65 protein-coding genes, 2 tRNA genes and 1 riboswitch (1 of these 68 only partly in view) are annotated in these 52,491 nt (G+C 71.3%); of the genes, 29 read left to right on the top strand and 38 right to left on the bottom strand.

Annotation, left to right across the window (positions count from 1 at the left end; translation table 11 throughout):
- The 3 genes from IEZ25_RS00335 to IEZ25_RS00325 all read left to right on the top strand — a co-directional run.
- Positions 1-1,419, top strand: partial view of a phytoene desaturase family protein gene (locus IEZ25_RS00335; RefSeq protein WP_191197427.1) — the 3' portion only. The gene continues 150 nt to the left of window position 1, outside the view; the window shows 1,419 of its 1,569 coding nt (coding positions 151-1,569); its start codon lies off the left edge, out of view; it ends in the stop codon at positions 1,417-1,419.
- Positions 1,420-1,492: 73 nt separating this feature from the next.
- Positions 1,493-1,565: transfer RNA gene (locus IEZ25_RS00330), tRNA-Lys, on the top strand.
- A 222-nt stretch (positions 1,566-1,787) separates the two neighbouring features.
- Complete coding sequence (locus tag IEZ25_RS00325; protein ID WP_191197426.1) at positions 1,788-4,274, top strand: purple acid phosphatase family protein; 2,487 nt, start codon at positions 1,788-1,790, stop codon at positions 4,272-4,274.
- A gap of 72 nt (positions 4,275-4,346) precedes the next feature.
- Here the strand turns inward: IEZ25_RS00325 and IEZ25_RS00320 are convergent, their stop codons facing one another.
- From IEZ25_RS00320 to IEZ25_RS00300, 5 genes are all read right to left on the bottom strand, one after another.
- A complete protein-coding gene (locus tag IEZ25_RS00320; RefSeq protein WP_191197425.1) occupies positions 4,347-4,490 on the bottom strand; it encodes a GPGG-motif small membrane protein in 144 nt (47 codons plus the stop codon).
- Positions 4,491-4,576: 86 nt separating this feature from the next.
- Entirely contained in the window at positions 4,577-5,137 is a 561-nt protein-coding gene (locus tag IEZ25_RS00315; protein ID WP_318151958.1) for a 1-acyl-sn-glycerol-3-phosphate acyltransferase, read from the bottom strand.
- Positions 5,124-6,494, bottom strand: coding sequence for a flavin-containing monooxygenase (locus IEZ25_RS00310; RefSeq protein WP_191197423.1), 1,371 nt, complete (start codon positions 6,492-6,494; stop codon positions 5,124-5,126). The genes IEZ25_RS00315 and IEZ25_RS00310 overlap by 14 nt, the downstream gene beginning before the upstream one ends.
- A 36-nt stretch (positions 6,495-6,530) precedes the next feature.
- Positions 6,531-6,830, bottom strand: coding sequence for a GroES family chaperonin (locus IEZ25_RS00305; RefSeq protein WP_172261510.1), 300 nt, complete (start codon positions 6,828-6,830; stop codon positions 6,531-6,533).
- Between the two features lie 32 nt (positions 6,831-6,862).
- On the bottom strand, positions 6,863-7,111 hold the full coding sequence (locus tag IEZ25_RS00300) for a DUF3618 domain-containing protein (protein WP_191197422.1): 249 nt from the start codon (positions 7,109-7,111) through the stop codon (positions 6,863-6,865).
- A gap of 76 nt (positions 7,112-7,187) precedes the next feature.
- Here IEZ25_RS00300 and IEZ25_RS00295 point away from each other — a divergent pair, with 76 nt between their 5' ends.
- The 4 genes from IEZ25_RS00295 (at position 7,188) to IEZ25_RS00280 (ending at position 9,871) form a co-directional block, all read left to right on the top strand.
- Entirely contained in the window at positions 7,188-8,252 is a 1,065-nt protein-coding gene (locus IEZ25_RS00295) for a HoxN/HupN/NixA family nickel/cobalt transporter (RefSeq protein WP_318151957.1), read from the top strand.
- Positions 8,249-8,719, top strand: a complete 471-nt coding sequence (gene bcp / locus IEZ25_RS00290) for a thioredoxin-dependent thiol peroxidase (protein ID WP_191197421.1) — start codon at positions 8,249-8,251, stop codon at positions 8,717-8,719. Before IEZ25_RS00295 ends, bcp begins: the two co-directional genes overlap by 4 nt.
- A gap of 96 nt (positions 8,720-8,815) precedes the next feature.
- Positions 8,816-8,888: transfer RNA gene (locus IEZ25_RS00285), tRNA-Leu, on the top strand.
- Positions 8,889-8,992: 104 nt separating this feature from the next.
- Complete coding sequence (locus IEZ25_RS00280; protein WP_191197420.1) at positions 8,993-9,871, top strand: bile acid:sodium symporter family protein; 879 nt, start codon at positions 8,993-8,995, stop codon at positions 9,869-9,871.
- A gap of 13 nt (positions 9,872-9,884) precedes the next feature.
- Here IEZ25_RS00280 and rdgB read toward each other — a convergent pair whose 3' ends face one another.
- On the bottom strand, positions 9,885-10,532 hold the full coding sequence (gene rdgB / locus IEZ25_RS00275; RefSeq protein ID WP_318151956.1) for an RdgB/HAM1 family non-canonical purine NTP pyrophosphatase: 648 nt from the start codon (positions 10,530-10,532) through the stop codon (positions 9,885-9,887).
- A 1-nt stretch (position 10,533) separates the two neighbouring features.
- Complete coding sequence (gene rph / locus IEZ25_RS00270; protein ID WP_191197419.1) at positions 10,534-11,277, bottom strand: ribonuclease PH; 744 nt, start codon at positions 11,275-11,277, stop codon at positions 10,534-10,536.
- Positions 11,278-11,309: 32 nt separating this feature from the next.
- Between rph and IEZ25_RS00265 the strand changes: the two genes are divergently transcribed.
- Together IEZ25_RS00265 and IEZ25_RS00260 are read left to right on the top strand one after the other, a co-directional pair.
- Complete coding sequence (locus IEZ25_RS00265; protein WP_191197418.1) at positions 11,310-12,473, top strand: sensor histidine kinase; 1,164 nt, start codon at positions 11,310-11,312, stop codon at positions 12,471-12,473.
- Complete coding sequence (locus IEZ25_RS00260; protein ID WP_318151955.1) at positions 12,470-13,120, top strand: response regulator transcription factor; 651 nt, start codon at positions 12,470-12,472, stop codon at positions 13,118-13,120. Before IEZ25_RS00265 ends, IEZ25_RS00260 begins: the two co-directional genes overlap by 4 nt.
- 16 nt (positions 13,121-13,136) lie before the next feature.
- On the opposite strand, the gene IEZ25_RS00255 is transcribed toward IEZ25_RS00260, so the two are convergent.
- Together IEZ25_RS00255 and murI are read right to left on the bottom strand one after the other, a co-directional pair.
- A complete protein-coding gene (locus tag IEZ25_RS00255) occupies positions 13,137-13,907 on the bottom strand; it encodes an MBL fold metallo-hydrolase (RefSeq protein WP_191197416.1) in 771 nt (256 codons plus the stop codon).
- Entirely contained in the window at positions 13,904-14,725 is an 822-nt protein-coding gene (murI, locus tag IEZ25_RS00250; protein WP_191197415.1) for a glutamate racemase, read from the bottom strand. Before murI ends, IEZ25_RS00255 begins: the two co-directional genes overlap by 4 nt.
- A 109-nt stretch (positions 14,726-14,834) precedes the next feature.
- On the opposite strand from murI, the gene IEZ25_RS00245 reads away from it, so the two are divergent.
- Positions 14,835-15,893 carry an alkaline phosphatase family protein gene (locus IEZ25_RS00245; protein WP_191197414.1) on the top strand — a complete coding sequence of 353 codons (1,059 nt, stop codon included), beginning with the start codon at positions 14,835-14,837 and terminating at the stop codon, positions 15,891-15,893.
- Between the two features lie 18 nt (positions 15,894-15,911).
- On the opposite strand, the gene IEZ25_RS00240 is transcribed toward IEZ25_RS00245, so the two are convergent.
- Complete coding sequence (locus IEZ25_RS00240; RefSeq protein WP_191197413.1) at positions 15,912-16,859, bottom strand: PLP-dependent cysteine synthase family protein; 948 nt, start codon at positions 16,857-16,859, stop codon at positions 15,912-15,914.
- An 89-nt stretch (positions 16,860-16,948) separates the two neighbouring features.
- Here IEZ25_RS00240 and IEZ25_RS00235 point away from each other — a divergent pair, with 89 nt between their 5' ends.
- From IEZ25_RS00235 to IEZ25_RS00220, 4 genes are read left to right on the top strand one after another with little or no spacing between them, the layout of a single operon-like run.
- Positions 16,949-17,872 carry an ABC transporter ATP-binding protein gene (locus tag IEZ25_RS00235; protein WP_191197412.1) on the top strand — a complete coding sequence of 308 codons (924 nt, stop codon included), beginning with the start codon at positions 16,949-16,951 and terminating at the stop codon, positions 17,870-17,872.
- Positions 17,869-18,648, top strand: coding sequence for an ABC transporter permease (locus IEZ25_RS00230; RefSeq protein WP_191197411.1), 780 nt, complete (start codon positions 17,869-17,871; stop codon positions 18,646-18,648). Before IEZ25_RS00235 ends, IEZ25_RS00230 begins: the two co-directional genes overlap by 4 nt.
- A gap of 23 nt (positions 18,649-18,671) precedes the next feature.
- A complete protein-coding gene (locus IEZ25_RS22035) occupies positions 18,672-19,826 on the top strand; it encodes an ATP-binding protein (RefSeq protein ID WP_191197410.1) in 1,155 nt (384 codons plus the stop codon).
- Positions 19,827-19,840: 14 nt separating this feature from the next.
- On the top strand, positions 19,841-20,446 hold the full coding sequence (locus IEZ25_RS00220; protein WP_318151954.1) for a response regulator transcription factor: 606 nt from the start codon (positions 19,841-19,843) through the stop codon (positions 20,444-20,446).
- Between the two features lie 2 nt (positions 20,447-20,448).
- Here the strand turns inward: IEZ25_RS00220 and IEZ25_RS00215 are convergent, their stop codons facing one another.
- Positions 20,449-20,736: a MoaD/ThiS family protein gene (locus IEZ25_RS00215; protein WP_191197408.1), complete on the bottom strand. Its 288-nt coding sequence runs from the start codon at positions 20,734-20,736 to the stop codon at positions 20,449-20,451.
- Entirely contained in the window at positions 20,736-21,203 is a 468-nt protein-coding gene (locus IEZ25_RS00210; RefSeq protein WP_191197407.1) for a Mov34/MPN/PAD-1 family protein, read from the bottom strand. The genes IEZ25_RS00215 and IEZ25_RS00210 overlap by 1 nt, the downstream gene beginning before the upstream one ends.
- A gap of 87 nt (positions 21,204-21,290) precedes the next feature.
- On the opposite strand from IEZ25_RS00210, the gene IEZ25_RS00205 reads away from it, so the two are divergent.
- Positions 21,291-22,544 (top strand): MFS transporter, encoded by a 1,254-nt coding sequence (locus IEZ25_RS00205; RefSeq protein ID WP_191197406.1) that lies wholly within the window; start codon positions 21,291-21,293, stop codon positions 22,542-22,544.
- Between the two features lie 106 nt (positions 22,545-22,650).
- On the opposite strand, the gene IEZ25_RS00200 is transcribed toward IEZ25_RS00205, so the two are convergent.
- From IEZ25_RS00200 to clpS, 3 genes are read right to left on the bottom strand one after another with little or no spacing between them, the layout of a single operon-like run.
- On the bottom strand, positions 22,651-23,856 hold the full coding sequence (locus IEZ25_RS00200) for a DUF429 domain-containing protein (RefSeq protein WP_191197405.1): 1,206 nt from the start codon (positions 23,854-23,856) through the stop codon (positions 22,651-22,653).
- Positions 23,857-23,866: 10 nt separating this feature from the next.
- Entirely contained in the window at positions 23,867-24,457 is a 591-nt protein-coding gene (locus IEZ25_RS00195) for a DUF2017 domain-containing protein (RefSeq protein WP_191197404.1), read from the bottom strand.
- Between the two features lies 1 nt (position 24,458).
- Positions 24,459-24,764, bottom strand: coding sequence for an ATP-dependent Clp protease adapter ClpS (gene clpS / locus IEZ25_RS00190; RefSeq protein ID WP_191197403.1), 306 nt, complete (start codon positions 24,762-24,764; stop codon positions 24,459-24,461).
- 18 nt (positions 24,765-24,782) lie between these two features.
- Between clpS and IEZ25_RS00185 the strand changes: the two genes are divergently transcribed.
- A complete protein-coding gene (locus IEZ25_RS00185) occupies positions 24,783-26,099 on the top strand; it encodes a nicotinate phosphoribosyltransferase (RefSeq protein ID WP_318151953.1) in 1,317 nt (438 codons plus the stop codon).
- A 9-nt stretch (positions 26,100-26,108) separates the two neighbouring features.
- Positions 26,109-26,684, top strand: a complete 576-nt coding sequence (locus tag IEZ25_RS00180) for an isochorismatase family protein (RefSeq protein WP_191197401.1) — start codon at positions 26,109-26,111, stop codon at positions 26,682-26,684.
- Between the two features lie 15 nt (positions 26,685-26,699).
- Here the strand turns inward: IEZ25_RS00180 and IEZ25_RS00175 are convergent, their stop codons facing one another.
- Positions 26,700-27,239 (bottom strand): DUF1697 domain-containing protein, encoded by a 540-nt coding sequence (locus tag IEZ25_RS00175; protein WP_191197400.1) that lies wholly within the window; start codon positions 27,237-27,239, stop codon positions 26,700-26,702.
- Between the two features lie 65 nt (positions 27,240-27,304).
- On the opposite strand from IEZ25_RS00175, the gene IEZ25_RS00170 reads away from it, so the two are divergent.
- The 3 genes from IEZ25_RS00170 to IEZ25_RS00160 are packed head-to-tail and all read left to right on the top strand — an operon-like array spanning position 27,305 to position 29,702.
- Positions 27,305-28,093, top strand: coding sequence for a transporter substrate-binding domain-containing protein (locus tag IEZ25_RS00170; RefSeq protein ID WP_191197399.1), 789 nt, complete (start codon positions 27,305-27,307; stop codon positions 28,091-28,093).
- A 44-nt stretch (positions 28,094-28,137) separates the two neighbouring features.
- A complete protein-coding gene (locus IEZ25_RS00165; protein WP_191197398.1) occupies positions 28,138-28,929 on the top strand; it encodes an amino acid ABC transporter permease in 792 nt (263 codons plus the stop codon).
- Positions 28,929-29,702, top strand: coding sequence for an amino acid ABC transporter ATP-binding protein (locus IEZ25_RS00160; protein WP_191197397.1), 774 nt, complete (start codon positions 28,929-28,931; stop codon positions 29,700-29,702). Before IEZ25_RS00165 ends, IEZ25_RS00160 begins: the two co-directional genes overlap by 1 nt.
- Positions 29,703-29,726: 24 nt before the next feature.
- On the opposite strand, the gene IEZ25_RS00155 is transcribed toward IEZ25_RS00160, so the two are convergent.
- Together IEZ25_RS00155 and IEZ25_RS00150 are read right to left on the bottom strand one after the other, a co-directional pair.
- Positions 29,727-30,512 (bottom strand): hypothetical protein, encoded by a 786-nt coding sequence (locus IEZ25_RS00155; protein ID WP_191197396.1) that lies wholly within the window; start codon positions 30,510-30,512, stop codon positions 29,727-29,729.
- Between the two features lie 111 nt (positions 30,513-30,623).
- Entirely contained in the window at positions 30,624-31,547 is a 924-nt protein-coding gene (locus tag IEZ25_RS00150; RefSeq protein WP_191197395.1) for a LysR family transcriptional regulator ArgP, read from the bottom strand.
- A gap of 72 nt (positions 31,548-31,619) precedes the next feature.
- Here IEZ25_RS00150 and IEZ25_RS00145 point away from each other — a divergent pair, with 72 nt between their 5' ends.
- From IEZ25_RS00145 to IEZ25_RS00135, 3 genes are read left to right on the top strand one after another with little or no spacing between them, the layout of a single operon-like run.
- Entirely contained in the window at positions 31,620-32,219 is a 600-nt protein-coding gene (locus IEZ25_RS00145; protein ID WP_191197394.1) for a LysE/ArgO family amino acid transporter, read from the top strand.
- A 42-nt stretch (positions 32,220-32,261) separates the two neighbouring features.
- Complete coding sequence (locus tag IEZ25_RS00140; protein WP_191197393.1) at positions 32,262-32,696, top strand: MarR family winged helix-turn-helix transcriptional regulator; 435 nt, start codon at positions 32,262-32,264, stop codon at positions 32,694-32,696.
- The gene (locus tag IEZ25_RS00135; RefSeq protein ID WP_318151952.1) at positions 32,693-33,946 is read left to right on the top strand and encodes an MFS transporter; all 1,254 of its coding nucleotides are present in this window, start codon (positions 32,693-32,695) and stop codon (positions 33,944-33,946) included. Before IEZ25_RS00140 ends, IEZ25_RS00135 begins: the two co-directional genes overlap by 4 nt.
- Positions 33,947-34,110: 164 nt before the next feature.
- On the opposite strand, the gene IEZ25_RS00130 is transcribed toward IEZ25_RS00135, so the two are convergent.
- Together IEZ25_RS00130 and hppD are read right to left on the bottom strand one after the other, a co-directional pair.
- Entirely contained in the window at positions 34,111-34,908 is a 798-nt protein-coding gene (locus IEZ25_RS00130) for a helix-hairpin-helix domain-containing protein (RefSeq protein ID WP_191197392.1), read from the bottom strand.
- Between the two features lie 88 nt (positions 34,909-34,996).
- Entirely contained in the window at positions 34,997-36,229 is a 1,233-nt protein-coding gene (gene hppD, locus IEZ25_RS00125) for a 4-hydroxyphenylpyruvate dioxygenase (RefSeq protein WP_191197391.1), read from the bottom strand.
- 82 nt (positions 36,230-36,311) lie between these two features.
- On the opposite strand from hppD, the gene IEZ25_RS00120 reads away from it, so the two are divergent.
- Positions 36,312-36,788, top strand: coding sequence for an Lrp/AsnC family transcriptional regulator (locus IEZ25_RS00120; RefSeq protein WP_318151951.1), 477 nt, complete (start codon positions 36,312-36,314; stop codon positions 36,786-36,788).
- Here the strand turns inward: IEZ25_RS00120 and IEZ25_RS00115 are convergent.
- The 7 genes from IEZ25_RS00115 to IEZ25_RS00085 all read right to left on the bottom strand — a co-directional run bounded on the left by IEZ25_RS00115 (position 36,781) and on the right by IEZ25_RS00085 (position 42,955).
- On the bottom strand, positions 36,781-37,416 hold the full coding sequence (locus tag IEZ25_RS00115; RefSeq protein WP_191197389.1) for an IclR family transcriptional regulator: 636 nt from the start codon (positions 37,414-37,416) through the stop codon (positions 36,781-36,783). The genes IEZ25_RS00120 and IEZ25_RS00115 overlap by 8 nt on opposite strands.
- 26 nt (positions 37,417-37,442) lie before the next feature.
- Complete coding sequence (locus IEZ25_RS00110) at positions 37,443-39,125, bottom strand: DEAD/DEAH box helicase (protein ID WP_397182740.1); 1,683 nt, start codon at positions 39,123-39,125, stop codon at positions 37,443-37,445.
- Between the two features lie 92 nt (positions 39,126-39,217).
- On the bottom strand, positions 39,218-39,511 hold the full coding sequence (locus IEZ25_RS00105; RefSeq protein ID WP_191197387.1) for a DUF3039 domain-containing protein: 294 nt from the start codon (positions 39,509-39,511) through the stop codon (positions 39,218-39,220).
- 23 nt (positions 39,512-39,534) lie between these two features.
- Positions 39,535-40,089 (bottom strand): YqgE/AlgH family protein, encoded by a 555-nt coding sequence (locus IEZ25_RS00100; RefSeq protein ID WP_224748247.1) that lies wholly within the window; start codon positions 40,087-40,089, stop codon positions 39,535-39,537.
- Positions 40,090-40,129: 40 nt separating this feature from the next.
- Positions 40,130-41,107 carry a DUF3048 domain-containing protein gene (locus IEZ25_RS00095; RefSeq protein ID WP_191197385.1) on the bottom strand — a complete coding sequence of 326 codons (978 nt, stop codon included), beginning with the start codon at positions 41,105-41,107 and terminating at the stop codon, positions 40,130-40,132.
- 140 nt (positions 41,108-41,247) lie between these two features.
- Positions 41,248-41,850, bottom strand: a complete 603-nt coding sequence (locus tag IEZ25_RS00090) for a C40 family peptidase (RefSeq protein ID WP_191197384.1) — start codon at positions 41,848-41,850, stop codon at positions 41,248-41,250.
- Positions 41,851-41,853: 3 nt separating this feature from the next.
- Positions 41,854-42,007: riboswitch (cyclic di-AMP (ydaO/yuaA leader) on the bottom strand.
- 180 nt (positions 42,008-42,187) lie between these two features.
- The gene (locus IEZ25_RS00085) at positions 42,188-42,955 is read right to left on the bottom strand and encodes an SDR family NAD(P)-dependent oxidoreductase (protein WP_191197383.1); all 768 of its coding nucleotides are present in this window, start codon (positions 42,953-42,955) and stop codon (positions 42,188-42,190) included.
- 108 nt (positions 42,956-43,063) lie between these two features.
- Between IEZ25_RS00085 and IEZ25_RS00080 the strand changes: the two genes are divergently transcribed.
- The gene (locus IEZ25_RS00080; RefSeq protein ID WP_191197382.1) at positions 43,064-44,128 is read left to right on the top strand and encodes a phosphatase PAP2 family protein; all 1,065 of its coding nucleotides are present in this window, start codon (positions 43,064-43,066) and stop codon (positions 44,126-44,128) included.
- A gap of 12 nt (positions 44,129-44,140) precedes the next feature.
- Here the strand turns inward: IEZ25_RS00080 and IEZ25_RS00075 are convergent, their stop codons facing one another.
- The gene (locus IEZ25_RS00075; RefSeq protein ID WP_191197381.1) at positions 44,141-44,554 is read right to left on the bottom strand and encodes an HIT family protein; all 414 of its coding nucleotides are present in this window, start codon (positions 44,552-44,554) and stop codon (positions 44,141-44,143) included.
- The gene (locus IEZ25_RS00070; protein ID WP_191197380.1) at positions 44,551-45,057 is read right to left on the bottom strand and encodes a hypothetical protein; all 507 of its coding nucleotides are present in this window, start codon (positions 45,055-45,057) and stop codon (positions 44,551-44,553) included. The genes IEZ25_RS00075 and IEZ25_RS00070 overlap by 4 nt, the downstream gene beginning before the upstream one ends.
- 49 nt (positions 45,058-45,106) lie before the next feature.
- Here IEZ25_RS00070 and IEZ25_RS00065 point away from each other — a divergent pair, with 49 nt between their 5' ends.
- Together IEZ25_RS00065 and IEZ25_RS00060 are read left to right on the top strand one after the other, a co-directional pair.
- Positions 45,107-45,625: a putative immunity protein gene (locus tag IEZ25_RS00065; protein ID WP_191197379.1), complete on the top strand. Its 519-nt coding sequence runs from the start codon at positions 45,107-45,109 to the stop codon at positions 45,623-45,625.
- Between the two features lie 19 nt (positions 45,626-45,644).
- Positions 45,645-46,517 carry a cobalamin-binding protein gene (locus IEZ25_RS00060; RefSeq protein ID WP_191197378.1) on the top strand — a complete coding sequence of 291 codons (873 nt, stop codon included), beginning with the start codon at positions 45,645-45,647 and terminating at the stop codon, positions 46,515-46,517.
- Positions 46,518-46,519: 2 nt separating this feature from the next.
- On the opposite strand, the gene IEZ25_RS00055 is transcribed toward IEZ25_RS00060, so the two are convergent.
- From IEZ25_RS00055 to IEZ25_RS00015, 9 genes are all read right to left on the bottom strand, one after another.
- The gene (locus IEZ25_RS00055; RefSeq protein ID WP_191197377.1) at positions 46,520-47,203 is read right to left on the bottom strand and encodes a nitroreductase; all 684 of its coding nucleotides are present in this window, start codon (positions 47,201-47,203) and stop codon (positions 46,520-46,522) included.
- A 70-nt stretch (positions 47,204-47,273) separates the two neighbouring features.
- Entirely contained in the window at positions 47,274-47,447 is a 174-nt protein-coding gene (locus tag IEZ25_RS00050) for a CsbD family protein (RefSeq protein ID WP_191197376.1), read from the bottom strand.
- Between the two features lie 84 nt (positions 47,448-47,531).
- Positions 47,532-48,113: an Asp23/Gls24 family envelope stress response protein gene (locus IEZ25_RS00045; RefSeq protein ID WP_191197375.1), complete on the bottom strand. Its 582-nt coding sequence runs from the start codon at positions 48,111-48,113 to the stop codon at positions 47,532-47,534.
- 9 nt (positions 48,114-48,122) lie between these two features.
- Positions 48,123-48,791 (bottom strand): DUF6286 domain-containing protein, encoded by a 669-nt coding sequence (locus IEZ25_RS00040; RefSeq protein WP_191197374.1) that lies wholly within the window; start codon positions 48,789-48,791, stop codon positions 48,123-48,125.
- A gap of 57 nt (positions 48,792-48,848) precedes the next feature.
- Entirely contained in the window at positions 48,849-49,223 is a 375-nt protein-coding gene (locus IEZ25_RS00035) for an Asp23/Gls24 family envelope stress response protein (RefSeq protein WP_191197373.1), read from the bottom strand.
- Complete coding sequence (locus IEZ25_RS00030; RefSeq protein ID WP_191197372.1) at positions 49,216-49,395, bottom strand: hypothetical protein; 180 nt, start codon at positions 49,393-49,395, stop codon at positions 49,216-49,218. Before IEZ25_RS00030 ends, IEZ25_RS00035 begins: the two co-directional genes overlap by 8 nt.
- A 104-nt stretch (positions 49,396-49,499) precedes the next feature.
- Complete coding sequence (locus IEZ25_RS00025) at positions 49,500-49,874, bottom strand: hypothetical protein (protein ID WP_191197371.1); 375 nt, start codon at positions 49,872-49,874, stop codon at positions 49,500-49,502.
- Positions 49,875-49,876: 2 nt separating this feature from the next.
- Positions 49,877-50,188: a hypothetical protein gene (locus IEZ25_RS00020; RefSeq protein WP_191197370.1), complete on the bottom strand. Its 312-nt coding sequence runs from the start codon at positions 50,186-50,188 to the stop codon at positions 49,877-49,879.
- Entirely contained in the window at positions 50,185-50,652 is a 468-nt protein-coding gene (locus IEZ25_RS00015; protein ID WP_191197369.1) for an Asp23/Gls24 family envelope stress response protein, read from the bottom strand. The genes IEZ25_RS00020 and IEZ25_RS00015 overlap by 4 nt, the downstream gene beginning before the upstream one ends.
- Before the next feature lie 251 nt (positions 50,653-50,903).
- On the opposite strand from IEZ25_RS00015, the gene IEZ25_RS00010 reads away from it, so the two are divergent.
- Both IEZ25_RS00010 and IEZ25_RS00005 read left to right on the top strand, forming a co-directional pair.
- Positions 50,904-51,536 (top strand): RNA polymerase sigma factor, encoded by a 633-nt coding sequence (locus tag IEZ25_RS00010; protein WP_191197368.1) that lies wholly within the window; start codon positions 50,904-50,906, stop codon positions 51,534-51,536.
- Entirely contained in the window at positions 51,533-52,090 is a 558-nt protein-coding gene (locus tag IEZ25_RS00005; protein WP_191197367.1) for a hypothetical protein, read from the top strand. The genes IEZ25_RS00010 and IEZ25_RS00005 overlap by 4 nt, the downstream gene beginning before the upstream one ends.
- The last annotated feature ends 401 nt before the right edge of the window (positions 52,091-52,491 follow it).

The following is a 52,491-nucleotide window of genomic DNA, read 5'->3' as shown; positions in this document are numbered from 1 at the left end:
CCGTTCGCCGGCCAGCCGGCCCGGCTCTCGCGCTACTCCTACCTCGTGAGCCTGATGCCCGAGCAGCTGATGGCCGACCTGGGCCTCGACATCCGGCTCGCCTCACGCACCACCGCGTCCTACACCCCCTGGACGCGCGGCGAGCGCACCGGCGGACTGCTGGTGGAGCGCCCGGAGGGCGGGGCCACGCGCCGGTCGTTCGGCGACCTGACCGGGAGCGACGAGGAGTACGCCGCCTGGCAGGCGTTCTACGACGAGGTGGGCGGCCTGGCCGAGGCGGTCGCCCCCACTCTGATGCAGCCGCTCCCCCTCGAGCGCGACCTGCGCGCGCTGGTCGACGAGCGGGTCTGGCGTGACGTGGTCGAGCAGCCGCTCGGCCACGCGATCACCTCCCGCTTCACCGACGACACCGTCCGCGGCGTGGTGGCGACGGACGCGCTCATCGGCACCTTCGCCTCGATGGACGATCCCTCGCTGATCCAGAACCGCTGCTTCCTCTACCACCTGATCGGCAACGGCACCGGCGAGTGGCGGGTGCCGATCGGCGGCATGGGTGCCGTCACCGACGCCCTGGCGGGGGCCGCCGTCGAGGCCGGTGCGGAGATCGTCACCGGCGCCGGCGTGAGCCGGATCGACGCCGGCCCGGACGGCGCCGAGGTGACGTGGCACGACGGCGAGCGCGACCACACCCTCACCGCCCGCCGGGTGCTCGCCGGCGTGGCGCCGTGGGTGTTGCGCATCCTGCTCGGCGAGGGCGAGGACCCGGAGAGCAAGCCCGCCGGCTCCCAACTGAAGATCAACTTCCTCCTCGACCGGCTGCCGGCCCTGAAGTCGGGCGCGGACCCGGCTGTCGCCTTCGCCGGCACCCTGCACCTCGCGGAGGACTACACCCAGCTCGAGAGGGCGTACGCCGATGCGGCCGCCGGCCGGGTGCCCGACCCGCTGCCGGGCGAGGTCTACTGCCACAGCCTCACCGACCCCTCGATCCTCGGCGACCGGGCCGGGTCGGCGCACACGTTGACCTACTTCGGGCTCCACACGCCGGCCGGAATCTTCGACGCCGACCCCTCGGCCCGTGAGCTCGCCACGCAGCGCGCGCTGGCCTCGCTGAACGCCGTGCTGGCGGAGCCGATCGAGGACTGCCTGGCCACGGACGCCGACGGACGGCCGTGCCTCGAGGCGAAGATCCCGCAGGACATCGAGAGGGACCTGGCCATGCCCGGGGGCCACATCTTCCACGGTGACCTCGAGTGGCCGTGGGCGCCCCACCGGGCACGCCTCGAGACCCCCGCGCAGCAGTGGGGCGTGCAGACCGAGCACGACTCGGTCCTGCTCTGCGGGTCCGGCGCACGACGCGGCGGAGCGGTGTCGGGGCTGGGTGGCCACAACGCCGCCCAGGCCGTGCTCGCCGACCTGTGAGACTCGGTCCACGTCCGCGACCTCGATTTCGTCTGCCGGTCACCACGGGGTAGTGTTCTTCTTGCTTCACCACGCGCCATTAGCTCAATTGGCAGAGCAGCTGACTCTTAATCAGCGGGTTCGGGGTTCAAGTCCCTGATGGCGTACAGAAGCTGAGAGCCGGTCCTTCGGGGCCGGCTCTTCGCATGCCGGCCGAGCCCGACCTCATCCTTTGGTCGGATTCTTCGCCTTCTCAGGCGTCAGTCGCACCCACGTCGCCCGGCGTTCACGGCCAGGTCGCGTCCGCGCCACGCTCTTCCACTCCGATGCGCCTGGACGGTGTGCGCCGTCCCCCACGCCTCGGCGCGGGCCGCCCGTGAAAGGGAATGATGAAGCAACCCCTGGCCCCCTCCGGCCGACCACGACGTCGCCTCACCGCGATCCTGGCCTCCACCGGCCTCGTCTCGACGCTCCTCGCCAGCACGGCGCTGACGAGCTCGACGCCGGCCACCGCCGCGCCGTCGACCGATCCCCTGATCAGCACGGCCGGCACGACCTGGCGCTACCTCGACGACAACACCGAGCCGCACCGCGGCGCCGCCGAGGTGCTGTCCTGGACCGGGTCGGCGTACGACGCCACCGACTGGAAGTCGGCCACCGGCTCCTTCGGGGCGATCCGCGGCCAGCTCGGATCCGTCAGCGGCTACACCCCGAGCACGCTGCTCAACCAGTACGTCGACGGCTCGTCCGCCCCCAACGTGCCGACGTTCTTCTTCCGCACCACGTTCGACGTCGACGCCGCGACCATCACCGGGATCAGGGGCCTCGCCGCCGAGGTCGTCTTCGACGACGCGCTGCGGGTCTACGTCAACGGGGAGCGGGTGTTCAACGACGTCGACGAGCGGGCCACCGACACGACGAAGAACCTGCAGTACGCCGGCAACGGCGGTGGCGCGCCCGTGACGCGCACCTTCACCGTCTCCCCCGACGCCCTGCGGCCGGGCACCAACACCGTCGCGGTCGCGCTCTACCAGGACCGCGAGACCAGCAGCGACATCTACTTCGACTTCAAGGAGCTCGTGCCGGTCCTGACCGAGCCGGTGGCCGCACCGCCGTCGCGGGTCATCCTGACCCCCACCGAGGACCCGACGCGCTCGCAGTCCTTCTCCTGGCAGGCCGGCAACGAGGGCGAGACCGTCGCCCGCGTCCAGCTCCAGCCGACGGCGGGAGGGTTGACCCGCACCCTGCGCGGCTACCCGCAGGGCATGGTGAACAGCAACCCGCTCGAGCACTTCTCCGCCACCGTCGCGGGACTCGAGCCCGGCACCGAATACCGCTACCGCGTGGGCAACCCCACCGCGTACAGCCCGTGGTACACGTTCACGACGGCGGACCCGTCGGTGACCGACTTCTCCTACCTCTACTACGGCGACGCGCAGATCGGCCTCGACTCCACGTGGCCGAAGGTGGTCGAGCAGTCCCTGGCCACCGCGCCCGACGCGATCGGCTCGGTCCACGCGGGCGACCTGATCGACACCGCCAGCAACGAGACGCAGTGGGTGAACTGGTTCGAGGGCATGGAGACCGCGGCCGCGACCAAGAACATCATGGCCGCGCCGGGCAACCACGAGTACTCCGGTGATCGCTACCTCAAGGCGTGGAAGGCCAACTTCGAGTACCCGCTCAACCAGCCCACCACCGAGACGATCGGCGACCTGGTCGACCTCGCGAAGGGCGAGGGCGACGTGGCCGCCCAGTACCGCGCCTACTTCGACCACTGGTCGGAGTTCGCCGCCGAGACCGTCTACTTCACCGACTACCAGGGCGTCCGGTTCATCACGGTCAACGCGACCCGCGACACCGGCTTCCTCACCCCCGAGAAGCTGCCGACCTGCCAGGGCACGACCTGCCCGTCCACCAAGGTCGCCGAGCTGTGGACCGAGTTCCAGGCCGCCTGGCTCGACCACGTGCTGACCACGACGAAGTCCAAGTGGAACGTGGTCACCTTCCACCAGCCGGTCTACTCGACCAGCTCCGGTCGCAACGAGCCCGTGCTGCGCAAGCACTGGGTGCCGGTCTTCCAGAAGCACAACATCGACCTCGTCCAGATGGGCCACGACCACACCTATGCCCGCGGCTACAACAACGAGGACCGGACCGCGGAGCCCGGCATCACCGACGGCCCGGTCTACATCGTGTCCAACTCGGGAGCGAAGCACTACGACCTCGAGACCGACGCGCGCAACGTGTGGACCCTCAACGGGGCGACCCAGGTGCTGCGCGGCGCCGGCGTGACGACGTACCAGGTCATCGAGGTCTCGCAGGACCAGCTCGTCTACACGTCCTACCTGGCCGAGAAGACCGCCGACGCGACGACGGACCTGCCCGTCGGCGCCGTCTACGACCGCTTCACCGTCACCAAGACCGACGACGGACGGAAGTGGGTCACCGAGGCCGGCGTCGAGGCGCCCGTCCCGCCGGCTCCGCCGACGGTCGAGCCCACCGAGCAGCCGGTCGTCGTCCCGCCGGGAACGGTGCCGCCCGTGACGGTGCCGCCGGTCGTCGTGGCCCCGCCGGTGCTCCCGGCCATGGTGCAGACCGACGTCCGCCCCCGGGTCTCCCGGACGCGGGTCGGCAAGGCGCCCGTCCTCCGGGTGCGTGCCACCGCGAGCGGCACGGTGCGCATCACCGCGACCAGGGGCAAGGTGAGGATCGTCCGCACCGTCGCGGTCACCGACGACTCGGTGCGCAAGGTGCGGCTGCCGCGCACGCTGACGAAGAGGACCGGCAGGCTGGTCGTCCGGCTCACGCTGACGCCGGCCGCGAGCACCGACCTCCCGTCGCGCTCGACGCTCCACACGGTCGTGCGCCGCTGATCCTGGGCATGCCCACAAGCGAAGAGCCGGTCCGTGTGGACCGGCTCTTCGTGTCAGGACATGCGGGTGCAGCTACTTGAAGATGCTGTATCCGCCCGGGCCGACCGCGAGGCCGACGATGATGAGGACGATGCCCCAGAGGAGCTGTCCCCGGACCAGCGAGACGATGCCGGACACCACCAGGATGACGGCGAGGATCCACAGCAGGAAAAGCATTTCGTGCTCCCTTCGGTTTCACCTTCAACCTAGCCCGCGAACACCCCGTCCCAAAGCAGGCGACACCCGTGGCGAGGCACCACTTCTCACCCCTCCTCGCGCAGCCGCGGCGGGGTGAAGCCGTCGGGCTTGAACCCGGTCTTGTCGGCGTAGAAGTCGCGGAGCACGTCCATGTCGGCGCCGACGTCACCGGTCGGGTGGAAGGTCGGTCCCCAGCCCACGGTGCGCGAGGGCGCGTCGAGGAACGCGAGGGTGATCGGGAGCCCGGTCTGGCGCGAGATCCGGTAGAAGCCGGACTTCCAGTACTCCCCGCGCGAGCGGGTTCCCTCGGCCGCGATCCCGAGGAGCCAGGGGTCGCCGCCCTCGGCCTCCTCGAGCAGCTGCTTGATGGTGGCGGCGGGGTTCTTGCGGTCCAGCTCGACCGCACCGGTCCTCCTGAGCAGCCAGCCGAGGGGGCCGACGAACAGCTCGCGCTTGACCAGCAGCTTGATGGTGATGTCGTAGCGCCAGGCCAGCAGGAGCGTCAGCACCCAGTCCCAGTTGGAGGTGTGCGGGGCGCCGACGAGGACGCCGCGGGTGGGCACCTCGCCGACGGTCTTCCAGCGGACGGCTCCCAGCACGAGGCGGGCGAGGTTACGACGAAGCACGGGCACGACCTTCCTTGCGTTCCCGCTCGAGGTCCCACAGGTAGTGGTCGAAGTCGACCTCCATCGTGTGGCGCGGGGAGGAGTAGAAGTGCCGGGTGTTGCGGCGGTGGTCGGCGGCCATCTGGTCGCGGACGACCTCGTCGGACGGCGGCACGTAGCCACCCGTCAGGGTCTCCGCGATCCACGACGACTGGGCCTCGGCGATGGGCATGACCGCACCGATCGCCTGCACCAGACCGAGGAAGTACAGGCCCGGCAGGTCGGGGTGCACGGTGCGCTTCCACAGGGGCAGGTCGTTGTCCTCGGCGGACACCAGCGCGGGATCGAGGAACGGGAAGGTGACGCGGTAGCCGGTCGCCCACACGATGAGGTCGGCCGGCGCGCTGCTGCCGTCGACGAAGACGACCCGGTCGCCGTCGAGCCGCTCGATCGCGGGACGCGCGCGCACCGCCCCGGCGGCGAGCCGCTCGCGGATCCGCTCCGACTGCACGGGGTGCGACTGCCCGGGCTTGTGGCTGGGGGCGGGCAGGCCGTACTTCGTCATGCTCCCGGCAGCCGTCGCGCCGATCCGCAGCCGGGCGGCGGTGACCCACCACGGCAGCCATCCCGGCAGCGCCACCTGGTCGCTCGGCCTGCCGAGGACGAACTTGCGGAGCACCCACTCCGTACGTCGCACCGACCAGGTCGTCGTGCGTGCGCGGGTCGACGCCTCGACGGCGATGTCCATCGCGGAGTTGCCCGCACCGACGACCACGACGTCGCGGCCGGCGAGCTGCTCACCGGTGCGGTAGTCGTGAGCGTGGATCTGCTCGCCGTCGAAGGTGCCGGGATAGGCCGGTTCGGGCCACCGGGCGTCCCAGTGGTGACCGTTGGCCACGAGCACCGCGTCGTAGGTCCGGGTCGTGGTGCCGCCGGGCCCGCTGGTGCGCACGTCCCAGCGGCCGTCCGCGGCGCGCGAGACGTCCTCCACCGTGGTGCCGAAGGCGATCGTGTGGCGGAACCCGAAGTGGTCGACGTACTGCTCGAAGTAGGCGCGGACCTGGTCGTGGCGGGCGTAGGGCGGGTAGTCGGGCGGCATCGGGAAGTCGGAGTACGCCATCCGCGGGCACGACGTGTTGATCTCGAGGGTGTCGTAGCAGGCCGAGGTCCCGTTGGAGTTGTCGAGGACCCACGTGCCACCGATGTCGTGGCCCTGCTCGAAGCAGTCGAACGGGACGCCGGCGAGGTAGAGGTGCTTGGCCGCGGCGATGCCCGAGGACCCGGCGCCGATCACGCACGCCCGCGGGAGCGACTCGTCGACCGGCACCCGAGCGGTCACCGCAGGGGCGCGGTGGGACTGCTTCACGAGGTAGGCCATCGGCGCTCCTGGGTGGGTGGGACGAGCCGGGGCTCCCTAGAGGTACAGCCCGGTGGAGCCGCCCTCGAGGCGCTCGGCTGCGACAGCGTGCACGTCGCGCTCGCGCATCACGACGTAGACCTCGCCGTGGACCTCGACCTCGGCCTTGTCCTCGGGGTCGAAGAGCACCCGGTCGCCGACCTCGACGGCCCGGGCGTGCGGGCCGACGGCGATCACGCGCGACCAGGCCAGCCGGCGCGCGCCCATCGCCGCGGTGGCGGGGATGACGATGCCGCCCGTCGACCGGCGTTCGCCGGCCTCCTGGTCGACCTCGACGAGCACCCGGTCGTGCAGCATCTTGATCGGGGCGCTCTTGCCGGCCACGGCGTTCAGCTGGCGACCTTGCGGACGACGGCCAGCAAGACGATCGTCCCGACGACCGCACCGGCGACCTTGAGGATGTTGTCGGTGCGCGGGGCCCCGGTCTCGAGGTCGACGAAGTGGGACTTCACCGTGGTCACCTGTCGACCGACGATCGTCTTGGGGTGGGCGCGGTAGGCGAGCTGGTCGATGGTCGAGGCGAGGCGCTCGCGCGTCTGCTCGATCTCGCGCTCGAGCGCGCTCATGTCCTGGGTCACCCGGGAAGGCTACCAACGCGTTCCCGCACGGTCGGGCCGGGCGCTTGTTGCAACTGAGATGCAATAGCCTGGGTCGGTGGACACCACGCGTCGCACCTGGTCCCCGACCGACCTCCGGCACATCGCCGGCATGGCCGCGGCCGTCGTCGGGCTCAACCTCGTCGGCTGGGGCGTGCTGGTCGCCGTGGTCGCCCCCCAGCGCTTCGAGGTCGGCAACGCCGGCGTCTTCGGCGTCGGGCTCGGGGTGACCGCCTTCCTCCTCGGCGCGCGGCACGCCTTCGACGCCGACCACATCGCCGTCATCGACAACACCACGCGCAAGCTCGTCGGCGAGGGTCGGCCCGCGACCGCGACGGGCTTCTGGTTCGGGATGGGCCACTCCAGCGTGGTCTTCGGGCTCAGCCTCCTGCTCGCCATCGGCGTACGTGCCCTGGCCGACCCCGTCCAGGACGACAGCTCGGTCCTCCAGAGCGGTCTCGGCACGATCGGCACCCTGGCCGCGGGCTCGTTCCTCATCGTCATCGGCCTGATGAACCTCAGCGCGCTGAACGGGATCGTCCACGCCTACCGCCACCTCAGGGCGGGCACCTTCGACGAGGCGCACCTCGAGCACCACCTCCACAACCGGGGCTTCCTGGCGCGCGTGTTCAAGCGCGCCACGAAGCGGGTGTCGCGGGCACGTCACCTCTACCCCGTCGGTCTGCTGATGGGCCTCGGGTTCGACACCGCCACCCAGATCGCGCTGCTCGTGCTCGCCGGCGGCACCGCGGCCTTCGCGCTCCCCTGGTACGCCATCCTCACGCTGCCGGTGCTCTTCGCGGCCGGCATGGTGCTGTTCGACGCGCTCGACGGGGTCCTGATGAGTCGCGCCTACTCGTGGGCCTTCCTCAAGCCAATCCGCAAGATCTACTACAACTTCACCGTCACCGTCCTCTCCGTCACCGTCGCGCTCTCCATCGGCGCGCTGCTGCTGCTCCAGCTCGCCTCCGAGTCCGTGCCCGGGCTGTCGTGGGCGTCCCACCTGGACCTGGAGTACGTCGGCTTCGGCCTCGTGGCATTGTTCGTGGTCGTCTGGGGCGTCAGCGTGGCGTGGTACCACCTCGCCCACGTCGAGGAGAAGTTCGAGAAGGAGCTCGCATGACGGATCGACTCACCGCCGGGGACACCGCCCCCGACTTCAGCCTCGCCAGCGACACCGAGGAGCAGGTCTCGCTCGCGGACCTGCGCGGCAAGAAGGTGATCGTCTACTTCTACCCGGCAGCGATGACCCCCGGCTGCACCAAGCAGGCCTGCGACTTCTCCGAGTCGCTCGACTCGCTGCGCGGCGCGGGCTACGAGGTGCTCGGCGTCTCGAAGGACAAGCCGGCCAAGCTCGCGAAGTTCCGCGAGCGCGACGCCCTGACCCTCACCCTGCTGTCCGACGAGGACCTCGCTGTGCACCAGGCCTACGGCGCCTACGACACCAAGAAGCTGTACGGCAAGGAGGTCGAGGGCGTGATCCGCTCGACCTTCGTGATCGACGAGGAGGGCAAGGTCGAGCTCGCGCAGTACAACGTCAAGGCGACCGGCCACGTCGCCAAGCTGCGCCGGGACCTCGGCCTCGACTGAGTCGTCGTACGACGATCGCCACACGTGTCCGAGTAGTCGCCCTTGGTCGGCCGCATCGGGGGCGACGTCTCGGACACGTGTGAGGATTGATCCCCCGCGCTCGTAGCCCAACGGCAGAGGCACCAGATTTAGGTTCTGGCCAGTGAGAGTTCGAATCTCTCCGAGCGCACTGACTCGAGGTTCACTCGTGGCATCCGCGAGCAGACTTCGACCTAAGTCGCTACTTGGCCTCGAGCACTCCCGTGTGAGCCACGTCACCACTAGGGTCCGCGCATGGATTCCGCGCTGACCACCGTCGGACTGCCGCTCGCGCTGGCCATCATCATGTTCGGGCTCGGCCTGGACCTGACGGTCGGCGACTTCAGGCGCGTGGGTCGCGCGCCGAGGGCCGTGGCGGTCGCGCTCGGCTGCCAGCTCGTGCTGCTGCCGGCGATCTGCTTCGGCCTGGTCGTGCTCTTCGACCTCCCGGCACTGCTCGGCATCGGCATGCTCCTGCTCGCCGCGTCCCCCGGCGGCACGACCGCCAACCTGTTCAGCCACCTGTTCAAGGGCGACGTCGCGCTCAACATCACCCTCACCGCGATCAACACCGTCGTCGCCGTGGTCACGCTGCCGCTGATCACGGGGCTGGCGATCGCCTACTACGGGCGCCAGGACGACGTCTCGATGCCGCTGGTCGAGATCGTCAAGGTGTTCGCCCTGATCCTGCTGCCGGTCGGCATCGGCATGCTGGTCAACGCCCGGGCGCCGACCTTCGCCCGGCGGATGGACAAGCCGGTGCGCATCGGCTCGGCCGTGATCTTGGCGGTCCTGGTGCTCGGCATCCTGCTCGACCAGCGGGAGGACGTCGGTGACTACCTCGCCGACGTCGGCGTGATCGCGGCACTCTTCTGCGCGCTCAGCCTCGTCATCGGCTACGTCGTGCCGAAGGCGTTCGGCGTCACCGGCCCGCAGGCGATCGCCTCGTCGATGGAGGTCGGCGTGCACAACGCCACGCTCGCGATCTTCGTCGCGGTCGAGGTGCTCGACCAGGTCGAGATCTCGGTGCCGGCGGCGGTCTACTCGCTCGTGATGTTCCTCTTCGCCGCCCTCTGGGGCGCGTGGGTCAGTCGGCGCGTCGGCGCACACGAGGACGTACCCGCCAGGAGCTAGGCCGTCGGGCGGGTCAACCGGCCAGGTCCGAGGCCACCTGGGGCGCCAGGACGCGCAGGGCGCGACCCCGGTGCGAGATCCGGTCCTTCTCGGCCGGGGCGAGCTCGGCGGAGGTGAGACCCTCCCCGGAGCCCGGACCGGCGTGCTCGTCGGCGACGAACAGCACGTCGTAGCCGAAGCCACCGCTCCCCCGCGCCTCGCGGATGATGCGCCCGTCCATCCGTCCCTCGACGACCCGCTCGCGGCCGTCCGGCATCACCCAGGCGATCGCGCAGGTGAAGAACGCGCCGCGCCGCTCGTCGGGGACGTCGTGGAGCTGGTCGAGCAGGAGCTGGTTGTTGCGCTCGTCGCTCTTCGGCTGCCCGGACCACCTCGCCGACAGCACGCCGGGCATGCCGTTGAGCGCGGCCACGCAGAGGCCGCTGTCGTCGGCGACCGACGGCAGGCCGGTCGCCGCGACGCCGGCGCGCGCCTTGAGCAGCGCGTTGCCCTCGAACGTCGGCTGGTCCTCGACCGGCTCGACGTAGCCCTCGACGTCGTTGATGCCGAGCACCTCGAGATCGGGCACCTGCTCGCCGAGGATGCGCTGCATCTCGAGGATCTTCTTGGGGTTGGCCGAGGCCAGGAAGATCCTCGGTCTCGAGGCTCGCTGCGCTCGCACCTCAACCACCGAGAAGGGCTTCCTGCTGCATCCGGGTGAGGTCGGCGCAACCCTTCTCGGCCAGCGCGAGCAGCGCGTCGAGCTCGGCCCGGTCGAAGGCCGCGCCCTCGGCGGTGCCCTGCACCTCGACGAACTTCCCGTCGCCGGTCATCACGACGTTCATGTCGGTCTCGGCGCGCACGTCCTCGACATAGGGCAGGTCGAGGCGCGGCACGCCGTCGATGATGCCGACGCTGACGGCCGCGACCGACCCGGACAGGGGCTCGCCGGTCAGGGCACCGTTGCCCCGCAGGTGCGCGACCGCGTCGGCGAGGGCGACGTACGCTCCCGTGATCGCGGCGGTGCGGGTGCCCCCGTCGGCCTGCAGGACATCGCAGTCGAGGACGATCGTGTTCTCGCCGAGGGCCTCGTAGTCGATGACGGCGCGCAGCGAACGGCCGATCAGGCGGGAGATCTCGTGGGTGCGACCGCCGATGCGGCCCTTGACCGACTCGCGGTCCGAGCGCGTGTTGGTCGACGCGGGGAGCATCGCGTACTCCGCCGTCACCCAGCCCAGGCCCGACCCCTTGCGCCAGCGCGGCACACCCTCCGAGGCCGACGCGGCGCACAGCACCTTGGTGCCGCCGAACTCCACGAGCACCGATCCGGCGGCGTGGTCGAGCCAGTTGCGGGTGATGGTGATCGGGCGGAGCTCGTCGTCGGCCCGGCCGTCGGCGCGCGGGGTGCTGGAGGTGGCGTCAGTCATGGGCACGACCCTAGATCGTTACCCTGACCCGCGTGGACGCCCGCCCCTCGCACGCCGAGACCCAGCCGGAGCTGACCTGGGTCAGGCACGGCTGGCGACTGGCGGTGTGCGTCGTCTACTCCGGCATCGTGTGGTCGTCGGTCGCACGGACGGAGTGGCGCGACTACCGCCTGCTGTTCTTCGTCGAGCTCGTGCTCGGCCTCGTCGCCCTCGTCCTCGTGTGCTTCCGACGCCGCGCGCCCGTGCCGGTCGCGATGCTGGTCGCGGGTCTCAGCGCCTTCTCCGGGGCCGCCGCCGGCCCCAGCACGCTGGCCGCCCTGTCCGTCGCGACGCGGCGCGACTACCGCGAGGTGCTGCTGGTCGGCACCGCCAACGTCCTGGCCGGCCAGGTCTGGCTGACGATCGCGCGGATCGAGGACCAGGACTACCTGATCACCACCTTGGTCAACCTGGCGGTCAACGTCGCCGTGATGGGCTGGGGCCTCTACATCGGCTCGCGTCGCGAGATCATCTGGGCGCTCCGGTCCCGGGCCGAGCGCGCCGAGCTCGAGCAGGAGCTGCGGCTCACGCAGGCCCGCTCCACCGAGCGCTCCCGCATCGCCCGGGAGATGCACGACGTCCTGGCCCACCGCATCAGCCAGGTCTCCATGCAGGCCGGCGCGCTGGCCTTCCGCGACGACCTCGACTCCGACCGGCTGCGCGAGGGGCTCGGCCAGATCCAGGGCCAGGCCAACAGCGCCCTGCACGAGCTGCGCGACGTCCTCGGTGTCCTCCGCGGTGACGACCCGGGGCCGCCCACCGCGCGCCCCCAGCCGACGTACGACGACGTCGCCGCGCTCATCGAGGAGTCCCGCGGCCAGGGCCTGGAGGTCGACTGGACCGACGACGTGGACACCACGACCCCGGTGCCGGCGGCGACCGGCCGCACCGTCTACCGGATCGTGCAGGAGGGCATCACCAACGCCCGCAAGCACGCACCGGGTGCGCGGGTCGCGATCCGGTCCAGCGGAACCCCGAAGACCGGCATCACCGTCGTGCTGTCCAACCCGTTGAGCGGCAACGGCGACGGGGCACCGGGAGCCGGTCTCGGCCTCATCGGCCTGCGCGAACGCACCGAGCTGCGCGGCGGCCGACTCGACCGAAGGACCGAGGATGCGACGTTCGTGCTGGAGGCTTGGCTACCGTGGGCCGCGTGATCCGGGTCCTGCTGATCGATGACGACCCGCTGGTCAGGTCTGCCCTCTCCCTCATGCTGGGCGGTCAGAGCGACATCGAGGTGGTCGGCGAGGCTCCCGACGGCGAGGCCGGCCTCGCGCTCGTGACCGACCTCGGGCCCGATGTCGTCCTGATGGACATCCGCATGCCCGTCATGGACGGCCTCGAGGCCACGCAGATCCTCCACCAGCGTCCGTCCCCGCCCCACGTGGTCGTCCTCACCACGTTCGACGCCGACGACCACGTGCTGCGCGCGATCGCCGCGGGTGCCGACGGCTTCCTGCTGAAGGACACCCCGCCCGGTGAGATCGTCAACGCGATCCGCACCGTCGCCGCGGGCGACGCGATGCTCTCGCCCTCGGCCACCCGCAGCCTCGTCTCCCGGCTGCGCAGCACGACGTCGACCGACCGGGTGTCCACCGCCGCCGAGCGCCTCACGGTCCTCACCGAGCGCGAGCTCGAGGTCGCGGTGTGCGTCGGGCGCGGGCTGAGCAACTCCGAGATCGCCTCGGAGCTCTACCTCTCGATCCCGACGGTGAAGTCCCACGTCTCGCGCCTGCTGACCAAGCTCGACAGCAGCAACCGCGTGCAGGTCGCGATGGTCGTCCACGACGCCGGCCTGGTGTGAGCCGGCTCGAGCCCGGCTAGATCTCGTACGTCGCCCCGGCGCGGGCCAGGTCCAGCTGGCCCGCCCACTCGGTGCGCGCCTCGGCGCGGGCGTCGGCCTCGTCGTGCCACGGCGGGATGTGGGTGAGCACCAGCCGGCCCACGGACGCCTTGGTCGCGGCACGACCGCAGTCCGAGCCCGTCAGGTGCAGCTCGGGCGGGTTGTCGTCGGCGTCGCGGAAGGACGCCTCGGCCAGCAGCAGGTCGGCTCCGGTCGCGGCCTCGTCGAGCGCCGGACAGGGTCCGGTGTCACCGGAGTAGACGAGCGTGCGGCCACCGGCGGTGACGCGCAGGGCATAGGCCGGCACCGGGTGGACGACCTCGCGCGGCTCGACGCGGAACGGACCGACCTCGACGGCGACCGACGGGCCGAGGGAGCCGTAGTCGAGGAAGTCGAACTCCTCGGTCATGCCCGGGTCGAGCGGCAGGTCGTAGGCCCGCGCCATCCGTTCGGCCGTGCCGGCGGGACCCCACACCGGGATCCGCGGCTGGGCGCCGGTGGGGTGGTACTTGCGCATCACGTAGTAGCCGCAGAGGTCGAGGCAGTGGTCGGCGTGCAGGTGGCTCAGGAGGACGGCGTCGATGTCCAGCGGGTCGGCGTAGCGGTGCAGCTGGCCGAGCGCGCCGTTGCCCAGGTCGAGCAGGATGCGCCAGGTGCGTCCCTCGTGCTCCTCCTCCAGCAGGTAGGAGCTCGCCGCGGACTCCGGGCCGGGATACGAGCCCGAGCAGCCGACGATGGTCAGTCTCATCGCAGTCCCCCCGCGAACTGGGACGCACCGAGCAGCTCCGAGCCGAGGAACCGGCGTCCGATCGTCGCGAAGTCGTCCGGGCTGCCGGTCGTCGAGAACGTGTAGTCGGCGTCGCCGTCGGTGCGCATCAGGCCCGAGCTGGCGAGCATCTTGTAGACGTCCTTCGCACACTCCTCCGCCGAGCTGACGAGGGTGACCCCCTCGCCCATCACGTAGGAGATGACGCCGGTGAGCAGCGGGTAGTGGGTGCAGCCGAGGATCAGCGTGTCGACGCCCGCGGCGACCAGCGGGTCGAGGTAGTCGTGGGCGGCGGCCATCAGCTCGTCGCCACCGGTGACGCCCTGCTCGACGAAGTCGACGAAGCGGGGACACGCGCGGATGTGCAGCTGGAGGTCGGGCGCGGCGGCGAACGCGTCGTCGTACGCCATCGAGCTGGCCGTCGCGCGGGTGCAGATGACGCCGACCGACTTGTTGCGCGTGGCGGCGGCGGCTCGGCGCGCGGCCGGCAGGATCACCTCGACGACGGGCACGTCGTAGCGCTCCCGGGCATCGCGCAGCATCGCCGCGCTCGCGGAGTTGCACGCGATGACCAGCGCCTTGACACCCTGCTCGTAGAGGTGGTCGAGGCACTCGAGAGCGTATTCGCGCACCTCGCCGATCGGCTTCTGGCCGTAGGGCTGGCGGGCGGTGTCGCCGAGGTAGACGACCGACTCGTGCGGCAGCTGGTCGATCACCGACCGCGCCACGGTGAGGCCGCCGAAGCCGGAGTCGAAGATGCCGATGGGCGCGTCGGCAGTCGGCGGCTGGGGGGTCGGCACAGGCAGCAGGCTAGGCGCTCGGGAGGTCGCGGGTCACGCGGTCGGGTGCGTCAGGCCGGTCACACCCACCCTCGCGGGTTATCGTCGGCCGGTGCTCCGTCGATCCCGGGTGACTGCGCCCTCCGTCCTGGTGTCCCTGCTCGCCTCCGCGAGCCTCGTCCTGGCCGGAGCGCCGGCCTGCGCGGTGGTCTCCTCCGCCGACACGCCACCTGCGGCACCCACGAGCGGCGGCGAACGACGGGTGGCGCAGCAGGCCGACTCCGAGTCGGTGCTGGCCATCTCGATCGACGGGATGAGCGTGCCCGCGGTGCGCAAGCTCGGCAGGAAGCAGCTGCCGAACCTCTACCGCTTCATGAAGGTCGGCGCCTCGACCCTCAACGCCCGCACGGAGCGGGAGATGACCGTGACCCTGCCCAACCACACGGGCATGGTGACCGGGCGCCGGATCGACGCCGCCACGGGCGGCCACGGCGTGACGTGGAACGACGACCGCCCCACGCCGAGCACGGTCCAGGCCGCGGCCGGGCACGACGTCGCGTCGGTCTTCTCGGCCGTCGACGCCGCGGGCGGGTCGACCGCGCTCTTCGCCGCGAAGACCAAGTTCAGCCTGTGGCAGCGCTCGTGGCCCGACGCGATCGACCGCACCACCATCGACCTCGACAACTCCCGGCTGGTCACCCAGCTGATCAAGGATCTCGACGTCGACCGCGACTTCCGGTTCCTGCACCTGTCGCTGCCGGACAACGCCGGCCACAAGAGCGGCTGGATGTCCAAGCCCTACCTGCGCGCCGTGCGCCGGTCCGACGCCCTCGTCGGTCGCGTCGTCAAGGCGGTCAACGCCGACCCGGCCCGCAAGGCCGGGACCACGATCCTCCTCACCAGCGACCACGGCGGGCACGGCCCGACCCACAGCAACGCCCGACTGCTCGACAACTACCGGATCGTCTTCATGGCTCGCGGCTCCGCCGTCGACCGCGGCGTCGACCTCTACGACATCAACCCGACCTACAAGGACCCGGGCACCAGGCGCACGGTCTACGGCCAGCGCCGCCCGCCGGTGCGCAACGGGATGATCGCCAACCTCGCGCTCGACCTGCTCGACCTGCCGCCGGTCGAGGGCAGCGAGTTCGACGTCGAGCACGACCTGAGGCTCACCGCCGCCCCCTGATCGCGTCTCCGTCTTGGGCTACGCCCAGAGCTGGCCGTCGAGGCGGTCCTCGGCCTCGTCGACGGTGCCCTCGTAGGCACCGGTGGAGAGGTACTTCCAGCCGCCGTCGCACACCACGAACGCGATGTCGGCCCGCTCGCCGGCCTTGACCGCCTTCGCGGCCTGGCCGAGCGCGGCGTGCAGGATCGCTCCGGTGGAGATGCCGGCGAAGATGCCCTCGAGCTCGAGCAGCTCGCGCACCCGGCGTACGGCGTCGCGTGGGCCGACGCTGAAGCGCGAGTCGATCAGCGAGGCGTCGTAGAGCTCGGGGACGAAGCCCTCGTCGAGGTTGCGCAGGCCGTAGACCAGCTCGCCGTAGCGCGGCTCGGCGGCCACGATCCGCACCTCGGGCTTGGTCTTGCGGAAGAACCGGGAGACGCCCATCAGGGTCCCGGTCGTGCCGAGACCGGCGACGAAGTGGGTGATCTCCGGGAGGTCGGCGAGCAGCTCGGGACCGGTGCCCTCCTCGTGCGCGAGGGCGTTGGCGTCGTTGCCGTACTGGTAGAGCATCACCCAGTCGGGGTGCTCCCCCGCGATCCGCTTGGCGACGCGCACGGCCTCGTTGGAGCCACCGGCGGCGGGCGAGGAGACGATCTCGGCACCCCACATCCGCAGCAGCTGGCGCCGCTCCTCCGAGGTGTTCTCCGGCATCACGCAGACGATGCGGTAGCCCTTGAGCTTGGCCGCCATCGCCAGCGAGATGCCGGTGTTGCCGCTCGTCGGCTCGAGGATCGTGCAGCCCGGGCGCAGCGTGCCGTCCTTCTCCGCCTGCTCGATCATCTTCAGGGCCGGCCGGTCCTTGATGGAGCCCGTCGGGTTGCGGTCCTCGAGCTTGGCCCAGATCCGGACGTCGGGACTCGGCGAGAGCCGCGGCAGCCCGATGAGGGGCGTGCCGCCGACCGACTCCAGCAGGCTGTCGAAGCGCATGGCCCCAGCATGACATCCACCGATCGGTGGATGCGCGGCAGCGCTGGTTGCCCGATGTGCGAGACGACGTGGTCGAGCAGGCTGAAGGCATGATCACGATCTCGCACCTGCGCAAGACCTACGGCCGGACGGTGGCGGTCGACGAGGTGTCCCTCGAGGTCGCCGAGGGCGAGGTGCTCGGCATCCTCGGCCCCAACGGCGCCGGCAAGACCACGACGGTCGAGTGCGTGGCAGGCCTGCGCACCCCTGACTCCGGGACCGTGCGCGTGGCCGGACTCGACCCGCGCGCCGACCGCGCCGCGCTCACCCGCCTGCTCGGCGTCCAGCTCCAGGAGAGCCGACTGCAGCCCAAGATCACCGTCGAGGAGGCACTGCGGCTCTGGTCGGCGCTCTACGACGACCCGCTCCCGTGGCGTGGCCTCGTCGAGCGGCTCGGCCTGGAGGACCGGGTGAGGTCGAAGTTCCGCGACCTCAGCGGGGGCCAGCAGCAGCGACTCTCCATCGCACTCGCACTCGTCGGGCGCCCCCGGGCGGTCATCCTCGACGAGCTCAGCACCGGCCTCGACCCGCGGGCTCGTCGGGACGCGTGGCAGATCGTGCGCGACCTGAGCGCGGACGGCGTCACGGTGCTGCTGGTCACGCACGCGATGGAGGAGGCCCACCAGCTCTGCGACCGGATCGCCATCATCGACGCCGGCCGGGTGCGTGCGCTCGACACCCCGGACGCCCTGATCGCCGGAGCGAGCGCGGCGACGGTCACGTCCTTCGCCGTCGAGGACACCGTCGACCTGGAGTCGCTGCGCCAGCTCGGGTCGGTGTCGGGCGTGCGCACCGACGCCGGCCGGATCGTCGTCGAGGGAAGCGACGGGGCCGCACTCGACGTCCTCGCCGACCTGGCCCGCCAGCGCCTCGCGCCCACGGGCCTGCGCGTCGTCGACGGCACCCTCGACACCGCCTACCTCCAGCTCACCGACGGCATCCACGCCCACACACCTGAGGAGCAGCCCGCATGAGCACCGCGACCACCACCCCGACCTCCCGTCGGACGAACGGCGCCACCGCCGCTGTCGTCCGCACCGAGGCGACCCTCTTCGCACGCGAGCTCGGCTCGCTCTTCTGGATCCTCCTCTTCCCGACGCTCCTCCTCGCGGTCATCGGACTGGTGCCGGACTTCCAGGAGGCCAACCCGTCCCTCGGCGGCCAGCGGATCATCGACCTGTACGTGTCGGTCGTCGTGGTGCTGGCGATGATCATGGCCGCGATCGTGGCGATGCCGCCGGTCATCGCGGGCTACCGCGAGAGCGGTGTCCTGCGACGGCTCCGCACCACGCCGATGCACCCGGCGGCCCTGCTCGGAGCGCAGGTCGGACTGCACGCCGTGGCGGTGCTCGCCTCGGTCGTCCTCGCTCTCGCAACGGCGCGGGTGCTCTACGACGTCGCCCTGCCCGGCCACCTCGGCTGGTACGCCGTGGCGCTAGTGCTGGGCACCGCGTCGGCGTTCTCGATCGGCGCCGTCATCACCGCTGTCTCCGCGAGCACCCGCGTCGTGCAGACGGTCGGCACCATCGTCTTCTTCCCGATGATGTTCACCTCCGGCGTCTGGATGCCGGTGCAGACGATGGAGGGATGGCTGCGGCAGACGGTCGTCTCGACCCCGCTGGGCGCTGCGTCCGAGGCGCTCAACGACGCCCTGCAGGGCACCGCACCAGCGCTGGTCGACCTCGCCGTGATGGGTGGCTGGACCGTGGTGCTGGGCTTCGTCGCGGTCCGGCTGTTCCGGTGGGAGTGACGCACGACTGTCAGGATGTCGGCGTGGACGACGACCTCCGGTGGCTGCGTTGGATGCCGTTCTTCCTGCTCGCCCTGGCCACCGCGGTCGCCTCCACCGCCGCACCCTCGCTCGGCGCCGCAGCGGTCGACGTCCGGATCACGCTGGTCGGCAGCCTCGTCACCGCGGTCTGGATGGTCGCCACCCCCAGACCGAGCGCGCTCCACTGGGTCGGACGCACGATCCTGGCGTTCGTGCTCTGCTGGCTCAACCCGCTCTACGCGATCTTCGCCTTCTTCGGGTTCATCGACGTCTACGACTCGTTGCGCGGGCGCTGGATGTATGTCGGTGTGGTGGCGGTCGGCATCACCCAGGCGGGCTCCCAGTCGGGCGGGCTCCCGCCTCGGGACGCCCTCCAGTTCTGGGTGTTCCTCGCACTGGTCGGTGTCAACGCCGGCCTCGCGAGCGCCTTCATGAGCATCTCCCTCAAGACCGAGCGCCGCACCGAGGACCTCGAGCGCCTCAATTCCGAGCTGGAGACGGCGCTCGCGGAGAACCAGACGCTCCACGCGAGGATCGTCGAGCAGGCCCGCCACACGGGGGTGCAGGAGGAGCGTGCGCGACTCGCCCGGGAGATCCACGACACGACCGCGCAGAGCCTCGCCGGGATCGTCACCCAGCTCGAGGCCTCCGTCGGCGGTGAGCGGCAGGAGCGGGCCCTCGCGCTGGCCCGGCAGGCGCTGGCCGAGGCCCGCCGGTCGATGCTCGACCTGTCCCCGTCCGACCTCGACGGGGCCGACCTGCCCGACGCCGTGCGCGGCGTCGTCACCGCCTGGTCGACCGGTCACGCCATCCGCGCCGAGGCCGTCGTGGTCGGCGATCCCGTCCCCCTGCACCCGGAGGTGGAGGCCACCGTGCTCCGCATCGCCCAGGAGTCGCTCCAGAACGTCGCCAAGCACGCGGGCGCGTCCCGCGTGGGGGTCACGCTCTCCTACGACGGCGACGAGGTCGTGCTCGACGTCCGCGACGATGGCGTCGGCTTCGACGTCGCCGCTCCCACCGAGTCGAGCTCCTTCGGGCTGCGCGGGATGCGGCAGCGCGTGGCGCGCCTGGCCGGCGACCTCACCCTCGAGTCCGACCCCGGCCGCGGCACCGCGGTCTCCGCCCGCCTGCCCGCCCTCGCCCGGGAGGCGGCGTGATCAGGATCGTGGTCGTGGACGACCACCCCGTCGTGCGTGACGGCGTGCGCAGCATGCTCGCGAGCGTCACCGGCTTCGAGGTCGTCGGCGAGGCGGCCAGTGGCCCCGAGGCCGTCGACCGCGTGCTGGCCACCGATCCCGACGTCGTCGTGATGGACCTCCGCATGCCCGGCGGCGGAGGCGTCGATGCGGTGCGGGTGCTACGTGAGCGTGGGTCACGAGCCGCGGTGCTCGTGCTGACCACCTTCGACACCGACTCCGACACAGTCGCCGCCATCGAGGCCGGTGCGACGGGCTACCTCCTGAAGGACACCCCGGCCGAGACGCTCTTCGACGCCGTGCGTGCCACCGCGGCGGGCGAGACGGTGCTCTCCCCCGCGATCGCCGCGCGCCTGGCCTCGCACGTACGCCGTCCCGCGACGTCGGGCGTGCTCAGCGCACGCGAGCGGGAGGTGCTCGCCCTCGTCGCGCGGGGCCGTTCGAACCGGGCGATCGCCGAGGAGCTCTTCGTCAGCGAGGCGACGGTGAAGACGCACCTCGTGCACGTCTACGACAAGCTCGGGGTGGGCGACCGCGCGGCGGCCGTGGCGACGGCCTACGAGCGCGGGATCCTCGGCTAGCCTCAGCAGCCGCCGGCGACGGCGGGGAGCACGACGACCTGGTCGCCGTCGCTGAGCGGCGCTTCGAGGCCACCGATGAAGCGGACGTCCTCGTCGTTGATGTAGACGTTGACGAAGCGGCGCAGGTCGATCTCGCCGGACTTGTCCTCGACGAGGCGGTCCTTGATGCCGGGGTGGTTGCCCTCGAGGTCGTCGATGAGCGCGGACAGGGTGCCGCCGGCGCCCTCGACGGACTTCTCGCCGCCGGTGTAGGTGCGCAGGATGGTCGGGATCCGGACCTCGATGGCCATCAGCTGGTGCTCCCCTTCTTGGATGAATCAGTCGTAGGCGTGATCGTGACCTCTTCCTCGGTCACGACTCCGTCGATGATGCTGTAGGACCTGAACTCCACAGGGCCGTCACTATTCCCCCCACTCTCATCGAAGCAGTCCGCCGTGCTGACGAGCACGTAGTGCGCGTTCGGCTCGCTGGCGAGGCCGATGTCGGTGCGGCTGGGGTAGGCCTCGGTGGCGGTGTGCGAGTGGTAGACGACCACCGGCTCCTCGTCACGGGCGTCCATGTCCTTGTAGAGCTGCAGGAGCTCGGTGGAGTCGAACTCGTAGAACGTCGGGCTGCCGGCGGCGTTGACCATCGGGATGAACCGCTCGGGTCGGTCGCTGCCCTCGGGCCCTGCCACGACACCGCACGCCTCGTCGGGGTGGTCGCGCTTGGCGTGCGCCACGATGGCGTCGTACGTCTCCTGGGCGATGGTCAGCACGTGCCCCAGGGTAGGCCGGAAACCGATGTGACCCCCGCCCGTCTCAGGACATAGTCTCGACGTCGAGAGACTGGGGGAGAGGGACGCATGTCGCAGCACGAGGTCACCGCACCACTCACGCGGCGCGGCATCCCGGTCGAGCGCGACCTGCGGGTGCTGGCACTCGGCTCGTTCGCGAACCGCTTCGGCGCCGGTGCGGTGATGACGACCAGTGCCCTCTACTTCACCCGACAGGTCGGCTTCTCCGCCGGCGAGGTCGCGCTCGCGATCTCCGTCGCCGCGGTCGTCGGCATCCTCGTGCAGGTGCCGGCCGGGCACCTCGGCGACGTCCGCGGCCCGCGACGGGTGCTCACCTGGTGCATGGTGGGGGCCGCGCTGACGAGCGCGCTGCCCGTGCTCGCACGTGCGCCCTGGCAGCTGGGGATGCTGCTCGCCCTGCTCGCCTTCTTCGAGCGCTCGGCAGGCTCGATCCAGCAGGGGGTGATCGCCCAGCTCGCGACGGGTGGTCGCGGTGTGCTGTTCAAGGCCTACCTGCGCGCCGTCACCAACACCGCCATCGGGCTCGGCTCGGTCTTCGGTGGCGCCGCGCTCGTCGTCGACGAGTCCTGGGCCTACGTCTCGGTCTTCGTCCTCAACGCGGTCTTCACCGGCTTCGCCGCCTGGAACTCCACCCGGCTCCCCGACCTGCCGGCGTACGTCCGGGTCGAGGGAGAGCCCCGACTCGCGGTGCTGCGCGACTGGCCCTACGTCGTGATCGTGGCGATCACCGGCCTGTTCTCCCTGCACTTCTTCGTCATGGAGCTCGGCCTCGCGCTCTACATCTCCGAGCGCACCTCGGCGCCGCCGGTGATGGTCGCCATCCTGCTCGTCCTCAACACCGCGTGCGTCGCGCTCTTCCAGGTCCGGCTGTCACGACGCGCCGACTCCGTCGAGGCGGGCGCCAAGGCGCTGGTGCGCGGCGCGGTCTGGATCGCGGCAGGCTTCGCGATCGTCGCGCTCGCCGACCGCGGCAACGCGGAGTTCGCCATCGCGGTGCTCGTCATCGGCTCGCTGGCCCACGTGGTCGGCGAGATGATCGGCTCCGGTGGCCAGTGGGGACTGCAGATGGGCCTGGCCCCGCACGAGCGGCAGGGCCAGTACCAGGGCTTCGCCGGCCTCGGCTTCAGCGTGATCGCCGTCGTCGGCCCGCCGGTCGTGACGCTGCTCTGCGTGCACATGGGCGAGACCGGGTGGCTCATCCTCGGCGCCCTGATGCTCGGGGTCGCGCTGATCTCCGTGCCCGCCTCGCGCTGGGCGTTGGCCTCGCGCGAGCGCTACGGCGTGCTGACGCACTCCGGCTGACCCCCGTGGGGTAGTCCGCATCAGATTTCCGGTGCGGAGGCCGATTCCACCGGACGTTTGATGCGGACTACCCCCAGTGGGAAGGGGAGGCGCCGCCAGACCCGGCTCAGGCCCAGATGGCTGCGGGGATCCGGTCGGAGAAGACCTCGGGTGTCTCGGGGAAGGACTCCGAGACCCCGAGCGAGTGGCGGACGGCGGTCCACGCGACGGCGCAGGCGTCGAGCAGGTCGTCCTCGGCGAAGCCGGACCCGCGGAACCACGGCGGCGCGACGATCCCGTGCGCGGCGAGCGCCTCGCGGCGTACGCGCGCTCCGTCGGCGTCCTTCTTGCGCTCGAGCAGCGGGTGGCCGGCCATCCGGGTGAAGCTCAGCTCGGGGTGCGCCTCGACGACGGGGACGCCGGGTCCCGATCGCACCCAGGCGTCGACCTGCAAGACCTTGTCGCGCAGGGCGTACGCCTGGGCGCTGACGCTGGTGCGCCCGTCGGTCGCGGCGAGGTTGGCCGCGCGCGCCTCCTCGTAGGTCCCGGCCTCCAGCGCGGCGCGCACGGGGGTGGAGAAGATCGAGGAGGACTTGCCGACGAGCTGCCGGCGGGCCTCGGCGTCGGCGAGGCGACCGCTGCTGTCGGGCAGCCCGATGGGGATGTCGACGGCGACGGCCACGACGTCGTGCCTCTCCCGCACGAGGGCGAGCAGGTCGGTGATGCCGGCGGCGACGAAGACCGAGGCGCGGCGGTCCGGGTCCACGACGACGCCGACCCAGCCGCCCGCGCAGGCGTCGACGCCGAGCACCGGGGCGTGGGGGGCCAGCACCGGCGGCGGCTCCTCGTCCGACTGACCGTCCGGCGCGACGAACCTGGCCTCGCGCTCGTCGCTCAGCGCGGCGTCGATCCGGGCGAGCATCGTCTCGGACATCGGCGGAAGCGCGTCGAGCGGCCACCAGCGCACGTCGCTGGACTCGTCGTCGGCGACGTGCGCCTGACCCTCGAGCCACGTGCAGGCGAAGGTGAGGTCGAGGTAGGTCGCGCGGTCGCCGTTGGCGTGCACGATCTCGCCGTGGACCGCGGTCGAGACGAGACGGTCCACGCGGATCCGGACGCCGGTCTCCTCCATCGCCTCGCGGGCCGCCGCCACGGCAGGCTCCTCCCCCGGCTCGGGGATGCCGGTGACCGGCGTCCAGCGGCCGTTGTCGGCGCGCTCGACGAGCAGCACCTGGTCGCCACGACGGATGACCGCCGTGACGCCAGGCAGCCAGAGCGGGTCGTGCCCGATCTTCTCCCTGATCTCGACGACGAAGTGGGGGACCGGGCTCACGAGGGCCTCGTCATGAGGTGAGGGCCTCGATCACCGTCTCCTGGAGGTAGCCCACCCACTCGTAGATGTCGTGGGCCTGTGCGCGCGGGTCGTCGTCGGGCAGCGAGTGCCAGTAGTCCTCGTCGCCGGCCTCGACCCCGAGCCGGGTGGCGAGCGCGATCCGGATGTCGGTGAAGGCGCGCATCCAGGTCTCGGCCTCGTCGTGGGTCAGCTCGACGTCGATGACCAGACCGTCCTCGGTGAGCTCGTGCGGAAGGCCGCCGTCCTCGAGGCTGTCGATGAGCATCCCTGCCGCGGCGGCCTTGCCGTCGCGCAGCCCGCCCTCGGTGAAGCGACGGAAGTCGGAGGCCGCCTCCTCGTCGTCGGGGTACGCCGTCGGGAACAGCCGGGCGAGCACCGGGTCCTCCGGGATCGTGGTCGCGCCGGAGAACTCGGCCATCAGCGCCTCGAAGGGGTCGGCGGCCGGCGTCGCCGGCTCGGCGCGCTCGTTGCGGAGCAGCTCGACCATCTGCGAGGCCAGCGAGCGCAGCAGGTCTGCCTCGAACCCGCTGAAGGTGGCGATGACCTTGCCGGACTTGCGGTGTCGCTCGAAGCCGCTCACCTCAGGACGCCTTCTCCATCGTCGCCCAGAGGCCGTACTCGTGCATCGCCTGCACGTCGCGCTCCATCTCCTCGCGGGTGCCGGTGGAGACCACCGTCCGGCCCTCGGTGTGCACCTCGAGCATCAGCTTCTCCGCCTTGGCCTTGTCGTACTTGAAGTACTTCTGGAAGACGTAGGCGACGTAGGACATGAGGTTCACCGGGTCGTCCCAGACCAGCGTCACCCACGGCTTGGCCAGGAAGGTGATCTCGTCGGGGGTGAGGGTCGGCTCGACCTCTACGGGACTGGCGGCTGACACGAGGCCCATGGTGGCACAGTGTCGGTCGTGACGAGCACAGCCTCCGGCCCGGCATCCAGCTCCGTGGCCCTCCTGACCGACCACTACGAGCTGACCATGGTCCAGGCCGCGCGCCAGGCCGGCACCGCTGACCGGCGCTCGGTCTTCGAGCTGTTCCCGCGCCGGCTCCCGGAGGGGCGGAGGTACGGCGTGGTGGCGGGCGTGGGCCGCGCCCTGGACGCCATCGAGGCCTTCCGCTTCGAGCCCGCGGCCATCGCCGCCCTCGAGGGCGTCGTCGACCCCGACATGCTCGAGTGGCTGGCGTCCTACCGCTTCTCCGGTGACGTCTGGGGCTATGCCGAGGGCGAGGCCTACTTCCCCTACTCCCCGCTGCTGGTCGTCGAGGGCACCTTCGCCGAGGCGGTGCTGCTCGAGACCGTGCTCCTGTCCATCTACAACCACGACTCCGCCATCGCCTCGGCCGCCTCACGCATGACGCTCGCCGCGGCCGGGCGGCCCTGCATCGAGATGGGCTCGCGCCGCACGCACGAGCAGGCGGCTGTGGCGGCCGCGCGGGCGGCGTACGTCGCCGGGTTCGACGCGACCAGCAACCTGGCCGCGCGGGCGACCCACGGCGTCCCCTCGGCCGGCACTGCCGCCCACTCATTCACGCTGCTCCACGACAGCGAGGCGGACGCGTTCCGGGCGCAGGTGCAGAGCCTGGGGGTCGGCACGACCCTGCTGGTCGACACCTACGACGTCACCGAGGCGGTGCGCCTCGCGGTCGAGGTCGCCGGCACCGGGCTGGGCGCCGTGCGCCTCGACTCGGGCGACCTCGGCGAGATCGCGCGCGAGGTGCGGGCCCAGCTCGACGGCCTCGGCGCGACGGAGACCAGGATCGTGGTGACGAGCGACCTCGACGAGCACGCCATCGCGGCGCTGGCGGCGGCGCCGGTGGACGCCTACGGCGTCGGCACCCAGCTGGTGACCGGCTCGGGTCACCCGACCTGCGGCTTCGTCTACAAGCTCGTCGCGCGCGAGAGCGCGGACGGCGAGATGGTGTCGGTGGCGAAGAAGTCGAAGGACAAGCTGTCGATCGGTGGGCGGAAGTACGCGCTGCGCCGGCGCTCGTCGACCGGCACCGCCGAGGCCGAGGTGATCGGCATCGGCGAGCCGCCGGAGGACGACGGCGACGATCGCCCGCTCCTGGTGCCGCTGGTCGCGCGCGGCGAGGTGGTCGGTCGCACGACCCTCGACGAGGCCCGCACCCGGCACCGCGCCTCCCTCGCCGAGCTCCCCCGCGTGGTGACGATGATGTCCGCGGGCGAGGCGGCGATCCCGACGGTGCACCTCGATCCCCGCTAGCCTCGTGGGATGGCACGCGCACTGATCGTGGTCGACGTCCAGAACGACTTCTGCGAGGGCGGGTCGCTGGCGGTGTCCGGTGGCGCCCGCGTGGCGTCCGGCGTCAACGACCTGATGGTGCGGTGGTCGGCCGGCGGCGAGGGCGCGCCGGCGTACGACGTGGTCGTGGCCACCAAGGACCACCACGTCGACCCGGGCGACCACTGGTCGCTCAAGCCCGACTTCGTCGACTCGTGGCCCGTGCACTGCAAGGTCGGCACCGAGGGTGCCGCGTTCCACCCCAACCTGGACCCGCAGCCCTTCCACGAGGTGTTCTACAAGGGCGAGCACGAGGCGGCGTACTCCGGCTTCGAGGGACGTACGACGTCGGGTGACGGCCTGGCCGACTGGCTGCGGGCGCGCGACGTGCTGGACGTCGACGTGTGCGGCATCGCCACCGACCACTGCGTGCGGGCCACTGCGCTCGACAGCGCACGGGAGGGCTTCGACACGCGGGTGCTGACCGCTCTGTGCGCCGGGGTCGCGGAGGAGACCACGGCCGCGGCGATCACGGAGCTGTCCGGCGCCGGGGTCGAGATCGCGTGATCGCGACGCAGCGGCTCAGCACCACTTCTCCGTGACGGTGCGCAGCACCTTGACCGTGCGCGCGGTCCCCTTCCCGAGCGCGGTGAACTCCTTGGACGCCAGGATCCTCGACGTGTGGATGTCGCCCGCCAGCAGGACGTAGGCCGCGCGGCCGTCGACGACGACCGTCTCGCCGGGGCGCTCCAGCGCGTGCGCCGCCTCGACCGCAGCGGCGGGGGGCGGGGTGGCGTAGAGCGTCACGTAGTGGTTGCCGACGTCGCCGTCGTGCGCCGCGTGCAGCTCCTCCGCGCGCGCGGTGAGCGCGGCCAGGTCGGCAGCCGTGAAGACGACGGTGGGCACCTCGAACCCGGCCTCCGCGGCGTACGCCTCCTCGAGCGCCGCCTGCACCTTCGCCACCGAGCGGGCGGAGTGGGTGAGCCGGACGTTGCCGGTGTTGATGTAGGTCTCCACGCCTGAACCACCGGCTGCCTCGGTCGCCGCCTTGATGGCGTCCTTGGGGAACTTGCGCTTCGCGCCGAGGTTGATCGCACGCAGGAACGCGACATAGGTGGGCATGGTCAGATCATGCCTCCAGCGGGCGCGCAGGACGGCCGGTCTGGACCACGACTAGGGTGTCGGTCATGTTGACTCGCGCACTGACCACCGGAATCGGCGTCGTCGCCCTGTCCCTCGCCGCGGCAGGGTGCGCCAAGGAGGACACCTCCACGACCACCGAGTCGGGCATCACGCTCGTCAAGGACGGCGTGCTGACGATCTGCACGCACCTGCCCTACGAGCCCTTCGAGTTCACCGAGGGCGGCGACGTCGTCGGCTTCGACCCCGACGTGCTGAAGATCGCCGCGGACGCCAACGACCTCGACACCGAGGTCGTCGACATCGCGTGGGAGACCATCGTGTCGGGTGAGGCGCTCAACACCGGCCAGTGCGACGTCAGCGCCGGGGCGATGACGATCACCGACGAGCGCGAGGCCGTCATGGACTTCACCGACCCCTACTTCGAGGCCACCCAGGCCCTGATGACCAAGACCGGGTCGGGCATCACCTCGCTGGAGGACCTGGCCGGCAAGAAGGTCGCCGTGCAGGACGGCACCACCGGCGCCGACTACGTCCGCGACAACGCCCCGGAGGACACCGAGATCATCTCCTTCGAGGACTCCTCGCTCATGCAGCAGGCGGTCAAGACCGGCAAGGCCGACGCGGGCGTCAACGACAACGGCCTGCTCAACTACTTCGTCAGCCAGAACCCCGACGTCGAGGTCGTCACCGAGTTCCAGACCGGTGAGAGCTACGGCTTCTCGGTGAAGAAGGACAGCAACGACGGCCTGCTCGAGGCCATCAACGACGGCATCGAGAGCGACGAGTACGCCACGGTCTACGAGAAGTGGTTCGACACCGCTCCCCCGCAGTGACCCCGTCCTGACCGGAGACCCGACGACGAAGGTGAAGTGAGCCCATGGCGAGTCCCCGTCAGCGTGCGGCCCGGTGGCGCCTGGTCCAGTACGTCGTCCTCGTCGCCGTGGTGCTCGTCATCGCGTTCGTCGCCGACTGGGGCCAGATCCAACGCGCGTTCTGGAACTGGGAGCTCGTCAAGGAGCAGTTCCCCCGCGTCCTGACCATCGCGCTGAAGAACACGATCATCTACACCGCGTGCGGCTTCGCCTTCGGACTGCTGCTGGGACTGGTGCTCGCTCTCATGCGGCTGTCGAGCGTGGGGCCCTACCGCTGGCTCGCGACGGCCATCATCGAGCTGTTCCGCGGACTCCCCGCCCTGGTGGTCTTCATCGCGCTGAGCGTGGGGTTCACCCTGGCATTCCCGGCCTACGAGATCCCGTTCGGCAACCTGGGGATCGTCACCCTGGCGCTCGGCCTGGTGGGCGGTGCCTACATGGCCGAGACCATCAGGGCCGGCATCCAGGCCGTGCCCAAGGGGCAGATGGAGGCGGCCCGCTCACTCGGCATGTCGCACTCACGGGCCATGATCAGCGTGGTCGTCCCGCAAGCGTTCCGGATCATCCTGCCGCCGCTGACCAACGAGCTGATCCTGCTGACCAAGGACTCCTCGCTCGTCTACATCCTCGGCCTGTCGCTGTCTGGCTACGAGCTCACCAAGTTCGGCCGCGAGGGCATGAACTCGGCGGCCAACCTGACGCCGATCATCGTGATCGCGCTGTGCTACCTGCTGATCACGGTGCCGCTGTCGATCGTCGTGCGCCGCATGGAGAGCCGCGCGGAGAGGGCCCGCTGATGACCACCCACCCGACCAGCCCGACGAGCCCGACCGACCGCTCCACTGCGGCGATCGACGTCCAGGAGCTCCACAAGTACTTCGGCGACAACGAGGTGCTCAAGGGCATCGACTTCCACGTCGGCAAGGCCCAGGTCGTGTGCGTCATCGGCCCGTCCGGCTCCGGCAAGTCGACGCTGCTGCGCTGCGTGAACCTGCTGGAGCAGCCGACCAGCGGGAAGATCTTCGTCGAGGGCGAGGAGATCACCGACCCCGACGCGGACGTCGACAAGCTCCGCGCGCGGATCGGGATGGTCTTCCAGCAGTTCAACCTGTTCCCGCACATGACCGTGCTCCGCAACCTCACGATCGCGCAGGAGAAGGTCAAGGGCCGCGGGAAGGACGAGGCGGTCGAGGTCGCACGCGCCAACCTCGCCAAGGTCGGGCTCTCCGAGAAGGAGTCGGCCTATCCCGCGCACCTGTCCGGAGGTCAGTCGCAGCGGGCCGCGATCGCCCGCGCGCTGTCGATGAGCCCCGACATGATGCTCTTCGACGAGCCCACCTCCGCCCTCGACCCCGAGCTCGTCGGCGACGTGCTCGCAGTGATGAAGGACCTGGCCACCGAGGGCATGACGATGATGGTGGTGACGCACGAGATGGGGTTCGCCCGCGAGGTCGGCGACAAGCTCGTCTTCATGGACGGCGGCGTCATCGTCGAGGCGGGCGACCCGCGCCAGGTGCTGGCCGACCCGCAGCACGAGCGGACGCAGTCGTTCCTGTCGAAGGTGCTCTGAACCGCTGGACGGTGAGCGGCTCGCTCAGCCGCGCTTGCACTGGCTCGGCGGCGTGACGACCGGGTCGAACACCTTCGGCGGCGGCGCGACCGCGGAGTCGTCGCTCGACTCCCGCATGGTCATCGCCCACCAGCCGGTCCGGTTCGTGGCGAGCTCCGCGCGCTGCTCCTTGGTAAGCTTCTTCCACATGCTCTGCACGTCGACGCCGACCTCGATCAGGGGTCCGTGGGGCGAGATGACGCCTGCGGCCTCGGTGTCGTAGGAGACGGTCGGGACGTCGGTGAACAGTCCGCGCGGCATGCCGGCGAGCACCTGCTTGTAGGGCAGGCTCACCATGACGTCCTTGCCGTCGAGCTTGATCGCCCGCGCCGCCTTCAACGCCCAGCTCGGGTCGAGATCGGCGGGGAGGGCCCAGGTGCGCTCGCTGTCGCCGGTGATGTCGGCCCAGCAGGTCGCAGCGCCGGGACCCCACGCGTCGCTGTTGAAGTAGGTGCGGTCCTTGATCAGCAGGTAGTCGATCTGCTGTTCCTTGCCGTCGATCGACGAGGTGACCGACAGCTCGCTGTCGCCCGAGGCCGCGTCGAGGCGGGCGGCGACGTCGAAGATCCGCTTGCCACCCTGGTCGGGGTTCTTGGTGAGCATCTGGCCGTGCCACTCCACGACGCCCATGTCGTCCACCTGCGCGATCAGGTCCTGGACCTGCTGACCCAGGAGGACGGCATCGGTGGTCTTGGTGGCGGCTGCCGTGCCCGAGCCCCCGCACCCCGCCAGGGCGACGAGCAGGCCGGCGCACAGGGCCGATGCCCCCACTGCGTTGCGACGTCGTAGCACTTGGGTGTCCCCGATCAGGTCCTGGTGGCGAGCGCGGTGCTCTGTCCCGCTCAGCAGAGTAGGGACGCGCGAGCGGCCCTGTCCGGGAAATCACATTTCTGGTCGCGCGGCCATCCATCGCCGAGCGGCGTCGACGACGGCGTCCGTCAGGTCCGTCACGAGCGACGAACCGAGCCGCCAGTGCTGCCAGAACAGCGGCACCTCGGGCCGGCGGCCGGGCACGAGCTCGACGAGGTCACCGCGGTCGATCTCCTCGGTCACGTCCGACTCGATGAGCAGGCCCCAGCCCAGGCCCACGCGCACCGCCCGGTCGAACTCGCGCACCGACGGGACGTAGGTCACCGGCGGCGCGAGGTGGCGGCGGGTGACCCGGCGCACGAAGTCGTGCTGGAGCGAGTCGTCGCGGTCGAAGGCGACCACCGGCGCCTCCGCGAGGCTGACCGCGCCGACCCCGTCGGCGAAGTGCGCGGCGTGGAAGGCGCGCGTGGCCACCGCGGCGTACTTCAACCGTCCCAGGCGCACCACCCGGCAGCCGGGCACCGGCTGAGGCTCGCCGGTGATGGCCGCGACGACCTCGCCGCGTCGAAGACGCTCGGCCGTACGTGTGTGGTCCTCGCGCACGACCTCGAACACGACACGGTGGCGGGACTGCACCTCGGCCAGCGCGTCGACGAACCAGCCGTAGAGCGCATCGGCGTTCACCGCGATCGGCAGGGAGGTGTACGTCGTGGAGTCCTCGTCCTCCTCCGAGACGAGCTCGGCGACGGCCTCCCGCTCCAGCAGCTCGGTCTGCGTCGACAGCCGGACCAGCACCAGTCCGGCCTCGGTGGGCTCGAGCGGCTTGACCCGGTGGAGCAGCACACGACCGACGCGCGTCTCCAGCGCCTTGATCCGCTGGCTCACCGCGGACGGCGTCACGTGCAGCTCACGGGCGGCCGACTCGAAGGTGCCGAGACGCACGGCGACCGCCAAGGTGCGGAGCGCGACGGGGTCGATCTGAGTGAGGTCTCTCATAATGAGAGATCCTAATGATTCGTGAAAATACTTCGCTGGAGTGATGACGATTTCGCTCCTACCGTTGTCCTCATGTTCCAGGTCGCACTCACCGGTCTCCTCACCGGACTCGCCCTCATCGTCGCCGTCGGTGCCCAGAACGCCTTCCTCCTGAGGCAGGGCATCCGCGGCGAGCAGGTCCTGCCCATCGTGCTGACCTGCCTGCTCTCCGACGTCGTCGCCATCACCCTCGGAGTCGCCGGCCTGGGCGTCGTCCTCGAGCGCTGGCCCGCAGTCCTGCCGATCGCCCAGGTGCTCGGGGGCCTCTACCTGATCGCCTTCGGCGTCCACGCGGCGATGCGGGCCTGGCGACCCTCCGCCCTCGAGGCAGGCGAGGGCACCGCCCTCACCCCCGGCCGCGCCGTGCTGCTCACGCTCGCGCTGACCTGGCTGAACCCGCACTTCTACCTCGACGCCGTGCTCATGCTCGGCACGGTCGCCAACAGCTTCGGCGCCGACCGGTGGTGGTTCCTGTCCGGGACGCTCGTCGCGAGCCTGCTGTGGTTCTTCGGCCTCGGCTACGGAGCCCGGCTGCTGCGCGGGCTCTTCGCCCGCCCCGGCGCCTGGCGGGTGCTCGACTCGGTCATCGCGGTGATCATGGGCGCGCTCGGCATCGGCCTGCTCGCGCACTGACCTGGACTGGATTTGCATAGGTTTTCTATGTAGATTGGTGGGGTGACGGACCCACTGCCCAGCCTCGCCAGCGACCTCGTCGTCCAGGCGGCGCGCCTGACCCGTGCGGTCCGGCGCGAGGTCGACCACCCCGCCGGGGTGCGGACGCTCTCGCTCCTCGACGAGCTCGGCCCGTGCGGGGTCACCGCGCTCGCGGCCGCCGACCGCTGCAGCCAGCCGACGATGACCGCGACGGTCAGGGCACTGCTCGAGCAGGGCCTGGTCGATCGCCGACCGCACCCGTCCGACGGACGCGCCCGCGTCGTCGTGCTCACCGAGACCGGGCACGCCGAGCTGTCGCGCGTACGTCGGGCCAACGCCGAGCTCGTCATGGCCCGGCTCACCGACACCCACCACACCGCCGAGGAGGTCGCGACCGCCGTCGCGGTGCTCCGGGACGTCCTCGACCTGCACCCACAGGAGGACCCCACCCCGTGACCAGTCCCACCACCTCCCCCACGCCCGCAGCCGGCTCGATGCTCAAGCAGCCCCGAGCGGTCTGGGCCGTCGCCTTCGCCTGCGTCATCGCCTTCATGGGCATCGGCCTCGTCGACCCGATCCTCAAGGAGATCGCGGGCCAGCTCGACGCGAGCCCGAGCCAGGTCTCCCTGCTCTTCACCAGCTACATGGCCGTCATGGGCGTCTCGATGCTCGTCACCGGCGTCGTCTCCAGCCGCATCGGCCCCAAGCGCACGCTGCTCGCCGGGCTGGCGCTCATCATCGTCTCCGCCGCGCTCGCGGGCATGTCCGACAGCGTCGGTGCCGTGATCGGATTCCGCGCCGGGTGGGGCCTGGGCAACGCCCTCTTCGTGGCGACCGCGCTCGCGACCATCGTCAGCGCGTCCGCGGGCTCGGTCGGCCAGGCGATCATCCTGTTCGAGGCGGCCCTCGGCCTCGGCATCGCGTCCGGCCCGCTCATCGGCGGGCTCCTCGGGCAGATCTCCTGGCGCGGTCCGTTCTTCGGCGTGTCCGTGCTGATGTCCGTGGCGCTGGTGGCCACCGCCTTCTTCCTTCCGTCGACGCCGCCCACGGGACGGCCGACCTCGTTGCTCGACCCGTTCCGCGCGCTGCGCCACCGCGCTCTCCTGCTGCTGGCGCTCGTCGCGATCTTCTACAACCTCGGCTTCTTCACCCTGATGGCGGCCGGCCCGTTCGCCCTGCCGACCTACTCGATCATGGGCATCGGCTGGACCTTCTTCGGCTGGGGGCTGCTGCTCGCCTTCACCTCGGTGTGGCTGGCGCCGCGGCTGCAGGCCAGGTTCGGCACGCTCCCCACGCTGACCGGCGTGCTCGCGCTCTTCGCGCTCGACCTCGCCGCCATGGCGCTCGGCGCCGCGCACGAGCCGGTCGTGACCGCCGGCATCGTCGCCGCGGGCGCGTTCCTCGGCGTGACCAACACCCTCGTCACCGAGGCCGTGATGGGCGCGGCTCCGGTCGAGCGGCCCGTCGCGTCGGCGGCGTACTCCTTCGTCCGCTTCACCGGCGGCGCCGTGGGTCCGTTCGTGGCGCTCAAGCTGGCCGAGCGGATCGACCTCCACGCGCCCTTCTGGTTCGGCGCCGCTGCCGTCGCGATCGGGGTGGTGATCGTGGCCGCCGGGTCACGGACCATCGCCGCAGCGCTCGGGGCGGCCCCCGCCGAGCACGGCGTCACCGAGGCCGAGAGCGAGCTCGTCGGCGACCTGGCCTGACCCCAGCGCGTCTCCCGTGCGGCGTGGGCGCGGCGCAGTAGCGTCGCGCCCATGCCGTGCGACTTCTGCGGGAGAGAGTTCGATCCCATCTCCACGCGCTGGCTGTGCCCGCACTGCCACATGAAGGCCAACTGCTGCGACGGCGCCCCGCTCCAGCCGCGCTCCTAGGAGTCGGCCAGCTCGCTCCCCTGCTCGGCGAGCGCCTCGCCGAGGCGGGCGATCGCGATCGGCCCGACGCCGTGCATCGCGGCGAGCTGCTCCACGGAGTACGTCGCCACCTGCTCGAGCGTGGTCACCCCGGCCTCGCGGAGCGCGCGGGTCGCCGGCGCCCCGATGCTGCGCGGGAGCTGGGTGCCCGGCGTGCGCGGCTGGCGCGCCCGTGGCTTCGGCAGCCCCGCGTCGACGACCGCCTCGCCGCGCGGTGAGAGCAGGTAGCCGATCGCCAGCGACTCGGTGAGCCCGAGCTCCTTGAGCTTGCGGACGTCCTTCTTGAAGTCGAGCGTCTCCCGTCCCACCTGCGCAGCCAGGTCGGGCGCTCGCACGCCTGCGTTGAGATCGATCAGGTCGAGCGTCTCGCGCGTCCACGCGCCGTACGCCGACGACGCGTCCATGCGGTCGAGCCGCGCGTTGATCGCGGCGAGCTCGGCGGCGTCCGGCACGCTCGCGCGCAGTGCCTCACGCGGGTCGGGACCGGCGTACGCCACACCGATCCGCCACGCCGGGTCCTCGGACCTGGCCGCGAGCGCCTCCTTCAGCGCGGCGAGCGAGGCGGCCCCGGCACGCCTGGCGTCCTCGGCCCGCAGCTGGCTCGTGCTCACCTGCTCGATGCTCGTCACCTCCACGACCCCGATGCTCGTCCGCAGGCGGGTGCCGACGACCACGCGCGGCCTGGCCCACCGGCGGAACGCCAGGTCGATCGTGCCGGCTTTGATCGCGGCCAGCTCGGCCGGGCGGATCATCATGCGGCTCAGCCTAGATGTCGGTCCTGGGCGGTGAGTGAGCCACATTCTCGGCGGTCGGATCGTGGCTGACTCACCGCTCCTCGTCACATCAGAGGTTGCCGCGGGCGTCCTGCTCGCGCTCGATGGCCTCGAAGAGGGCCTTGAAGTTGCCCTTGCCGAAGCCGAGGGAGCCGTGGCGCTCGATGAGCTCGAAGAAGACGGTCGGGCGGTCGCCGAGGGGCTTGGTGAAGATCTGGAGCAGGTAGCCGTCCTCGTCGCGGTCGACGAGGATGCCGCGCCGCTGCAGCTCCTCGATCGGCACCCGCACCTCGCCGATGCGAGCGCGCAGCTCGGGGTCCTCGTAGTAGGAGTCCGGGGTGTTGAGGAACTCCACGCCGTTGGCCCGCAGCGCGTCGACGCTGGCGAGGATGTCGCCGGTGGCGACGGCGAGGTGCTGGGCGCCGGGACCGTTGTAGAACTCGAGGTACTCGTCGATCTGCGACTTCTTCTTCGCCACGGCCGGCTCGTTGAGGGGGAACTTCACCCGGTGGTTGCCGTTGGCGACGACCTTCGACATGAGCGCGGAGTAGTCGGTGGCGATGTCGTCACCGATGAACTCGGCCATGTTCACGAAGCCCATGACGCGGTTGTAGAACTGGACCCACTCGTCCATCCGGCCGAGCTCGACGTTGCCGACGATGTGGTCGAGGGCCTGGAAGATCCGCTGGGGGTCGCCCTCCTTCTTCTCCCACGTCGGCGCGACTGCGACGTAGCCGGGGAGGTACGGCCCGGCGTAGGCGACTCCGTCGACGGTGCGCTGCACGAGGGTGTGGCGCGTCTCGCCGTAGGTGGCGATGGCGGCGATGCGGACGGTGCCGTGCTCGTCGCTGACGTTCTCCGGGTGACGCAGCACGGTCGCGCCGGCCTTGACGGCCTGCGCGATGCACTGGTCGACGTCGGGCACCTCGAGCGCGATGTCGACGACGCCGTCGCCGTGCCTGGCGTGGTGGGCGATCAGGTCGCTGTCGGGCGAGACCGCGCCGCTCAGCACGAACCTGATCGAGCCCGACTTCAGCACGAACGACTTGTGGTCGCGGTTGCCGTTCTCGGGTCCGGAGTAGGCGACGAGCTCCATGCCCCACGCCGAGGCGTAGTAGTGGGCGGCCTGCGTCGCGTTGCCGACGACGAAGCAGATCGCGTCCCATCCGGTCACCGGGAACGGGTCGGACTCGGCGTCGTACTCGACCAGCCCGACGAGCTGCTGCAGCTGCTCGAGGGAGAGGTCGGCCTTCATCTCGTCCACGGTCAGGGCGCCACCGGTCGAGGCGATGTCAGTCGTCATGGACCGAACCCTGCCCAGTCTCCGCAAGGTGTGCAACAGTTGCCCGAAACCTCGAGCAATGTGCACAGCGAAGGAGGCGGAAGTGGACGATATCGATGGCAAGGTGATCGAGATCTTCGCCAGCGAGCCCAGGCTGGGCGTGCTCGAGGCGAGCAGACGCCTGGGCATCGCCCGCGGCACCGTGCAGGCCCGGCTCGACAAGCTCGCCGCCCGGGGTGTGATCACCGGGTGGGGGCCCGACCTCTCCCCCGAGGCGCTCGGCTACCCGGTGATGGCGTTCCTGACCCTCGAGATCCGTCAGGGGGCCGGCCACGACGCGGTGGCGACCCACCTCGCGGCCATCCCCGAGGTGCTCGAGGCCTACACGATCACCGGTGCGGGCGACATGTGGGCACGCGTCGTCGCCCGGTCCAACGCCGACCTCCAGCGCGTCATCGACCTGGTGCTGACCGAGCCCGGGATCGACCGGTCGACCACGGTCATCGCGCTCGCCACCCAGATCCCCCACCGGGTGACTCCGCTGGCGGCGGCAGCCATCGGCCCACGGGGGGTCAGCTGAGCCGCTCGGCCACCTCGCGCGCGGCCGCGATCACCTGCGGCGCCACGGCGGCCTCGTCGATCGCGCCGTCGAGCGTCACCACGCCCACGCTCGCGCGCAGCCCGTCGACCCCGCGCACCGGTGCCGCGAGGCCGCGGGCACCCGACTGCAGCTCCCCGCTCGTCACGGCGTACGCCGCCTCGTCACCGTCGGCCAGCGCGATGGCCTTCCCGGCCGCGCCCTGGGCCAGCGAGTGGCGCGCGCCGACCCGGTAGGACACGTGGAAGTCGGTCCAGGTCGGCTCGACGACGGCGAGGGCGAGGGCCTCGTCGCCGTCCGCCACCGTGAGGTGCGCCGTCGAGCCGATCGACTCGGCGAGGCGGCGCAGGACCGGCATGGCCAGGTCGCGCAGCAGCGGCTGGACGCCACTGGCGAGGTGGAGCACCCCGAGACCGACGAACAGGCGGGAGCGGGCGTCGCGCCGCACCAGCCCGTGCTGCTCGAGCGTGCTGATCAGCCGGTAGACGACCGTGCGGTTCACCTCGAGCCGAGCCGAGAGCTCGGTGATGGTGAGTCCCTCGGGGCTCTCGGCCAGCACCCGCAGGACACGCAGGCCCCGGTCGAGGGTCTGGGAGGTCTCCGAGGGCATGGCACGACCCTAGTGGGGACGTTGCGCTAGGACGACTGCTTCATCGCCCAGTCTCGGATCCGGTCGATCCGCTCGCTCAGCTGCGTGGCGTTGGCCACCGCGGCGGGCGGTCCGCCGCACTCCTTGCGGAGGGCGGAGTGGGTGATGCCGTGCGCCTGTCCGGTGCGGTGGTGCCACGCTGCCACGAGTCCGTTGAGCTCGCGTCGCAGCACCCCGAGCTGCTGGTGGGTGGAGAGCTGCTCGACGGACTCCACGACGCGGTCGCCCTTGCCCTCGGACTTCTGCTTGCGGGCACGCTCGCTCTGCCGGGAGTGCAGCAGCTCGCGCACCTGGTCGGCCTCGAGCAGGCCGGGGATGCCGAGGAAGTCCATCTCCTCGTCCGAGCCCGACACGACCTCACCGGAGTGGCCGAACTGCGCTCCCTCGTAGAGCACGTGGTCGAACGACGCCGTCGAGCCGAGCGCCTCCCACGACATCTCGAGCTCGTCGGAGGCCGACTCCCCCTGCTGCGCCTCGGCGAGCAGACCCTCCTCGGCGGCGAAGATGTCGTCCTCGTCGGTGACCCGGCGACCGAGCACGTGGTCGCGCTGCGCCTCCATGTCGGAGGCGAACTCCAGCAGGTGCGGCACCGACGGCAGGAACACCGACGCGGTCTCGCCGCGCGACCGGGCCCGCACGAAGCGGCCGACGGCCTGCGCGAAGAAGAGCGGCGTCGAGACGGTGGTGGCCCAGACGCCGACGGCGAGGCGGGGCACGTCGACGCCCTCGGACACCATCCGGACCGCGACCATCCAGCGGTCCTCGGAGTGGGTGAACTTCTCGATCTTCCTCGACGAGCCCTTCTCGTCCGAGAGCACGACGGCGGGTGACTCCCCGGAGATCTTCTTCAGGATCGCGGCGTACGCGCGGGCGGTCTCCTGGTCACCGGCGATGACGAGGCCGCCGGCGTCGGGCACGTGCCGGCGCACCTCCGAGAGACGCTTGTCCGCCGCCTCGAGCACGGCCGGGATCCAGGACCCCTTCGGGTCGAGGGCCGTGCGCAGCGCCTGCGCGTGCATGTCCTTGGTCAGCGGCTCGCCGAGGCGGGCGACGACCTCGTCACCGGCACGGGTGCGCCACTGCATCTCGCCGGAGTAGGCCATGAACAGCACCGGTCGCACGACGTGGTCGGCGAGGGCGTGGGCGTAGCCGTAGGTGAAGTCGGCGGCCGAGGTCGGGATGCCGTCGTCGCCGGGTGCATAGCTGACGAACGGGATCGGGTTGACGTCCGAGCGGAACGGGGTGCCGGTGAGCGCGAGCCGGCGCGTCGCCGGGTCGAACGACTCGCGCACGCCCTCGCCCCACGACAGCGCGTCGCCGGCGTGGTGGATCTCGTCGAGGATCACCAGGGTCTTGAAGCGCTCGGTGCGGATGCGCATCGCGAGCGGGTTGACCGCGACGCCGGCGTAGGTCACCGCGATGCCGACGTAGTCGTCGGAGGTCTTGCCCTTGCCGGCCGAGTAGGTCGGGTCGATCGGGATCCCGGCGCGCGCGGCGGCCTCGGCCCACTGCGTCTTGAGGTGCTCGGTGGGGGCGACCACGGTGATCCGGTCGACCACCCGCCGGCTGAGCAGGTCGGCGGCGACGGTCAGCGCGAACGTCGTCTTGCCCGCGCCGGGCGTGGCGACCGCGAGGAAGTCGCGGGGCTGGCGGGACTGGTAGCTGTCCATCGCCGCCTGCTGCCAGGCGCGCAGGGAGGGCGCTGTGCCCCAGGCGGCCCGGTCGGGCCACGCGGGGGGAAGCGGCGCCTCGGGCCGCCCCGTCACGCCTCGGGGCCCGAGCCGTCCGAGCCGGACCCGCCGCCGGGCTTGTCTCCCGGGTTCAGCGACTCCCAGATCTCCTTGCAGTCCGGGCAGACCGGGAACTTCTCCGGTGAGCGCGACGGCACCCAGACCTTGCCGCACAGGGCGATCACGGGCGTGCCCATGACCATCGCCTCGGTGAGCTTGTCCTTCGGCACGTAGTGCGAGAACCGCTCGTGGTCACCCTCGTCCGTCGGGACGGTCTGACGCTCTTCGACCGTCTGGCTGCCCGGGGAGAATCCGATGGTGCTCATGATGGGCAAGCCTAACGCGGGGATCAGTTCAGGTCCGGATCGACGGGCCGGTTCGCGTGCCAGGCGAGCATCCCCGGCTGACGGCGCATGACGTCGCGCCACAGGCCGGTCGTGTCGCCGCGGAAGGCGTCGGACGACTCGGCGACGACGACGTACCAGTCGCCGCGCTCCACCTCGCCCTCGAGCTGGCCGGCACCCCAGCCGGCGTAGCCGGCGAAGACGCGCATCGCGGTGAGCGAGCCGTCGACGAGCTCGGTGGGGGTGTCGAGGTCGACCATGCCGACGAGGCCGGCGACCGGTCGCCACCCCACGGGCGTGTCCTGCGCGTCGCGCAACCGGGCCACGGCGAGCGCACCGTCGGTGCCGACGGGGCCACCCCGGAAGAGCACCTCGGGCTCGGCCACCACGTCGCGCCAGGGCTCGAGGACGTCGGCGACCAGCACCTGCGAGGGTCGGTTGAGCACGACCCCCAGGGCACCCTCGTCGTTGGTGTCGAGGAGCAGCACGACGGTCTCGGCGAAGTGGGGATCCTGCAACGCCGGTGCCGCCACCAGCAGCATTCCCGAGGCAGGCTGCATGCGACCCATCATGGCAGGCGGTCCATGCCGACGCCCGTCGCTACTTCGCGAAGGTGACGTCCCCGTCGACGGCCGGGACGAGCTCCACCCACACGTGGCCGGCGGGCACGGTGAGCTCGCCGTCCTTGTTCGAGAGCTGGATGGCGCCGGTGTGGCCGTCCTTGGTCCAGGTGCCGCGGATGACGCGGCCACCGTGGAACAGCAGCGCGGCGCCCTTGCCCTCGAACTTCGTCTCCGGGACGGGGTAGCCGGCCGGGTCGCGGTAGCCCGCGTCACCGACCTCGACCCGCATCACCAGCACGGAGTCCGCCGGGAACCGGTCGCCCTCCGCGGCGTACGAGTTGGTGTTGACGTAGCCGCCGCCCTCGTACTGCCAGGTGGTCGAGTGCGCGCCGAAGTCGGCGGTGAGCGTGCTCGCCATGCCACCCCTCGGAAGGTCCTCCTCCGTGCCCCAGGGCAGGTAGGGCGGCGGGTCGTCCTGCGGCGCCTTGAGGCCCTTGGCGATCTCGGAGAGACGGGCGAAGAGGTTGTAGGGGGCCGAGCGCGAGGTCTCGCGGTAGACGCCCGGGTCCCCCTCGGTGATCCACGGGATGCCGGCCGCGTTGATGCGGTTGATCGTGACCTGGGCGGCGCCGCTCGTCACCACGGTCGCCCCCTCGGGCACGATGCCGATGTCGCTGGCGCGCATGGAGCGCACGGGCCCGATGTTCTTCGGGACCTTCTGGTAGTAGAACGCCGCGAGGCGCGTGTAGCCGCCCTCGACCAGCTCCTCGACGACGAGGTCCGCCTGCCCCAGACCGATCTGCGGCGCGCTGGAGGAGGTGTTGTCGACCTTCGTCACGATCACCGGGTGGTTGGGGGCCTTGCCGGTGCGCTCGAGGCCGGTCAGTGGCCAGTACGTCGGCTCCGGCGGCTCCGACGTCGCCGCGGTGGTCGGCTCGGAGGACGACGGGGCGCTCGGCTCCTCCTCGTCGCCTCCGCCGCAGGCGGCGAGGAGCAGCGAGGACGCGACCAGCACGGACACGACTGTCCTGGACGAGGCGAGGTGACGGCGGTGACGCACGGGTGACTCCGATCGAGCGGGGGTGTCGGCTCTGGCTTTCGTTTCAGTGTGGGGGCGCGCCCTCCCCGATGGGGGAAGGCGCGCCACAGGGTAGATCAGGCGCGGCGCAGGGTTCCGCCGAACCACTGGGAGGTCCACGGTGCGGCCACCTGGACCCTCTGGCCCGAGCCCGGCGCGTGCACCATGAGTGCGTGACCGCGCGCCCAGCGCAGGAAGATCGCCGCGTGGTAGACCCCGCCGGACCCGTAGAAGAACATCAGGTCGCCGGGGCGCATGTCCTTTTTCGCGATGCGCCTGGTGAAGTCGGCCTGGGCGCCGGACGTGCGCGGCACGGGGAAGCCCGCGCGCCGGAAGCTGTAGTGGACGAGGCCCGAGCAGTCGAAGCGGTCGGGGCCCGAGGCGCCGTACGCGTAGGCGTCGCCTCGCTGGCGCATGGCGGTGCCGAGGGCGCCGAGGACGCGGGCGTCGAGGCGCCTGGCCGCCCTCCGCTCGCGCTTCTTCTTCCCCTCGTCCTTGTTCTTGCCCGTGGGCCTGTGGGGGGCCGCTCCGGAGGTGCCGGACGCCAGGGTGGCGCCGGTCGCCGACGAGGCGGCCGAGGTGGCAGCGGTGGCCGGGAGGGTCGTCATCGTCGACGCGGTGAGGCCGATTCCGGCCAGGGCGAGCGCGCAGGCTCGCGCCCTCGAGGAGTTCGCAGGCATGAGTGTGTTCCTTTCCCACGCCTGTGAGGTGAGCTGTCGGGCTGGAGCTGGAAAGTGCTCCGCCACCGTCGGTGACTTAGCCCCGAGCCGACGCGCGGTCTGCGCGTGGCGGTGGAACCTGTGGGTCCCCCACTCCTGCCCTCGACGTCTTCTCGGGGGACGCCCCGGCCGGGCAGGACTCGGCGTTGTCCGGGGCGGATGGGCCATTGCGGGCCGCCAGCCAACGTGACAGACGTCGTCGAGGCGCACAAACCGGCACGGTCCTGCGCCACGCGCACGTGCGGCGCGAAGCGTGATCCGGGTCACCCGACGTCGAGTGCCCCGGTCGACGCCACGCTCAGCCGAGCTTGCGTCCGCCGTCGACGTACAGCGTCTGACCTGTGATGAAGGACGCATCGTCGCTGCAGAGGAACGCGGCGGCGGCCGCGATGTCCTCGGGCTGCCCGACGCGGCGTACGGGCGTGGCCTCCGCGTTGACCCGCTGCAGCTCCTCGGGCTCCATCTTGAGCCGGCGCGCGGTGGCGTCGGTCATCTCGGTGACGATGAATCCGGGCGCGATCGCGTTGGCGGTGATGCCGTAGGGCCCGAGCTCGATCCCGAGCGTGCGGGTGAGCCCCTGGATGCCCATCTTGGCCGCCGAGTAGTTGGCCTGGCCGCGATTGCCCAGCGCGGAGACGCTGGAGAGGTTGAGGATCTTGCCGTACTTCTGCTCCACGAACCGTGCCTGAGCCGACTTGGTCATGTTGAACACGCCCTTGAGGTGGACGCCCATGACGAGGTCCCAGTCGTCCTCGGTCATCTTGAACAGCAGGTTGTCGCGCGTGACGCCGGCGTTGTTGACGAGGATGTGGATGCCACCGAGCTCGTCCACCGTGCGCTGGACGGCGGCCTCGGCGGCCGTGGAGTCGACGACGTCGCAGCCGATCCCGACCGCGCGCGCCCCGTCACCGAGCTCGAGCCGTCCGGCGGCGTCCTGGGCGGCGGCCTCGTCGAGGTCGAGGATCGCGATCGAGGCCCCCTCGCTCGCGAAACGCTGGGCGATGCCGAACCCGATGCCTCGTGCAGCTCCGGTGATGACAGCGATGCGGCGGTCGAATCGACCCATCTCGATGACTCCTCAGCTCGGTGACGTCCTGGTCCCAGCGAGGGTAGTGGCGCCGGATCACCCACGTGGGGTGGGACCACACGTCAGGATTGTGGCTACGGTGTGCAGGTGCGGAGAGGCGAGTTCAGGGCAGCCGCCGTCGTGGCGGCCGCGATGGCCCTGGCGGCGGCCCTGGTGGCATGGGAGCACCACCTCCCGCTCCGGGACCCGGACGGCGCCTCCCTCCCCACCTGGTTCCGACTGCCGGTCATCGTCGCGAGCGCCGTCGCGCTGGACGTGATCACCCGGTGGGTCATGGTGGTGCGGCGGGGCAGCACGGCGAGCCTCGCCACGATGCGCGCCGTGGTGGCCGAACGATGGGACCGCGACCAGGTGAGGTTCACCGTCAGCGGCCTGGTGACCTGGTACGTCGCCTACGTGGCCTTCCGCAACCTCAAGAGCTACGTCCCGTTCGTGACCGACCGCCTCGCGGACGCCGAGCTGGCCAGGATCGATCGGACGCTGTGGCTCGGGCACGATCCCGCGGTCGTCCTGCACGACCTCCTCGGCACCACCTGGGCCAACTGGGTCGTGGCGGCCGTCTATCTCATCTGGATCGGGCTGGTCCCCACGAGCCTGGCGATCGCGCTCGTGTGGACGCGCCGCTCGACCTACGGCGCGTGGTACGTCACGGCCATCTCGATCGACTGGCTCCTCGGCGCGATCCTCTACTACGCCGTGCCGTCGCTGGGCCCCACCTACTCCTACCCCCAGTGGTTCGCCTCGTTGCCCCGCACGCCCAACAGCGCCGTGCGCGACACGCTGCTCTCGGACCGCATCGAGGTCCTCGCCGGGCCGTGGGACACCCACACCGTGCAGACGATCGCGGCGTTCGCCTCGCTGCACGTCGCGGTCATGGTCACCCTGTGCCTGGTGGTGGAGGCGATGCGGCTGCCGGCCCTCGTGCGCGTGGCGGCGTGGGGGTTCCTGGCGCTGACGACGGTGGCGACGGTCTACCTCGGCTGGCACTTCTTCCTCGACACCCTGGCCGGCGCCGTCGTGGGGGCCGCGGCCTTCGTGCTGGCGGCGAAGGCGACCGGCAACCCGTTGCGGCGACGCGCAGAGCCGTGGACGTTCCGGGCCGCGTCGACACCGCGGTCGGCGCCACCGTCGGTGACCCTGCCGTCGGCCTGAGCCCTCACCGGGCTAGGAGCCGAGCGCCTGGCGCAGCCGAGCGGCGTACGACTCCGCCTCGCCGTCGGCGTACTTCGTGCGCGGCCAGAAGAAGCCGCGCAGCCCGTCGCCCTTGGTCCGCGGGACCACGTGCAGGTGGAGGTGCGGGACCGACTGGCTGACGGTGTTGTTGATCGCCACGAACGAGCCCTGGGCGCCGAGCCCGTCCTTCACGGCGCTCGCGAGCCGCTGCGACGCCCTGAGGAAGTCGGCGCCCAGCTCGTCGGGGAGGTCGGGCAGTGTCTCCACGTGCGTGCGCGGGACGAGCAGCACGTGGCCCTTGAACACCGGGCGGGTGTCGAGGAAGGCCGCGAAGTCGTCGGTCTCCAGCACGACGTGGCCGGGCAGCTCCCCGGAGATGATCTGGCAGAAGACGCACTCGCTCACGGCAGTGATCGTGTCACGGCTCCGTGAGCGACGAGGAGCGCGACGAAGTCACGCGAGTAGCGACGCTGGCGCAGGTCCTTGAAGTTGTTGCGGGTCACCCTGTTCAGCCGCTCGACGCTGACGTTGCACCGCAGGTCGCCCATCGGCCCGGTGAGCCGCACGTCGGCACCGTCCAGCGACAGCATCGCGCGGTGTGCGACGACGAGCTGACGACACTCCACGCGCCACGCCGGGACCGTGGTGCCCGACGGCGTGAAGGAGAGGGTCGCTCCTTCGAGGTGGAAGAGGCCGAACGTGCTCGTCATGGTCCCGCCCATGCGCCCGACCACGCCGTCGCCGAGCACCTCGGCGTTCCACACGCCGACTCCCCCGGTCGGCGCAGGCAACCATCCCGGCTGCACCGGCTTGCGCACCGCCGCCACCACGAGGACGACGACGACGAGCGCGATCACCAGCCCGGCGGCGATCGGCAGCAGGAAGGCGATCCAGTAGAAGGACGACACGGCACACAGGCTCTCATCCACCCCCGGCCGACCTCGATACGGTCGAGCGATGATCCTGCCCGCGGTGCGCGATCCCCGGATGGTCACCGTCCGGCGCGGCGGGAGCCTGTCCGACGAGCACCACCACCTCCTCGCCCGGTGGGCGGCCGACTGTGCCGAGCACGTGCTCGGGCTCTTCGAGGTCGTGCGGCCGCACGACCCACGCCCCCGGGACGCGATCGGGGCTGCGCGGGCGTGGGCGAGCGGCGAGGCGGCGATGATGGCGACCCGGGCCATGGGCGGGCATGCCATGGGCGCCGCGCGCGACCTCGCCGGTGCGCCACGCCTCGCGGCGTACGCCGCCGGGCAGGCGGCCGTCGTGGCGCACGTGGCCGAGCACGACCTCGGCGCGGCGGCGTACGCCATCAAGGCGGCGGTCGCCGCTGTCCCGGAGAACGTCGGGGCCGACGACGTACGGCGGGCCGAGCGCCAGTGGCAGCTCGACCGGCTGCCCGGCGAGGTCCGCGACCTGGTGCTCGAGGACCAGGCCAGGCGCAACGACATCTGCTGGCACGTCTTCGACGCCTGACATCGCCTACTGTCGGGGGATGCGTGTCGTCTCGTTGCTCCCGTCCACCACCGAGATCCTCTTCGCCGTGGGAGCCGGTGACGACGTCGTCGGGGTGACCTTCGAGTGCGACCACCCACCGGCCGCCCGTGACCGCCGCGTGGTGTCCACGTCGGCGATGCCCGAGGGCCTGACGGCCAGGGAGATCGACGACTTCGTCGCGTCGGCGGTCGCTGCGGGCGAGGACCTCTACCGCCTCGACGCGGACGCGCTCGCCGAGATCGACGCCGACCTCGTCGTGACGCAGGACCTGTGTGCGGTCTGCGCGATCGACGTCGGCACCGTCGACGAGGCGCTCTCCTATCTCGGCTGCCGGGCCGAGGTGGCGACGATCGACCCGCACACGCTCGACGACGTGCTCGACTCGATCACTCGCATCGGTGGACTCACCGGTCGCGACGCGGAGGCTGCGGCGCTCGTCGCCTCGCTGCGCGTCCGGCTCGCCGACGTCGAGCAGCGCGTCGCAGGACGGGACCGGCCGCGCGTGCTGGTCCTGGAGTGGACCGACCCCCCGTTCGCCCCGGGGCACTGGATCCCGGAGATGGTGGTCCGTGCGGGAGGTGTGCCCGCCCTCGGCGAGGTCGGCACCCGGTCGAGCCGCATCACCTGGGAGGACGCGCAGGGGTCACGCCCGGACGTGGTCGTCTGCGCGCCGTGCGGCTACGACCTCGAGGGCGGTGCCGTGCTCGCCGAGGACGTACGACGCCGCTTCCCCGACGTGCCCGTGTGGGCCGTCGACGCCGACAGCCACTTCGCTCGCCCGGGGCCCAGGCTCGTCGACGGAGTCGAGGTCCTGGCCGGCATCCTCCACCCGGGAGCCGACGTCGCCACCGACCTCAGCCGCCGGGTCTGAGCTCACACCGGGTGCCAGCTGACGGCTTCCTCCAGTGCGGCACGTGAGGTGCGGAAGCCGTTGACCGGGTGCTCGTCGTCGGCGTAGCCGAACGACACACCGACGACCACCCGGCGGTGCTCGGGAAGCCCGAAGTGCTCGCGCAGGAGGTCGGGGTACGCCGCCAGCGCGGCCTGCGGTGCCGCGGCGATGCCGAGCGCCTGGGCGCCGAGGAGGAACGTGCTGACCCACAGCCCGCAGTCGATCGCACCGTAGGTGCCGAGGTCCTGCTCCGTCGTGACGATCGCGACGTGCGGGGCGTCGAAGAACTCGAAGTTGCGCAGCATCTGCTGCAGCCGACGGTCGCTGTCGTCCTGGGCGATGCCGACGCTGTCGTAGAGCTGGAACCCGCACGCGCGACGCCGGTCCCGGTAGATCCCGGAGTACGCCGGCGGGAAGGCGAAGTCGGGTGACTGGGGGTGGGTCATCACGTGCTCGGCGAGCGCGGACCGCAGCCGGCCGGTGCCCTCGCCGCTGGTCACCTCGACGTGCCAGGGCTGGGTGTTGCACCACGACGGGGTGCGCTGCGCGAGGGTGAGCAACCGCTCGATGTCGGTCTGCGGCACGGGCTCGGCGCGGAACTGCCGGCACGTCCATCGCTCGTCGAGGAGCCGGGTGAGGGTGTCGAGCTCGTCGCCGTCGGTCATGGACGGAGGATACGGACGGGTGCGGCGGTCCGGCCGTGCCGGTCCCGCCGCACCCGTGGCGCGGTGTGCACTACTTCTTGAAGGCGTCCTTGATGTCCTCGCCCGCCGACTTGACGTCGGACTTGGTCTGGTCGGCCTTGCCCTCGGCCTTCAGGCTGTCGTTGTCGGTCACGTCACCGACGACCTCCTTGGCCTTGCCCTTGAGGTCCTCGGCGGCGTTCTTGGCCTTGTCTGCCAGTCCCATGTGCTTCTCCTTCTGCTGGGTCGGGTGATGCGGTGTTGCTCCGCCCCGGCATCGTGCCGGGGAAGTCGAGGTGTGTCGTGCGGGTCACGTGGCGCGCGGGAGCGCGCGGCCGCGGGAGGCGACGCGGAACTGCACGCTGCAGTGCAGGTCGTCGCGCTCGAGCGCGCCGGCGAGCTGGGCCGACACCTCGTCCGCACGGCGCGCGAGGTGTGCCAGGTCGGCGTCGGGCTCGATGACCGCGTTGAGGTGCGCCACGAGCTGACCTCGGTCGCGCACCACGGCACCTCGGGCCGAGCGGACGCCGATGGTGCTCGCGAGCGCATCGCCGGCGGCTGCGGCCACCTTCGACCCCGCGACGTCGAGGCGTCCGGAGGAGTCGGACCCGCCGAGGACGAGGCGCTTGACCCGCGGGCTCGACAGGTGCGAGGCGATCCAGCGGATCCCGATCAGGCCCAGGACGATGCCCGCCAGTGCGGCGACCCAGGGGAACCAGGAGGTGTCGACGGTCTCGGCGACCCGGCTGGTGTCACTCGAGTCGGGAAGCCGGTGGCCGGCGATGGTCGCACCACTCCACCACCAGATGGATGCGAGGCCACCGAGGATCAGCACCAGCGCCAGCACGAGGGTCGCGGTGCGGTCGATGAGAAGGGTCTTGCGAGTCGTCATGTCAGTTCCTCAGATTCCGTCGTTGCGGATGGCGACCGCGAGCCGCGGCTTGCGTTCGAGGGCGTCGAGGGCGGGACCGACGCGTGCTTCGATATCGTCCTGGACCTGGCTGTTCTGGCCCTTCGAGGCCACGGAGTCGGCGGTGATGCGCACCCTGCGGCGCGTGGCCTTCACCCGGACGTCCGTGAGGGTGTCGGTCCCCTCGAGGCGCGACTCGAGGACCTCGGCGAGGTCGCGGGGGCGCAGGTGCACACCGGTCTGGGCGCTCAGCGCGAGTCCCTTGCGCGGCCTCCTCCTGAAGACGACGGGCAGGAGCAGCAGGCCGAGCACCACCGCGACGATCCCCGTCAGGAGGACCAGCACCGAGTCACCCGCGATGCCGTCACCCGCCTCGACGGTCGAGGAGATCCATGCCGGGCCGGTCACGACCCCCCAGGACACGAGGAGGGCCTGGACCCCCACCACGCCCAGCCCGATGAAGGCGAGCGCGATCAGCTGCGCGAACAGGGGCGAGGCCCCGGTGCCCACGGGAGGCTTGGCGGCGCGCAGCGCGTCCTCGGCAGAGACGGCCGGAGCCGGCGGAGCCGCGACCCTGGCCGTCGAGGCGGAGCCCTCGAGTGCGCGACCGGTGTCGCCGGCAGAGGTGTCGCCGGCCGAGGTGTCGGAGGTGGTGATCATGGAATCTTCCTTCTGGTTGGTGAGGCGCCTCTCGGAGCGCTGCGTGGCCGGGCGGGTCTACTGCACCCGGGCCTCGGCGGCGTCGAGGTGCACCACGTCGGCGACGGTGACGTCGACCCGGGTGACGGTGACACCGGTGATGTCGACGACCTGACGGGTCACGTGCTCGCGGACCTGCGCAGCGACCTGGGCCAGCGGCGTCGGCCAGGTCGCAGCCACCTCGACGGTGATCTTCGACGTGTCGCCTGCCACGACTGCCTCGGCGTGCGGCAGGCCCTTGCGAATGAGCTTCGTCCACCCCTTGCGGGTGTCGATGACGGCTTCGACCTCGGACGTCGCGATGGAGGCGACGCGCTCGACGACCTTGTCGGCGATGACGGTCCGGCCGCGATCGGCAGCCGGGGAGGTGGCTGCGGACTCGGTGTCAGCCACGGTCACGACGTCCGACCAGGGCCGAGAGGTCGATCTCGCCGTCGAAGTGTCCGCCGATCAGGTATCCGGCGGCGCCCAGGACGAGAGCGATCAGGAAGCCGGGGAACCCTCCGGCGGCGGCGGCGATCGCCAGCAGCAGGCCGGCGATGAGACCGATGGTGGAAGTAGTCATGCTGTGCTCCTTGTCAGTGGGCTCGGGTGACCGAGCCGGTGGATGTGGCCGTGGTTGCCCGGGCGGGCATCGACGGAGGGTCGAGACGTCTGCGTGATCGGTTGCTACAGGTCGAAGTAGCGGCGTCGCCCGGGCCAGCCCTTCGGGATCCTGGCGCGACCGGCACGTGCGAGCTGTCGGAGGTGGTGCTGGGTCCGGCGCATGGCGCGCCGTGTGACCCCGGGGGCAGGTGCGACCGTTGCACTCGCCCCGACCCAGCCGCCGTCCGCCCGGCGAGCCGGAGCGTCCCCCAGACGCTGGTAGGCGGCGTCGATGGCATCGAGCCGTCGTTGCATCTCGTGGGTGGTGCCGCCCCGGTCGGGGTGGTGCGTGCGGACCGCGGCGCGGCGCTCCCGCTGCCACTGCTTGCGCAGGGCGGCGTCGTGCGGGCCCCGGAACGGACTGCCGCCGCGAGGCGCCTGCCCCGGTTCGCTCGTCATGGTCAGCCCTGCTCCGTGGCGGTGACGTCCTCGACGACCACCTCGACCGGACCCCCGACCAGCGCCGACACGGTGTCTCGGACCTCGCGGACCACCTCCAGGATCTCGGCGTGCATCGCGACGGTGATGTGCACCGCACTCTGCTCCCCGAGCCTGACCCCGCTCACGCGACGGCCCGGCAGGTAGGTGCCCACCTCGCCGAACGCGCCGCCGTGCAGGCCGGACACGCCGGGTACCGCCAGCACCGCAGCGGCCACCAGGTCGGCGGCCTCTGCGGGCTGGTCGCCTCGCGCGGTCCCGGTGGGGGCGGTCACTGGACCCGCGGCTCGCTGGTGCCGGTGCCGGCACCGGTGCCGTGGTCGGTCGCCTCGTCGTCGTCGGACTCGATGTGGACGTCCTGGACCTCGATGTTGACCTCGACGACGTGCAGTCCGACCATGCGCTCGATCGAGGCGATGACGTTGCTGCGGATGCCAGCGGCGAGGTCGGCGATGGCGACGCCGTACTCGGCGACCAGCTGGATGTCGACTGCAGCCTCCTTCTCGCCCACCTCGACCGAGATGCCCTGCGAGTGGTTCTTCGAGCTGCCGGGGATGCGGTCGCGGATCGCGCCCACTGCGCGGGCGGTGCCGCCGCCGAGGGCGTACACGCCGGAGACCTCCTTGGTGGCCAGACCGGCGATCTTGGCCACGACCGTGTCCGCGATGGTGGTGCGGCCCTGGGTGGACTCGAGCTCGCTCGTGCCGGCGGTGGCCTTCTCGATGCTCTTCTCGCTCACGTGATCAGTCCTCTTTCCTTCGTCGATCTTCTTGATCGCCCGCACGGATCCTCGATGGATCCCGCCAGGCTGGTTCTGGTGTCGTGCATTCGTTCGCAAGTGAGACGACGGATGGCGGATGATCGTCACGCAGATGTGACGCACGACACGCCACGACTGGGCGACACGAGTCCGCGGGGCGGCATGGAGTGGTCTGCCAAGATGACCAGCGAGGCCCAGCCGGGGCCGCGCTCGCTCCCAGAAGGTGCGTCATGCCGAGTCACGATGGACGCCCGCCGCACGGGTCGCGCTCCGCGGCCCAGCCTCCTGTGCCCGACGCCTCGGACAACGCCCTGGCACGCCGGGCCGGCATGGGAGACCGCGCGGCCTTCGAGGAGCTGTTCGCCCGCCTCTTCCCGGGGACGCTGAGGTTCGCCACGCACCTCCTCGCCGACGACACCGCGGTCGCGGAGGACGTCGTCCAGGAGTCCTGGGTCAAGGCGTGGCAGGCGCTGCCCGACTTCCACGGCACGGCGAAGGTGCAGACGTGGCTGTTCACCATCGTGCAGCGCACGGCGCTCGACCGCCGCCGCAGGCGACGCCCGCTGGCCGTCGACAACGAGATCCTCGAGCCCCTCGCTCGCGGTTCGGCGCGCACCACACTGGCGGGCGAGAACGACGGAGACCCGGAACGGGCCTACCTGTCGGGTGAGCTGTGGAGGACACTGACCCTGGCGCTGAGCGAACTACCGTGGACCCAGCGGGCCTGCTGGATCCTGCGTGAGCTCGAGGACATGAGCTACTCGGAGATCGCCCACGTGCTGGACACCACCCCGACCGTGGTGCGTGGCCAGCTGCACCGCGCACGGCGTACCCTCGCGATCAGAATGGAGCAGTGGCGATGAGCGGCCTTGAGCCAGTTCCCGACGGCGTCGAGCTCGCGCGCGGCGAGGCCGGCCTCGCAGCAGCGACCCGGCAGCTGCGGGACGTGCAGCACCCGAGGGTCGTCGAGATCGCCGACCGGGTGCTGACCCGCGCCCTTGCCGCGCCCCGTCGATCCCTCCTGATGCGCGCACACGCGCCCCACGACTACCTCCGCGTGTCCACCCTCGCCGTGACCGCGGTCCTGCGCGAGCACCTCGACCTGCACCTGCAGGGCGCCGCTGTCGGCCGCATCCTCTTCGACATCGACCGCGACGAGCAGCTCCTCGCTCTCACGATCGAGCTCTACGTCCAGTACGGCACCGTCATCCTCGAGACCGGCGACCGGGCTCGTGAGCTCGCGCGAGAGGCGCTTGCGTCCCTGCTCGGCGAGCCTGTGCCCCTCCCTGCACCGGGCACCGGTTCGTCGACCAGCCCCTCGTCCGGGGTGGAGCTCGTCGTCAGTCACGTCCACGTCTCGGACGTCACGGTCGGTGACCCGCACGTCGTGGACCCGGCCGACGAGGACCGCGCCTGACGGTGTCCGTCGTCACCATCGACCGTCGGGAGGCGAGTGGCGCACGTCACACACCGCGCAGCGTGAGGATCGACGCCCGTCCCTCGTCCCACAGGGGTGGGGTGCGGAAGGTGCGTCGCGGCTGCGGGTGGCTCAGGGACGCCCACGCGGTCGCGGCGCATCGCTGAGGCCTCGACACCGTCGCAATGACGGTGTCGAGGCCGACAGGTGGAGCTGCGGGTGTGTTCCTTCAGGACATACCGGACTGATCTCTCAAGACATCCCGGACTGAACTGGGCGGGTGTGCATACACCTGCCCCGATGCTGCCGAGGTGTCGAAAGCCCGCCTGGTCATCACAGCCATCGAGATCGAAGGCCGCCCCGCCGCCGAGGTGATAGCCGCCTACGGCGTATCGAAGTCC

Origin of the sequence: Nocardioides hwasunensis (genome assembly GCF_014779665.1) — a bacterium.
Taxonomy (GTDB): Bacteria; Actinomycetota; Actinomycetes; order Propionibacteriales; family Nocardioidaceae; genus Nocardioides; species Nocardioides hwasunensis.
The sequence above is the reverse complement of the archived record's forward strand: the minus strand, read 5'-3'. Positions and strand labels throughout refer to the sequence as shown.

What these genes read in the sequence shown, in the direction of transcription:
- IEZ25_RS00310 (WP_191197423.1), bottom strand. Translation starts at nt 6,494, where the DNA reads ATGGCCTACCTCGTGAAGCAGTCCCACCGCGCCCCTGCGGTGACCGCT.
- IEZ25_RS00105 (WP_191197387.1), bottom strand. Translation starts at nt 39,511, where the DNA reads ATGAGCACCATCGGATTCTCCCCGGGCAGCCAGACGGTCGAAGAGCGT.
- IEZ25_RS00180 (WP_191197401.1), top strand. Translation starts at nt 26,109, where the DNA reads ATGGCACGCGCACTGATCGTGGTCGACGTCCAGAACGACTTCTGCGAG.
- hppD (WP_191197391.1), bottom strand. Translation starts at nt 36,229, where the DNA reads ATGACGACTGACATCGCCTCGACCGGTGGCGCCCTGACCGTGGACGAG.
- IEZ25_RS00065 (WP_191197379.1), top strand. Translation starts at nt 45,107, where the DNA reads ATGATCCTGCCCGCGGTGCGCGATCCCCGGATGGTCACCGTCCGGCGC.
- bcp (WP_191197421.1), top strand. Translation starts at nt 8,249, where the DNA reads ATGACGGATCGACTCACCGCCGGGGACACCGCCCCCGACTTCAGCCTC.
- IEZ25_RS00230 (WP_191197411.1), top strand. Translation starts at nt 17,869, where the DNA reads ATGAGCACCGCGACCACCACCCCGACCTCCCGTCGGACGAACGGCGCC.
- IEZ25_RS00320 (WP_191197425.1), bottom strand. Translation starts at nt 4,490, where the DNA reads ATGCTTTTCCTGCTGTGGATCCTCGCCGTCATCCTGGTGGTGTCCGGC.
- IEZ25_RS00255 (WP_191197416.1), bottom strand. Translation starts at nt 13,907, where the DNA reads ATGAGACTGACCATCGTCGGCTGCTCGGGCTCGTATCCCGGCCCGGAG.
- clpS (WP_191197403.1), bottom strand. Translation starts at nt 24,764, where the DNA reads ATGGGCCTCGTGTCAGCCGCCAGTCCCGTAGAGGTCGAGCCGACCCTC.
- IEZ25_RS00085 (WP_191197383.1), bottom strand. Translation starts at nt 42,955, where the DNA reads ATGGGTCGATTCGACCGCCGCATCGCTGTCATCACCGGAGCTGCACGA.
- IEZ25_RS00305 (WP_172261510.1), bottom strand. Translation starts at nt 6,830, where the DNA reads ATGCTGCACGACCGGGTGCTCGTCGAGGTCGACCAGGAGGCCGGCGAA.
- IEZ25_RS00010 (WP_191197368.1), top strand. Translation starts at nt 50,904, where the DNA reads ATGCCGAGTCACGATGGACGCCCGCCGCACGGGTCGCGCTCCGCGGCC.
- IEZ25_RS00005 (WP_191197367.1), top strand. Translation starts at nt 51,533, where the DNA reads ATGAGCGGCCTTGAGCCAGTTCCCGACGGCGTCGAGCTCGCGCGCGGC.
- IEZ25_RS00325 (WP_191197426.1), top strand. Translation starts at nt 1,788, where the DNA reads ATGAAGCAACCCCTGGCCCCCTCCGGCCGACCACGACGTCGCCTCACC.
- IEZ25_RS00170 (WP_191197399.1), top strand. Translation starts at nt 27,305, where the DNA reads ATGTTGACTCGCGCACTGACCACCGGAATCGGCGTCGTCGCCCTGTCC.
- IEZ25_RS00235 (WP_191197412.1), top strand. Translation starts at nt 16,949, where the DNA reads ATGATCACGATCTCGCACCTGCGCAAGACCTACGGCCGGACGGTGGCG.
- IEZ25_RS00205 (WP_191197406.1), top strand. Translation starts at nt 21,291, where the DNA reads ATGTCGCAGCACGAGGTCACCGCACCACTCACGCGGCGCGGCATCCCG.
- IEZ25_RS00175 (WP_191197400.1), bottom strand. Translation starts at nt 27,239, where the DNA reads ATGCCCACCTATGTCGCGTTCCTGCGTGCGATCAACCTCGGCGCGAAG.
- IEZ25_RS00215 (WP_191197408.1), bottom strand. Translation starts at nt 20,736, where the DNA reads ATGGCCATCGAGGTCCGGATCCCGACCATCCTGCGCACCTACACCGGC.
- IEZ25_RS00045 (WP_191197375.1), bottom strand. Translation starts at nt 48,113, where the DNA reads ATGACGACTCGCAAGACCCTTCTCATCGACCGCACCGCGACCCTCGTG.
- IEZ25_RS00025 (WP_191197371.1), bottom strand. Translation starts at nt 49,874, where the DNA reads ATGACGAGCGAACCGGGGCAGGCGCCTCGCGGCGGCAGTCCGTTCCGG.
- IEZ25_RS00115 (WP_191197389.1), bottom strand. Translation starts at nt 37,416, where the DNA reads ATGCCCTCGGAGACCTCCCAGACCCTCGACCGGGGCCTGCGTGTCCTG.
- IEZ25_RS00060 (WP_191197378.1), top strand. Translation starts at nt 45,645, where the DNA reads ATGCGTGTCGTCTCGTTGCTCCCGTCCACCACCGAGATCCTCTTCGCC.
- IEZ25_RS00160 (WP_191197397.1), top strand. Translation starts at nt 28,929, where the DNA reads ATGACCACCCACCCGACCAGCCCGACGAGCCCGACCGACCGCTCCACT.
- IEZ25_RS00165 (WP_191197398.1), top strand. Translation starts at nt 28,138, where the DNA reads ATGGCGAGTCCCCGTCAGCGTGCGGCCCGGTGGCGCCTGGTCCAGTAC.
- IEZ25_RS00150 (WP_191197395.1), bottom strand. Translation starts at nt 31,547, where the DNA reads ATGAGAGACCTCACTCAGATCGACCCCGTCGCGCTCCGCACCTTGGCG.
- IEZ25_RS00145 (WP_191197394.1), top strand. Translation starts at nt 31,620, where the DNA reads ATGTTCCAGGTCGCACTCACCGGTCTCCTCACCGGACTCGCCCTCATC.
- rph (WP_191197419.1), bottom strand. Translation starts at nt 11,277, where the DNA reads ATGACTGACGCCACCTCCAGCACCCCGCGCGCCGACGGCCGGGCCGAC.
- IEZ25_RS00090 (WP_191197384.1), bottom strand. Translation starts at nt 41,850, where the DNA reads ATGCCTGCGAACTCCTCGAGGGCGCGAGCCTGCGCGCTCGCCCTGGCC.
- IEZ25_RS00280 (WP_191197420.1), top strand. Translation starts at nt 8,993, where the DNA reads ATGGATTCCGCGCTGACCACCGTCGGACTGCCGCTCGCGCTGGCCATC.
- IEZ25_RS00030 (WP_191197372.1), bottom strand. Translation starts at nt 49,395, where the DNA reads ATGACTACTTCCACCATCGGTCTCATCGCCGGCCTGCTGCTGGCGATC.
- IEZ25_RS00040 (WP_191197374.1), bottom strand. Translation starts at nt 48,791, where the DNA reads ATGATCACCACCTCCGACACCTCGGCCGGCGACACCTCTGCCGGCGAC.
- IEZ25_RS00240 (WP_191197413.1), bottom strand. Translation starts at nt 16,859, where the DNA reads ATGCGCTTCGACAGCCTGCTGGAGTCGGTCGGCGGCACGCCCCTCATC.
- IEZ25_RS00130 (WP_191197392.1), bottom strand. Translation starts at nt 34,908, where the DNA reads ATGATGATCCGCCCGGCCGAGCTGGCCGCGATCAAAGCCGGCACGATC.
- IEZ25_RS00100 (WP_224748247.1), bottom strand. Translation starts at nt 40,089, where the DNA reads ATGCAGCCTGCCTCGGGAATGCTGCTGGTGGCGGCACCGGCGTTGCAG.
- IEZ25_RS00050 (WP_191197376.1), bottom strand. Translation starts at nt 47,447, where the DNA reads ATGGGACTGGCAGACAAGGCCAAGAACGCCGCCGAGGACCTCAAGGGC.
- IEZ25_RS00110 (WP_397182740.1), bottom strand. Translation starts at nt 39,125, where the DNA reads ATGGACAGCTACCAGTCCCGCCAGCCCCGCGACTTCCTCGCGGTCGCC.
- IEZ25_RS00055 (WP_191197377.1), bottom strand. Translation starts at nt 47,203, where the DNA reads ATGACCGACGGCGACGAGCTCGACACCCTCACCCGGCTCCTCGACGAG.